Origin of the sequence: Shewanella sp. SM21 (assembly GCF_025654335.1) — a bacterium.
GTDB classification, from domain to species: domain Bacteria; phylum Pseudomonadota; class Gammaproteobacteria; order Enterobacterales; family Shewanellaceae; genus Shewanella; species Shewanella oncorhynchi.
Map to the genome: position 1 here is coordinate 115,343 of NZ_JAKKRL010000001.1, position 57,671 is coordinate 173,013.

A 57,671-nucleotide genomic window follows, 5' to 3' on the forward strand; every position below is an offset into this window, starting at 1 on the left:
TTATCCTTATCTCGATACATCCTGTTTCGAGTTCATGCTTAATCCTTAAGCGTGTCCTGTATTCTTCCTGAAATTCATCATCCTGACGATACAACTCACTGTCCCTAATCATCCTTGAAAAGCAATCCTGCTTTTCCTTAGCCTATCCGAGGCGAATGACAGTTTTCCTACCGTCAGCGATTTCAACCTTGAAATCTTAATTCGTTGCTTCTTGCGTCCCTTTGGCCTGTTTCGCTTTCCTTGCTATCCATTTGCTTTGGCCATGAGTGAATTTTACGTTAACCCTAACTTTTTTGTTCGGCTCAAAGAACGGACTACAAAATTAATTACGGACCAACCAAAGGAAAATAAATACAACCCAATGATTCTATTTAAAATTAAATACTGCAGGACAAAAAACAATCAAAAAGAAAACATTATGTCCTACAACGTTTGTAAGCGATCTCTCACACGGGCATGGGCATCTCACTCGGGCAATTTTTTTAACGTTTAAAAAAGCGGCGGATCATCTGAGCAAACATCACCCAATCTGCCATCAAACTGTAAAAGGGATACTGAAATGTCGCGGGTCGATTCTTCTCAAATACGAAGTGTCCCACCCATGCAAAACCGTAGCCAACAATAGGAATAAACCAACATAGCCACCAGGCTTGTGAAACCAAGGCAATGCCAATCAGCAGCAGAACTAAACAACTGCCAACAAAGTGTAATTGCCGACAAGTCGGGTGCTGGTGTTGGGATAAATAGAAAGGATAAAAATCGGCGAAACGTTTATAAGAGTTAGTCATCTTGTTGAACCGAATAGAATAAAAGCTGGCCATGGACACTGCCAATACTCAGCTCGCCTATGGATACAAAGTCATGCTGAGTAAACAGTTGCAAGTGGTTCTCCTGAGCGACAAACACACCAATGCCATCCAAATCAGGCTGCTCATCACACCAACTCACCACAGCTTGCACCAACTTATGTCCAAGTCCTTTGTGCTGTTCATTTGGTGCAAGAGCAATAAACTGCAAAATACCGCAGTGCTTACTGGGTAAAAGTTCAATAATACTGGACTCTTTGTTCATTAGTGCTTGAGTCGATTGCCAACCTGTACCTAACAACATCTTTAAGCGCCAATGCCAATAACGCCCTTCCCCTAAAGGCACTTCTTGAGTAACGACACAGGCTAACCCAAAGAGTCTTTCATGGTCGAATAAACCAATGAGGGCTTGTTTTTGTTGCCATAACGTATTGAGTTCTTCCCTGATTGCGGCGCGCAATTTTTGCTCATAAGCGGCTTTGTCTGAGGTAAAGAGTGAATCGACAAAAAAAGGATCATCATGGTAAGCGTTATAGAGAATAGAAGCGGCAATGCGTAAGTCTTCCGCGGTCAAATAGACTGCGCGGCAGTCCTCCAGAATTTCATTGTCCATCGTTAGCATTCCTTGACTTAGCTCACACTTTTTATGCGTAACTGTTAATCTACCAAGGAAACTAAAAAGTGCAAATTTTAATCATAGATTGCATTTTTCAATCAGGCGCTTACTCTAAACGAAGGCACTATACTGAAAAGGAAATAATGATGGATACAACTCCAGTAGACTTAAGCCACTTGTTTGAGCAACTCGGTTTAGACAGTAGCGACGAGGCCATAGCGCAGTTTATTGCAACCCATGATATCGACCATCACATCCATTTAAGCCAAGCGCCCTTTTGGACCCCAGCCCAAAAGAGCTTTATCATTGAAGGTTTAGAAGCCGATGCCCTCTGGACTGAGCCCATTGAGCAATTAGACACTCAGCTACGTAAACGATAAGACTCGTTGGTTCAGATTTTACCGTAAGCCGTTTCACCCCAACCCACTAAGGCATTGTTGCTCAGCACGATAGGCGTGCATTCATCCTTAGTGGTTTTTCCATCGCCATTATTACGCTGGGTACGATAAAACAACACTAAGACTTCTTTATTGGCTTCACCTTGTTGAGCACTTTGTTGAATATAGGCTTCACTAAAATCAGCGGTGCCCATTAAGATCATCACTTGGTCTTTAGGCATGCCTAAGCTCAGTTTGGTTAAGTTAGTGCGATTTTTATCCTGCACTTTCTCCCAAGATTCGCTGCTATCCCAGCCCGATTCACCATCACCGACATTGACCACGCAGCCGCTAAGACCTAAGCTTGCGAGCCCTAAAAAAGTGATGGCGATAAGTTTGTTATTCAATTTATGGTTCATCATGTGACATCCTGTGTAATTATTATTGAAGCTTAAAAATGGTATTTCGGCTGGACAATAAGCAAAATAAATGCCACAAGACAACATACTGTTTTTAAATGAAAAAATTAATTATTATTTTAAAATTGGTTTAAACAATTCAACAAATTAAGGAATTTTGCTAATTATGAGTCCCCTTGACCAAGTATTAGCGGCCGCACGTTCGCTCGAAGCCTGCGGTAAAGTACCGAGCCTTGCCTTAATTAAAACCCGTTTAGGTAGTAGCCTACCTTTACCTATATTGATCCAAGGCTTACAGCAATTTAAATCTATGCCTAAGGCGGATCGCGAGCGTTTAGCTGAGTTGCAAACTATCAGCCCTACAACTGACACTCCCGCAACTAACGATACCTTAACCCTTGCAGTGCTCGCCGAGCGCATGCAGATGCAACAGGCGTATTTTGAACGTCATGCTGAGCAGCAAAAAACAGAAATAATGCAATTAAAAAACGAACTGCTTGAACTTAAACAACGCATCAACTTATTAGAAATCCAAGGAAAAACAGCTTAATGTTTGTCACTGAACTGCGCTTCGAATGCTTCGCCGACACCACGATATCTGCCGCCGAGAAGGCCATTAATCAGCTCCTTGAAGCCTATCGAGCTAATGGCCAAATCTTAGGACGAGAATTTGCGGTCGCCTTTAATGACGGTGAGTTTAGAGTGCGTTTATTGATGCCAGAGAAAAGCAGTTTAGCGCACAAATATCACAGCCCTTGGGTCAAAAAAGCCTTAGTAGAATTAACCGACGCTAAACTACTCGCGCCGCGGGAAAAGTTTATTGGTCAGGATATCAATTCTGAAGTAAGTAATACCGAAACACCCAGCTGGCAACTGCTATACACCAGTTTTGTGCATATGTGCTCGCCCCTACGCAGCGGCGACAATTTATTGCCCATTCCCCTGTACCGTATACCCGCAACCTTTAATGGCGATCATAAGCGTATTATCCGTTGGCAGAGCGAATGGCAAGCCTGCGACGAGCTGCAAATGGCGGCGGCCACTAAGGCAGAATTTGCCGCGCTAGAGGAATTATCGAGTCCTGACAGTGATTTATTTCGCAGAGGTTGGGATTTGCGCGGTCGTATCGAATATCTCACTCAGATCCCGACCTATTACTACTTATATCGCGTTGGCGGCCAAGATTTGGCCTCAGAAAAAACGCGACCTTGCCCACGTTGTGGCAGTCATGATTGGAAACTCGATGAACCTTTATTAGATATGTTCCATTTTCGCTGCGAGCCTTGCCGCATAGTGTCGAATCTGTCTTGGGATCATCAATAACACCTGTTTATCCCCTTGCAGAACTCAACCTAAGATAAGCCACGCTTAGGTTGAGTTAATACTTAGGTTGATAATAAAAATTTCGCTCACAGAAGTTAACGCTTACCGAAAAGGTTTTGCCACATACGTTTAAAACTGGCGAAAATACCAGGATGTTCTAATGCGGACATAGGTAGTTCTTCATGTTTAACGGGTGGTGCTATCCGTGGCGATAATGCTTCAATAAACGCAGTCAAACTCGAGGACAATTGCTCAGATTGCACTTCACCAGGGATTTCAATCCATACGCTACCATCACTGTTATTGATGGTGAGCATTTTATCTCCCTCATCTAACAGACCGATAAACCAAGTCGGTGACTGCTTCAGTTTCTTCTTCATCATCAGATGACCAATCAGGTTTTGTTGCAGGCAGTTAAAATCGTCATCATTCCAGACTTGCAGTAACTCCCCCGTGCCCCACTTAGAGTCAAATAATACTGGTGCGGAGAAATAATGACCGTAAAAATCATTGATCTCTGGCCATAAAGTTAACTCCAGTGCATGCTCTACATTGGCGAAACTGCCTTCAACTTTGCGTTTCACTGGCTGCCAAGAAACGGCCTGTTCAAGATCCGGTTGAAATTCGCCTTGAATACACACAGAAGGCTCACCCTGTGGGTAATAACGCGGTAGTTCACCTAAACTCGTTAAGTAAGCTTGATGATAGTTTTGCAAAAATTTATCGAGTGCGGGCAGACAAGACACTTAAGCACAATCCAATTTCAGGTATAATGTGCGCCTATTTTGACATGGAAACAGTATTGATGACACAGAATCACGATCCCTATAGTGATGCGCAAGCGCTTGTTGGCCTGACTTTAGGTAAAGCCACCGACTACCAAGCCGAGTATGATGCGTCGCTGCTGCAAGGGGTTCCACGCTCACTAAACCGTAATGCTATTGCACTCACTGGGACGTTACCGTTTCATGGTGCCGATATCTGGACGGGTTATGAGCTGTCTTGGTTAAATGCCAAAGGTAAGCCTATGGTGGCCATAGCTGAATTTCATTTAAGCTATGAAAGCCTGAATCTGATTGAGTCGAAATCGTTCAAACTGTATCTCAATAGCTTTAATCAAACCAAGTTTGATAGCCTAGATTCACTGCAAAAAACCTTAGTGCAAGACTTAAGTCAGTGTGCTCAAGGTGATGTTAGCGTTAAGATTATCGAGCCAAAAAGCTTTGGTATTCAGCGTATTATTGAGTTACCAGGCACTTGTATTGACGATCTCGATATTGAAGTCAGCGATTATAGTTTTAATCCTGATTACTTAGTTAACAGTACAGACGATAAGCAAACGGTCGCGGAAACGCTTAATTCAAACCTGCTGAAATCCAACTGTTTGATCACTTCGCAACCCGATTGGGGCAGCGTGATGATCCGTTATCAAGGCCCTAAAATCGATCGCGAGAAACTGCTGCGCTATTTGATTTCTTTCCGCCAACATAACGAATTCCACGAGCAATGTGTCGAGCGAATTTTCGTCGATTTAAAACGTTTTTGCCATTGCACTAAATTGACGGTTTACGCCCGCTACACGCGTCGCGGTGGTTTAGATATCAACCCTTATCGCAGTGACTTCGAGCAACCTGGTGAAAGCCACAGACTCGCAAGACAGTAATGACCTTCTTAGGCTATTAGATTAACAATCTGAGATAGAAAATAAAATTTAAAAACTGCAACAAAGCTCTGAATCGCTAGCCCTAGCTGCTCGCTAGATTTAGAGCTTTTTTATTCACAGTGTTTGCACTCGCATTGAGCAATAAACGCCGTAACCATTGATGGCTCGGGTTTTGGGTATATTTACTGCTCCACACCATATACAAATCAATTGGCCGAGTTTTCAGGGGCATAGGTAAAATCTGTAAGCCGAACATCTCAGCGTACTGACTGGCGTACCGCAAAGGCGCTATGCCTATCGCCTCACTTTTACCTACGGTTGCAAACATACTCAATAGTGATGACTGCTCACTGTACATCTTGCGCCTTGGTAACACGCCTTCGGTAAACAAATCCCCCGCAGTCAAATTAAAACGCCTTAGATTCAAAAAGACGTGTTTCTCCTCAAAATACTGTTCATGGCTAATGACACCTTGAATACGAGGATGCTGCCGACTGACGATACAAACTAAATTTTCGGTAAAGAGCAATTTGCTCGAGAGCAAACTTTGCTGCGCGGGCTTAATGTCTATGGCAACGGCGACCCGCTCAAGCAAAATATCGCGATATAGCTCATCCTCCTGCGGCGGTGACTCGCGGAAAATGACTTCAATATCCGCATTCTGTAACAAAGCCTGCACGCCTGATTGCAGCGCTTCGATAACCGACTCATTAGCATATACATAAAAGCGCCGCTGGCTCGAGTTGGGATCAAAATGCTCAAACCCTAGTAATACGGTTTCAATATCCGCCATGGGCTGCTCAAATTTACGGTACATCTCCCGTGCAACCGATGTAGGCTCAATTCCCCGTCCAACTCGATTAAACAGCGACTCCCCGACCCAAGCCCTGAACCGGCTTATCGCATTGCTCACGGAAGACTGAGTTAAATCTAACTCCTGTGCCGCTTGAGTGAATGAACGAGTACGGTAAACCACCATAAACACGCGTAATAAATTTAAATCTAATGGCTTTCGTGTCGGCATAAAAGAGTGCACTCATTCACTATATGAATATTACAATCCAAGCTAACTCGAGTTATCTAAATACACAAGCTGGCTATACTCAAACCATCAACGACACTATCCCACTTTTCGGTAGGTAAAATAATGCAAAAATCTTTGATGACAATGAGTATTATCGCAAGCTTCTCTTTAAGCGCCGTGGCCGCTGAACATGAGCATGAACATATTAGCCTGCACTATCAGGGAAAGCCTGCCACCGAGCAAACCATTGCGGTAAACAAAGCCACGGCAGCAAGCCTTAATTTTGCCGATAAAAAAGCCTTTGAAGAGTTTTCTAAAAATCTTATTGCTGAACTAGATGAACCAACAGCAGCCATTTTACGTGCCGATTTCAGCTTTATTGGCGACAAAACCCCAGACACAGTAAACCCTTCACTTTATCGCCAAGCTCAATTGAATATGGTGTCTAACGGCTTATACAAGGTCACAGATGGCATTTATCAAGTGCGTGGCACCGACTTATCGAACTTAACCCTTATCCGCGGTAAAACGGGCTGGATCCTTTATGACGTACTGCTCACCAAAGAGTCAGCAAAGCAATCCCTTAAGTTTGCGCTTAAACACTTGCCCGAGGGCAATGACTTACCCGTAGTCGCAATGATTTATTCCCACAGTCATGGAGATCATTTTGGCGGCTCCCGCGCCATCAAAGATATGTTCCCAAACGTCAAAGTCTATGGTTCCAATAACATCACCAAAGAAATTGTCGACGAAAACGTGCTTGCCGGTAATGCCATGAGCCGCCGCGCCGCCTATCAATACGGCGCCACATTAGAGCGAAACGATCAAGGCATTGTCGATGCCGCACTTGCTAAGGGATTATCCAAAGGCGAAGTGACCTACGTTAAACCCGATGTCACCTTAAATGCCAAAGACAAGTGGGAAACACTCACTATTGATGGTATCGACATGGTGTTTATGGATGCCTCAGGCACAGAAGCCGCCTCGGAAATGGCCACCTATATTCCCTCAATGAAAGCATTGTGGACCGCAGAGCTCACCTACCACGGCATGCACAACATTTATACCTTACGCGGGGCAAAAGTCCGAGATGCGATAAAATGGTCTAAGGATATCAACGAATTACTGACTCATTTTGGTAATGATGCACAGGTTATATTCACTGCCCACTCAGCCCCCGTATTTGGCAATACTGATATAAACCAATACTTAAGAATGCAAAGGGATAACTATGGCCTAGTGCATAATCAAACCCTGCGTTTAGCCAATAATGGCGTGGGTATTCAAGATATTGGCGATGCGATTCAAACCACTATCCCTAAGGCTGTGCGCGATACTTGGTACACCAATGGTTACCATGGCACCTACAGCCATAATGCCAAAGCCGTGTACAACATGTACCTTGGCTATTTCGATATGAATCCCGCCAACTTAAACCCACTACCGACAAAAGATGAAGCGACGAAATTTGTGGAGTATATGGGCGGTGCCAAAGCCGTAGTGAAACACGCCAAAGCCGACTATGCCCAAGGCGAGTACCGTTTTGTGGCCACCGCACTCAATAAAGTCGTGATGGCAGAACCTAATAACAAAGAGGCAAGACAATTACTTGCCGATACCTATGAGCAACTGGGTTATCAAGCCGAAGGGGCTGGCTGGCGCAACATTTACCTCACTGGCGCCCAAGAGTTACGCGTAGGCATTCAACCCGGCGCGCCTAAATCGGCCTCTGCAGATATTTTAGGAGAAATGGACATATCGACCCTATTTGACTTCCTCGCCGTAAAAGTCGATAGCCTCAAAGCTGCTGAACTTGGGCTAATCAGGCTTAATGTGATTAACCCCGACACCCAAGAAACGCTCTATGTTGAACTAAGTAACGGTAATTTAAGCAATATTAAGGTTGATAAACCGATGGAGGCCGATGCCAATCTTTATATTGATAAACGCTATATTACGGGGATTTTACTCGGAAAAGTCACACTTAAAGAGTTACTGGCTAAGGGTACTGCCAAGTTAGAAGGTGATAAAGATGCCTTCGGTAAGATAGCGTCGACCTTAGTAAAGTTCGATGAAAGCTTTGAAATCGTCCCACTACCAAGCACGAAATAACCAAATCAACGCCCTGAACCTTCAGGGCGTTTTTATGGAAAAATCACACTAGCACTAACCATTCTGACACTTGGCGAGTCGTGTTCTGTAAGCAAGAGTGAAGTACGGATAGCCATTTGCACGACATGTTCTCTCGTGCAATCTTTAAAGGCCAGATTAAAGTAAGAAAATTAATTCGCAGACTCTGGCGTTGGGACTGAAGTTTTGCACTCAAGCAATAACTGCTGAAAATGCGCGCCTAAGTCTTGCTGGGCAAATTGCTCGCTCGCGGTCACCATTTGCTTAAGGCTTTGTAAGGCTTGATCTAAACCTTGTTGCTCGATAAGACTTTTAGCATAAGCCGCCGCATCGGCGCCCTTTTGTAACAAGCTCGCGACCTGATCAAAACTGATGTCTTGCTCCATTACTTTCTGTAAGTCACCCAGCAGTTCTGCCACCTTAGCAGACTCCACCAGCGAGCCTTCAACATTGACTAACTTACCCAGCGGATCTTGGCTGAGTTTTTCAGCCACACAGGCCGAAACTGTGCCTGCTGCCGCGCTTTGAGCCACAACATCTAAGCCATTGGCACGAATTTGCTCAACCACTTGCTGCAACTGTGGATCTTGGGCTAACCAAGCCTGCTCCAATTGCTGCTTTTCATCGCCACCAAAATAACCACAACCAGATAGCAACACCATCATAGTGGCAGGTATTAGGCACTTAATCCGTTTCATTGTTAAACCTCATTTATTTCATTCAAATTCAAAATATTATGGGCGTGACTATACCCAGCAATGTTTAACTGAAGATGAATAAGACAAGTTAACCATAATCGGCAAGTAAGGCTTCTATGTTGCTCAGTTGCGCCGTTAGCATTATGGAAATCTCGGTGTTACCAGCATGCCCTAAGCTCACGGCAAAACGGTATTCCTCGGTCAAACGCCCAAAATAGGTTTGCCAATACAATGAACTTGCATCAATGGTTTGCAGCGGGATATTAGGATAGACACTCAGCAAAGGCGCCACACCATAGAACGGCATCAACGCTGCATCTTGGCATCTAAGCTCAACCGATCCAGCCACCAATTGATCGAATGGCTTAAGATCAAAGCCGAAGGATTTAAGCGACTGCGCTAAACCTAGGCCAGTCGCCTTGATATAAGACTCCTTTAACGCCCATAAATCGAAAAAGCGCTGCCGCTGACTCGCTTCATCGACAAGGGTCAACAAAGCCGCAGTTTCTTGGGCGGAAAAATAATGATTTAGGATTGGATAGATATCCGTCTTCGGCCGCGATCTTTCAATATCGACCCCAAATAAACCAGACTCAACACCATGAAACTGAGTCACACCAATCAATAACCAATCGCCGCTATGGCTTAGGTTAAACTCAAGCCCCGTTTGCTGTTGCAATTTTGCCGTTAAACTCGGCTTACCCTTAGCGCCATATTCAAAACACCACTCGTGTGGCGATAAATCCGCATAGCGAGATAACACGGCCCGCAACGCTGCCCTGACCTGTAATCCCTTCATTTGCGCCTTGGGATCGCGATAACGCGCGACCTTGGCGAGTTCATCATCACTTAACCAAGACTGAGCGAGTGATGTTTGCGGCAATGAAATATCACTCAGTGGAATAAAAAATAGATCCACATTCACGCCGTTTTTGCTAGATGTTCTGGAGTCGGTCATTTGAGAGCCTTGCAGGACAAAGCCTTGCGGCTGATGGTTATCATTGTCTGGCTTTTTGGAGAGCACTTAGCAACATTCATATCTGGGTATTGTCTTGGTTCATCATTCTCTGAGTTCATTATGCATCTTAAATAGTTTCAACTAAGCCTGAGTTCAATTCTTAGCAGCACTCTAATTAGAGCAATTCTTAGAACGACCCTGAACGCCATCCTATGCGCAAATTTTTTGCTGCAATTGCGCCAAGGTTTTGCGCCCAAATTAACAGGTTTAGCCGCACAGTCTGATTCCTTGCAGAGGAGGCTTAAGCCAATATTGGGCTATTTTACCCCGCTAACTCAAAAAAGCGGTCTTTATCGCCCCTAAAAATTTAATTCTTCCACTATCAAAGTATTAAAAAGCCCAAGCGGTCAACGAAAACCCAACATAACGCACAGAAAATACCATTACTCAACGAAAGCCAATAAATTCCAGTCCCAGATGATTGTATCGACCCGAAACCTCAGGTAATCTGCATCCCCATTAAGTGACACAGATGATAAGCACAGGTTTTACGATGAGTGTCACTATGTTCTTCAAGAGTGCCACAGCTGACTCAGCCAAAATGGCTTCTCAGTCCCAATAGATTATGTCGGATGATAATTATTATTAATGGCAGCTCGCGACTCTCAATCTAAAGCGCCGTCTTACGCCCCTAAGAGCACAACTCAAGCGGCGAAAAAAGACAGCGCACCTCGGCATAGAAACGCCACCACCACGCCTGAAATGCGACTCTTTATCCAGCAATCGGATCTGAGCGTCAGCCAGCTGGCAAAAATTTTAAATATTACTGAGGCAACAGTCCGTAAATGGCGGAAGCGTGAGTCCATTAGTAACAGTTCGAACACGCCCCATCACCTCAATACCACGCTCACGCCGATGGAAGAATATGTGGTGGTGGGATTACGCTATCAACTCAAACTCACCTTAGATAGATTACTTCAGGTTACCCAAACCTTTATTAATCCCAATGTGTCGCGCTCCGGCCTTGCCCGTTGCTTAAAGCGCTACGGCATATCGCGGCTCGATGAATTTGAAGCACCGCAAGTTCCCGAACGCTATTTTAATCAATTGCCTGTGACGCAAGGCAGCGATATCCAAACCTATACGGTCAATCCAGAAACCTTAGCTAAGGCGCTCGCATTGCCGAGTACCGACGGCGATACTGTGGTGCAAGTGGTGTCACTCACCATACCGCCGCAGCTTACTGAGCAAGCCCCAAGCTCAGTACTATTAGGCATAGATACGGCAAGTGATTGGATTTACCTCGATATTTATCAAGACAGCAATACCCAAGCGACCAATAGATATATCGCCTATGTCCTCAGACATGGGCCGTTTCATTTACGAAAGTTGCTCGTTCGCAACTATCACACCTTCTTAGCCCGTTTTCCCGGTGCCCATGGCACGCCAAAGACAAACGCGGCTGGATCCCAAAACAAGGTCACCGTATCCAGGTCGACCCGTGGAGACTCTTTATGAGCCATACCCCTTCTGTACCTAATTCTGCGACTGAGTCAAAAAAAGATAAACGACTCAACAAACGTTTAAAAGATATGCCCGTTGCCATCGTCGGCATGGCCAGTATCTTCGCCAACTCGCGTTATTTAAATAAATTTTGGGATTTGATCAGCGAAAAAATCGATGCCATTACTGACATCCCAGACACCCATTGGCGCGCCGAAGATTACTACGATGCAGACAAAAGCAAAGCCGATAAAAGCTACTGTAAACGCGGTGGTTTTTTACCAGAAGTCGACTTCAATCCAATGGAATTCGGTCTGCCACCCAATATTCTTGAGTTGACAGATACCTCGCAACTGCTGTCGCTGATTGTCGCCAAAGAAGTGCTTGCCGACGCCAACCTGTCCGCCGATTACGACCGTGATCGTATCGGCATCACCCTAGGGGTTGGCGGTGGTCAAAAAATCAGTCAGAGCTTGAACTCGCGCCTGCAATATCCAGTGCTTAAAAAAGTATTCAAAAGCAGCGGCTTGAGCGATGAAGACAGCGAAATGCTGATCAAAAAGTTCCAAGACCAATATATCCACTGGGAAGAAAACTCTTTCCCAGGGTCCCTAGGCAACGTGATTGCAGGCCGTATCGCCAACCGTTTTGATTTTGGCGGCATGAACTGTGTGGTCGATGCTGCCTGTGCGGGCTCGCTGGCCGCTATGCGTATGGCGTTGACGGAACTGACCGAAGGTCGCAGCGACATGATGATCACTGGCGGTGTCTGTACCGACAACTCGCCATCCATGTACATGAGCTTCTCAAAAACGCCAGCCTTCACCACCAATGAAACCATTCAACCCTTTGATATCGATTCAAAAGGTATGATGATCGGCGAAGGTATTGGCATGGTCGCGCTTAAGCGCCTTGAAGATGCCGAGCGCGATGGCGACCGGATTTATGCCGTCATCAAAGGCGTTGGCGCCTCATCTGACGGTAAGTTTAAGAGTATTTATGCGCCGCGCCCTGAGGGCCAAGCCAAAGCTCTCGAACGCGCTTACGACGATGCAGGTTTTGCCCCGCACAGCATTGGCTTAGTTGAAGCCCATGGCACGGGTACTGCAGCGGGTGATGTGGCTGAATTCAACGGCTTAAAATCGGTATTTGCCCAAGGCAACGACACAAATCAACATATCGCGTTAGGTTCAGTGAAATCCCAAGTGGGCCACACTAAATCCACCGCTGGTACTGCCGGGGTGATCAAAGCCGCGCTAGCGCTACACCACAAGGTATTGCCTGCGACCATTAACGTCAGCCAGCCTAATCCAAAACTGAATATCGAAAGTTCGCCATTCTATTTAAATACCGAAACTCGCCCATGGTTCCAGCGCGCCGATGCAACGCCGCGCCGTGCTGGCGTAAGCTCCTTTGGTTTTGGCGGCACGAACTTCCATCTTGTATTAGAAGAATACAAACCTGAGCACAGCCGCGATGAGCAATATCGTCAGCGCAGTGTGCCGCAAACGCTATTATTTGCCGCAGCCAATAAAGCCGCGCTACTTAGCGAGTTAAAAGCTGCGCAGAGCCAAAGCGTGAACACAAGCGCAAACGCGAATAAGAGCAGCGCTGCGAGCCTGAACGCTATTGCTCAGCAATATCCGCTGCGCCCGCTGGCAAGCACAGATGCCCGTTTAGGTTTTGTGGCTAAGGATATCGCTCAGCTACAAGCCCAGTTAAATCAAGCCATCTCTCATCTAGAAAGCAGTGCGCATTTAGAAAGCGGGCACCTAGAAACCAGCGCAAGCGAGGCATGGCAATTACCGTCAGGGATCAGCTACCGCTCCCATGCCTTAGTGGCCAAGAATGAATCAAAGAAAGTAGCCGCCCTGTTTGCAGGTCAAGGTTCACAATACCTGAACATGGGCCGTGAACTCGCCTGCCATTTCCCGGAAATGCGCCAACAAATTACGGCCAGCGATAAGGTATTTGCTCACCACGGCCAAACGCCGTTATCGAACATCCTTTATCCTATTCCGGCATTCGATGCCGATGCGATTAAAGCCCAAGAAGCGGCGCTGACCAATACCATGTTCGCCCAAAGCGCCATAGGCGCGGTTTCAATGGCGCAATATTCGCTATTAACTCAGGCAGGTTTTGCCCCCGATATGGTGGCAGGTCACAGCTTTGGTGAATTGTCAGCCCTTTGCGCGGCAGGCGTGATTTCCAATGAGGATTACGTCGAACTGGCCTTCGCCCGTGGACATGCCATGGCGCAAGTGCCGAGCGATGCTGCCGCGAGTAAAGCCGCCGATACTGGGACTCAAGTTGATTTAGGAACCATGTTCGCGATTATTCTTAAGCAAAAGAATGATATCGATGCGATCAATCGCTGTTTAGCCCAGTTTGATGGCGTTAAAATTGCCAACTACAACGCGCCGACGCAATTAGTCATCGCAGGTGGCACAGAGCAAACTCAGCTGGCCGCGAAAGCCATTAGCGAACTGGGCTTTAAAGCGATTGCCCTACCCGTCTCAGGCGCGTTCCATACCCCATTGGTTGGACACGCACAAAAAACCTTTGCCAAAGCCATTGATAAAGCAAAATTTAGCGCACCTTCGATCGCGCTTTATGCCAACGGCACAGGTCAACTACACCCAAGTGATGGCAAAGCGATTAAAGCAGAATTTAAACAACACATGCTGCAATCGGTTCGCTTTAGCGAACAACTGCAGGCCATGTATGACGCTGGCGCCCGTGTGTTTGTTGAGTTTGGCCCTAAAAACATACTGCAAAAGTTAGTTGAAAATACCTTAGGTGAACACTTAAATGAGCTTTGCCTTGTCAGCATGAACCCGAATCCTAAGGGCGATAGTGACAGTCAATTACGCTTAGCTGCAGTACAACTCGCGGTAGCCGGTGTGGCGTTAACTGAGGTTGACCCCTATCAAGCCGTAACGTCACAAGAAATTGCCGAACGTGAAGCGCCATCAGCGATGAACATCAAACTCACAGCCACTAACCATATTAGTGCTGCAACCAAAGCTAAGATGGCGAAATCCCTCGCCACAGGCAGCGTGACTAGCCAAGTGCAATATGTGGATCGCATTGTTGAAACGGTTGTCGAAAGAGAAGTCGAAAAAATCGTTGAGAAAGAAGTCATCGTCGAAAAAGTGGTTGAAAAAATAATAGAAGCGGAAGCGAATCAAGTGGCAACTGTTGAAATGAAACAAAGATCCCCAAGCGTGACGCAAGGCTTAAGCAATCACCAGCAACAAGCGACGGCGCAATTGAACCCAAGCGTCAGCGGCGATGCATTAACGGCATTTTTCAGCGCACAATCTCAAGCGGCGCAGTTGCATCAACAGTTTTTAGCTATCCCGCAGCAATACGGCGATACCTTCACGACACTGATGACTGAACAAGCCAAGATGGCAAGCCTTGGCATTGCAATCCCTGAAAGCCTGCAACGCTCGATGGAAATGTTCCACCAGCATCAAGCGCAAACCCTGCAAAGCCACACCGAATTTATGCAGCTACAAAGCAGTAGCAGCCAAGCGGCCTTGGCGATGTTAAACAATGCGCCGATTAACTTTACTCCAGCAGTTGCAAGTCAGCCACGAGCAACTGCGCCGGCTCCTGTTGCTCCAGCGCCTGTGGCTGCAACTGTGCACAATGCCGCTCCTACACCAGTAGCGACTCAAGTTGTTGCGACGAGCCCCGCTGTTAGCACACCTGTTGCGACTGTTGTGCAAACGGCTCCCGTTGCTTATGCACCAGCTGTGACAGTACAAGTTGCGCCTGCCGCTCCTGCATTAGTCATGCCTGCTGTAGTGATGCCAGAAGTGACACCTGCGGCACCAGCAACGAGCGGCTTAAGTGCAACGTTAGTGCAACAAACCATGATGGCTGTGGTGGCCGATAAAACAGGCTATCCCACTGAAATGCTGGAACTTGGCATGGATATGGAAGCCGATTTAGGTATCGATTCGATTAAGCGCGTTGAAATCTTAGGCACAGTGCAAGATGAGCTACCAGGCTTACCTGAACTCAGCCCAGAAGATTTGGCCGAGTGTCGCACCTTGGGTGAAATCGTTAGCTATATGAATAGCAAATTACCTGCAGCGGGAGCTATTGCTTCGACAGCTGCGCCAGTTGCGCAAACCATTGCAGCTCCTGCATCTAACGGCTTAAGTGCTGCTCTTGTTCAACAAACCATGATGGCTGTGGTGGCCGATAAGACAGGTTACCCCACTGAAATGCTGGAACTTGGCATGGATATGGAAGCCGATTTAGGTATCGATTCTATTAAGCGCGTTGAAATCTTAGGCACAGTACAAGACGAACTGCCGGGTTTACCAGAGCTCAGCCCAGAAGATCTGGCCGAGTGTCGCACCTTAGGTGAAATCGTTGACTACATGAACAGCAAGCTGCCTGCGGCTGGCCAAGTTGTAGTTTCGACAACCGCTCCTACCGCTAATAGTTTAAGTGCTGCACTTGTTCAACAAACCATGATGGCTGTGGTGGCTGACAAAACAGGCTATCCGACTGAAATGCTGGAGCTCAGCATGGATATGGAAGCCGATCTCGGTATCGATTCAATTAAGCGCGTTGAAATCTTAGGCACAGTGCAAGACGAGCTGCCGGGTTTACCTGAGCTCAGCCCAGAAGATCTGGCCGAGTGTCGCACCTTGGGTGAAATCGTTAACTACATGCAAAGTAAGCTTACACAAAATGACAAGCTGCCTGCAGCGGGCGCAGTTATCGTAGCAACTCATGTGACAACTGCCGCACCTGCCGCCAGCGGTTTAAGCGCTGCGTTAGTGCAACAAACTATGATGGCTGTGGTCGCCGACAAGACAGGCTACCCCACTGAAATGCTGGAACTCAGCATGGACATGGAAGCCGATCTAGGTATCGACTCCATCAAGCGCGTTGAAATCTTAGGCACAGTGCAAGATGAGCTACCGGGCTTACCTGAGCTGAATCCTGAAGATCTGGCCGAGTGTCGCACCTTAGGCGAAATCGTTGACTACATGAACAGCAAATTGCCAGTAGTTAGCGCGGTAGCAGTTGCACCAGCGGCAAAAGTTGAAGCAACGCCAGCACAAGTTCCAGCGAATAACGGTTTAAGCGCTGAAAAAGTCCAACAAACCATGATGTCAGTGGTGGCCGACAAGACGGGCTACCCCACTGAAATGCTGGAACTCAGCATGGATATGGAAGCCGATTTAGGTATCGATTCCATCAAGCGCGTTGAAATCTTAGGCACAGTACAAGACGAGCTACCAGGTTTGCCTGAACTCAATCCTGAAGATCTGGCCGAGTGTCGCACCTTAGGTGAAATCGTTGCACTCTTTTCGAAAGAAATAGGGCAAAGCAAGCTAGGCCAAAACGCGGTAAGCCAGAATGCCGCGCCAGTTAGCGCTGTCGTTCAGCCTGAACCTACTATCGATTTACCCCCACATAGTGAGGTGGTGCTAAAAAAGTTGCCAGCGGCGGCTGAGCTAACGCAACTATCGCCACAGCAATCGTCAAAGCAATCAGCGCAAAAAGCTCTGCCACGCGTTTTTGCTAAAGATGCCTGCATTATCATTAGCGATGATGGTCACAATGCTGGCGTACTTGCCGAGAAATTGCATGCTCAAGGTCTAACGGTTGCGGTTGTGCGCTCGCCAGAAAGCCTTGTAGCCAGTGCATCACCGCTCAATAGCCACATTGCCAGCTTCACATTGGCGGCGATTGACGATGCCAGCATCAGCGCAGTGATTAATGAGATCAAAAGCTTAGGTACAGTTGCAGGCTTTATTCATCTGCAACCACAACATAAAACCTCAGCAGATACTAAAGGTTTAGTGTTGTCCAGTGCCGCCAAAGCGTCGGTCGAGCAAGCATTCTTGTTCGCCAAGCACTTACAACCCCTGCTAACAACAGCAGCAACCGCCAATACTGGTAGTAGTTTTATCAGCGTCAGTCGTATCGACGGTGGCTTTGGTTATCTTAACCACAGCCAAATTGCCCGCAGCGAGTTAAACCAAGCGGCATTGGCAGGTCTGACTAAAACCTTGAGTCACGAGTGGCCAAGCGTGCATTGCCGCGCCTTAGATATCGCGCCAGCACTTGATGCCAAGCAACTGGCCAATGCAGTGATCGCTGAGCTCTTTGCAACCGATAACGTATTGGAAGTCGGTGTTAGCCAAGGCGCAGCCCAAGCACTTGAGCGCGTAACCTTAGTTGCTGGCAAGGCTGATACCCGCCACAGCGCGGCAAACTTGACGAGTGCAGATAAAATACTGGTGACCGGTGGCGCAAAAGGCGTGACCTTTGAATGTGCCTTGAGTCTGGCAAAACGCAGCAAGGCGCACTTTATCCTTGCTGGCAGAAGCAGCCAACAAACCATTCCCGCTTGGGCACAGGGTAAAAATAACAGCGAACTTAAAGCCGCAGCTATTGCCCACATTCAAAGCTTGGGCGAGAAACCCACGCCAAAACAAGTGGATGCCTTAGTATGGCCAGTTCAAAGCAGCCTAGAAATTGCAGCCGCACTAGAAGCCTTTACCGCCGTGGGCGCGAGCGCCGAGTACTTAAGCCTCGATGTTAACAATCCAGACGCAATCGCCAGCACGATAGTGCCGATTACCGAGTTATCACCTATTACCGGCATCATCCATGGTGCGGGCGTACTCGCCGATAAACACATCCAAGACAAGACCTTAGATGAGTTAGCACGGGTGTACGGCACTAAGGTCACAGGCATTAGCAATCTGCTTGCCGCACTGGATTTAGATAAAGTAAAACTGATCGCCCTGTTCTCTTCGGCGGCGGGTTTTTACGGTAATACCGGCCAAAGCGATTACGCCATGTCCAACGACATACTCAACAAAGCCGCACTGCAACTGGCGCAGCAACTGCCAAATGCCAAAGTGATGAGCTTCGATTGGGGTCCGTGGGACGGCGGCATGGTGAATCCTGCGCTGAAAAAGATGTTTATGGATCGCGGTGTTTATGTGATCCCGTTAAAGGCGGGTGCTGAGTTATTTGCGAGCCAATTACTGAGCAACACAGGCGCACAATTGCTGGTCGGTACTGATATGCAAGGCACAGTTCCAAGTGACGAGCAAGCAACTCAAGGTAGCAATCTAAAAAAGCCTGAAGCGGATCTGACCACTGACTCGTCGGGTCCGCATGCTTTGCTTAACGCTTTAAATCCAAGCGCAGTAAATATAAGCGCTGTAAAACTGCAGCGTACACTGGACCCTAAGGCAATGATCTTTATTGAAGATCACTGCATTAACGGTAATCCCGTATTACCGACTGTGTGCGCGATTCAGTGGATGCGTGAAGCCGCCTTTGATGTGCTTAAGCAACCAGTCAAAGTGCAAAGCTACAAGCTATTGAAGGGCATTATTTTCGACACTGCCGTGTTACAAAATGGAGTGTTAGAAAGTGCAACCCCCATCACGCTGGAACTTGAACTTGCACCGATTGCGTTAACGGATAAAGCCACGAAAGATTCTGACGAGTACTTGAGTGGACAATTCAGTGCCTTAATCAGCTTTGAAGGTCGTCCGCAATATCAAGCTATCCTAGTCGTTGATGATGCCGTTGATGACGCGGCTAGCGATTACTTAGCCACTAACAGCAAAGCAACCGCCTTTGACGCGCAAAGTTTGGCAGGACTTTCTGCCATCACAACCGCGAGCAACCTTTACAGCGACGGCACGCTTTTCCACGGCCCGAGACTGCAAGGTATTGAGTCTGTGGTGAAGTTTGACGATGCGAGCTTAATCGCCAAGGTGAGCCTACCCCATGTTGCGTTAGCAGACTGCGGGGATTTTGTGCCTAATCTCACGCCTAAAGGCTCACAAGCTTTTGCGGAAGATTTGTTGCTACAGGCGATGCTGGTGTGGGCGAGACTCAAATATGGCGCGGCGAGTTTGCCATCAAGCATTGGGGAGTTTATCTCCCATGCGCCGTTTGCCTTTGGTGATAAAGGGTATTTAGTGCTCGAGGTGGTGAAACACTCTGGCCGTGCCCTTGAAGCCAATATCACGCTGTATCATCAAGATGGCCGCTTAAGCTGCGAGATGAACAACGCCAAAGTCACCATCAGCAAAAACCTTAACGGTGCATTCTTAGCCAACAAAGTTGTTGCTAATCAAACCGCTGCGAATAAAGCCATTGAAAGCGTGGAGGCAAAAGTCGAGTGAACTTAGCCCACCCTTTAGCAACGACCCATAGCGGCCAAACTGAAACGTCGATAGCTGACACGGCTATGACTGAAAAGCTTGCCAAGCCACTGCGTATTGCAGTGTTGCTTGGCGATGCCGTCAACCTTGACTCTCACTCAGCCCAAGTATTAGAAACGTTTGCGGAACGTGAAAGAGTTCAGATTTGCGCTGCCGATGCCAACCAATCAACAGTACATGTGCCGACAGCTCATGAACCAAGAGGGCATAAACCGTCAGTGCATGAGCAAAGGTCGCTCACTGCCTTGTTAGGCCAAGCAACAACAGCCATTGAGCAAGGCAAGCTCGTTGAACTTAAATTCAATGATGGCAATCTGCCCCAGCCTTTGACTCAGTCCCTGTATTTGCTTGATGGTTTACGCGCCGCCAAACTGCGTCTTCACGCCCACGCGTTTATTGCTGGCTTTGCCGCTGGTAATGAGGCAATAGGTGTTGCTAATGCAGCGGCGGTTGCTAATGCTGCATTAGCGGCGGCAAAGCGTAATCCAGCACAAACCGTTCAGCATCAGCTTATCGCCAACACGCTCAACGAAGCATTTGTTGCGCTGCGCCAAGGTGTAACCGCCCTCGCCGCACGAACACAAGCGCCGCTTAAAGGCACTACTGATATAAAACAGACAAACGACACCAATCATCAAACTGGCTATTGGTTTAGCGACCAACATCAAGCGCGGGTTTTATGTCTAAATCTTGTAGCAAAGAATCTAGCGGCAACAAGATCAAACCCAGCAGATACCTTGCTGGATTCAGGCCAAGATATTTGCCAAAGCCTAGTACTGACCCAAGGCACACAAGTTATCGCGCCCAAAGCTCTTGTTGATGAAAACCGGCTGTTTGTGCCGATAAGTGGTGACAATATTGATTCACTCATCGCGCAAGTATTGCAACTAGTTAACACACTGGAAAATAGCGTAGGCTTTCACGCTGACTTTCGCGCTGAGCAACTCAAAGCTTGGTTTGAACGCTATGATGCCAACGCACCACTGGCATTAGTCTTGATGGCAGCATCGATTGATGACCTCAAACTTGAAGCTAAGGCCATGCTTACGGCGCTTGAAAATGATGCAGTACGTCATCATGGTCAACACTTTAAGACGCCAGCGGGTAGCTGTTTCACCGCTAAGCCGCTAGGGGATGCGGGGCTGACCTTTGTATATCCCGGCGTTGGCACTGTTTACGCCAATATGTTCAATAACTTGCATGAGTATTTCCCCGCGCTGTATCACCAACTGGAGCGTGAAGGCGATTTAAGCGCCATGCTGCAATCACCGCAGATTTATGCAGCAGATGTAAAAACCGCAGCAAGCATGAGCTTAAGCCAACAAGCGATTAGTGGCGTGGGTGCCAGTTACCTATTCACTAAACTGTTAACCCAAGTCTTTAATATTAAGCCAAAAATGGCGCTCGGTTACTCAATGGGCGAAGCAGCCATGTGGGCCAGCCTAGATGTGTGGCAAACACCCCATGCTATGATCAACACCACCGAAAATAGCGATATTTTCAACCATGCCATTTCTGGCGAGCTAACCGCAGTGCGCCGAGCATGGCAGCTTAAGGATAATGAATCCATAGTGTGGAACAGCTTTGTGGTGCGCACCGACAGCAATGAAATCAAGGCTTTATTGCCAGAGTTCCCTCGCGCTTACTTAGCCATCATTCAAGGTGATACCTGCGTCATTGCAGGTTGCGAAACAAGCTGCAAAGCCCTGCTTGCAAAGTTAGGTAAGCGTGGGATTGCCGCCAATCGCGTCACGGCAATGCATACCGCACCTGCCATGTTAGTCCATGGGCAAGTACAAGATTTCTATACTCAAGCAGTGAAACCTGAGGCACTGAAACCTAAGGCGCTGGAAGCGGCAGCACATGGCTCGCCTATTCGCTTTATCAGCGCAGCGCAAACTGCGCCAGTCACCGTGGATAGTCACAGCATTGGCCGCGCGATTGCCGATACCTTTTGTTCGCCACTCGACTTTAGTGCGCTCATTCAAAATGCCACTGAGCAAGGCGCAAGGCTATTTGTCGAAGTGGGCGCCGATAGGCAAACCAGCACACTCATAGATAAAATCAGCCATGCCCATGCAAGCCAAAGCACCGAGAACGCAACTACAGTCGCCATAGCCTGCAATGCCAAGGGTGCCGACGCGATTACCAGCTTACTCAAGTGTTTAGCTCAGCTGATAAGCCACAGAGTGCCGCTGTCGCTCATGCAGCCATTAAGTGCTAACGCAGCCCCTTTATCATCAGCAGTATCACCAAAAGGAGAACCCCTGTGAGTTCTCAGCATTCCCCTACTATTGATAAAACTACCGTGCCTACCATTGCGTCAAACCGCGCATCAAAAAGCGCATCAAAAATTGCGATTGTCGGTCTCGCGACTCAGTATCCTGACGCCGATAATCCACAAACCTTCTGGCAAAATCTGTTGGATAAAAAAGACTCTCGCACCCAAATCAGTCGCGAAAAGCTCAATGCCAATCCCGCCGATTACCAAGGTGTTCAGGGGCAATCTGACCGTTTTTACTGTGATAAAGGCGGCTATATCCAACACTTTGAGTTTGATGCCAAGGGTTATCAACTGCCTGAGTCCGCCTTTGACGGATTAGATGAAAGCTTTTTATGGGCACTCGATTGCAGTCGCAAAGCCCTTCAAGACGCAGGGATTGCACCAAGCGATGCCGTACTGGCGCGCACAGGTATTGTAATGGGAACCTTGTCGTTCCCCACCGCCCGCTCCAACGAACTGTTTTTGCCTCTGTATCATCAAACTGTTGAAAAGGCGCTGCAAAACAAACTTAACCAAAGCGCATTTCAGCTGGCTGACTTTGGCAACTCAGTTAACGATCTCAATGCCAATAGCCAAGCCTTAAACGTCGCCAATGGCGCCGTTGCTCACACAGCCTCAAAGCTAGTCAGCGATGCACTCGGTTTGGGTGGCACCCAGTTGAGTCTGGACGCCGCCTGCGCCAGCTCGGTTTATGCACTCAAACTCGCCTGCGATTACCTAACAACTGGCAAGGCCGATATGATGCTTGCGGGCGCAGTATCGGGCGCCGATCCCTTTTTTATCAACATGGGATTCTCAATTTTCCACGCCTACCCAGATCACGGTATTTCAGCGCCCTTTGATAGCAATAGCAAGGGCTTATTCGCTGGAGAAGGCGCTGGGGTGTTAGTCTTAAAACGCTTAGAAGATGCCGAGCGCGATGGCGACAACATCTATGCCGTCGTCAGCGGCATTGGTTTGTCGAACGACGGTAAAGGCCAGTTTGTATTAAGCCCCAACAGCAAGGGCCAAGTGCAAGCCTTCGAGCGCGCCTATAGTGCGGCAAACACACTGCCCGCCAATATCGAAGTGATTGAATGCCATGCCACAGGCACGCCGCTTGGGGATAAGGTCGAACTCGCTTCGATGGAACGCTTTTTTGAGGACAAACTCGCGGGCTCTGCGGTGCCGCTGATCGGTTCGGCAAAATCCAACTTAGGCCATTTACTCACAGCCGCGGGCATGCCGGGGATCATGAAGATGATTTTTGCCATGCGCTCGGGTCGACTGCCGCCAAGTATTAACTTATCAGCGCCGATATCTTCGCCTAAGGGCTTGTTTAGCGCTAAAAATCTGCCAACAGAGTTGCATGCTTGGCCAGATAAAGCCGGCAATGACCGCCGCCACGCGGGTGTTTCTGTGTTTGGTTTTGGCGGCTGTAACGCGCATTTATTGCTGGAATCCTATGCTGCCAATACAAACAAAAAGAGTGAACAACCGGCTGCTACTGTAAGTTATCAGCACACACCATTAAATATCATTGGCTTAGCATCACACTTCGGGCCTTTATCCTCCATAAATGCACTGGATAAAACGATAAGCGCGAAGCAAGATACTTTTATCCCGCTACCCGCTAAACGTTGGAAAGGCTTAGATAAACATCCTGAGATTTTAGCTAACTTTGGCTTGTCTTCTGTCCCGCAAGGCGCATATATCGACCAGTTCGATTTTGACTTCCTGCGCTTTAAAGTGCCGCCCAATGAGGATGACCGCCTGATCTCCCAGCAACTGCTGCTGATCAAAGTGGCCGATGAAGCGATTCGTGATGCGAACTTAAAGCCCGGTGGCAAGGTTGCTGTATTAGTGGCGATGGAAACTGAACTGGAATTACACCAGTTCCGTGGCCGCGTAAATCTACACACCCAACTGGCAGACAGCCTTAAAAAACAAGGAATAACACTCACGCAAGCCGAGTATCTCGCCCTTGAAAAGATCGCCATGGACAGTGTGCTCGATGCCGCCAAACTGAACCAATACACCAGTTTTATTGGCAACATCATGGCGTCACGTATCGCATCCCTTTGGGACTTTAACGGCCCTGCCTTTACCATTTCGGCGGCGGAGCAATCGGTCGCCCGCTGTATCGATGTGGCCGAAAATCTGTTGTCCCAAGAATCCTTAGATGCCGTAGTGATCGCCGCCGTCGATTTAAGTGGCAGTTTAGAGCAAGTGATCCTTAAAAACGCCGTATCGCCAGTGGCATTTACTGCCACTGACACAGGCTGGAAAGTCGGTGAAGGTGCTGGCGCGTTAGTGCTCACCACAGCGCAATCAAGTGCAGCCCAGCCAAGTAATGCCGCTGACAATGCTAATGCCAATAGCAGCTATGGCGACAGTTATGGTCACATCAGCGGCCAAGTATTTGGCGCGATTTGTGACATACAAGGTAATAGCAACACTGCGCGTATTTGCGATGACTTGCTAACCCAAGCCAAGGTGAATAGCAGCCAGATTAACTTGATTGAAACCAGTATTGCGGTTGAGCAACTTGCCGATTCAGAGCAGGTACTCAATACCCTGCTGCCGAGTGTGAGTGAGCGCAGCCAAGCCGCTGATACCCTTGGCCACAACTTTGCCGCTGCGGGTATGGCGAGTATTTTGAGCGCCCTGTTGCAGCTTAAAAATCACGGACGACTTAAAAACCAAGCACAGCAAAAAGCTAATCAAGTGCAGCACGCGCTCGTAGCGACGTTTAGCCAAGGTAAATGCTCGCAGTTACTGCTCAGCCAAAGTGCCACGCAAGCATACAGTTTGCAGCAAAGGCTAGAACAAGACTTAACGCTTTCAGAGCAAAAACACTTAATAAAACAAGTAACGCTCGGTGGCCGCGATATCTATCAGCATATCCTAGATACTCCGATCGCAGTCCTTGATGCTATACAACAAAAAGCCCAAGCCATGACAGCATTGCCAGCGCGCAGCCAGCGCAAACATTTGGCCCAAATAGCGAGCAAAGACACGAGTCGCTTTGCAACAAGCAGCCCAACCACGGCTCAACAAAAAGAGACATTAAGCAGCATGCCAATTAATGCCCTAAGCACCAATAAAAACGCCACTCAAGCAGAGCTAAAAGACGCGGCATTTTTAAGCAATCAGCAACTCGCCCGTGAAGCCCATTTAGCCTTTTTACAAAGCCGTGCTGAAGGCTTGAAACTGGCCGATGCCTTGATGAAAGCCCAGCTTGCCAGCGAGTTAGCCGTCAATGGCCGAGCTGCGCCAGTACAACAGCAAGCCATTGTTCAGGCATCTGCGACAGCGGTTCTTCCACATCCTGCGCTTTATCCCAATCATGCAAAAGTGCCTGAGTACACGCCGCCAACACCGATAAGCAAGCCTTGCATTTGGGATTATGCGGATTTAGTCGAGTACGCCGAAGGTGATATTGCTAAAGTATTTGGCCCAGATTACGCCATTATCGACAGCTATTCGCGTCGTGTACGCCTGCCAACGACTGACTATTTGCTGGTATCTCGGGTAACGAAATTAAACGCCCAGATGAACCAATATCAGCCTTGCACTATGACCACGGAATACGATATTCCTGTGGACGCGCCGTATTTGGTCGATGGCCAAATCCCTTGGGCCGTGGCGGTCGAATCGGGTCAATGCGACTTGATGCTGATCAGCTACTTAGGTATCGATTTTGAAAACAAGGGCGAGCGCGTTTATCGCCTGCTCGATTGCACCCTGACCTTCCTTGGCGACTTACCGCGCGGTGGCGACACCCTGCGCTACGATATTTCCATCAATCACTTTGCCCGCAATGGCGATACCCTGTTGTTCTTCTTCTCCTACGAATGTTTCGTGGGCGACAAGCTGATCCTGAAAATGGATGGCGGCTGTGCCGGCTTCTTCACCGATAAAGAGCTGGCCGACGGCAAAGGTGTTATTCACACCGAAGCTGAAATCAAAGCGCGCAACCTCGCCTTGAATAATCCGAATAAACAGCGCTTTAATCCGCTGCTTGATTGCGCGCAAAACCAATTTGATTACAGCCAAATCCATAAACTGCTCGGCGCCGATATCGGTGGCTGTTTTGGCGGCGCCCATGCGACGCATCAAGCCCAATATGGATTGCAGCCCTCACTATGTTTTGCATCCGAAAAATTCCTGATGATTGAACAGGTCAGCAATCTTGAGGTGCATGGCGGCGCGTGGGGCTTAGGCTCAGTTCAAGGCCATAAGCAGCTCGAAGCTGATCATTGGTATTTCCCGTGTCATTTCAAGGGCGACCAAGTGATGGCGGGGTCATTAATGGCCGAAGGTTGTGGTCAATTACTGCAATTCTTTATGCTGCATATTGGTATGCACCTCGGAGTTAAAGATGGTCGTTTTCAACCGCTCGAAAATGCGTCACAAAAAGTGCGCTGTCGCGGTCAAGTTTTGCCGCAATCTGGCCTGCTCACCTATCGCATGGAAATCACCGAAATCGGTATGAGCCCGCGCCCGTATGCTAAGGCGAATATCGATATTTTGCTCAATGGCAAAGTGGTAGTGGATTTCCAAAACCTTGGGGTGATGATCAAAGAAGAAGCCGAATGCACCCGCTACCTCGCGGATAATGCCAACAGCACAGCTAACAATACGACTAGAAATGTAGCTAAAAATGCTGTTTCGGCTGCGCCGTTGGTTTCAACAACATCAGTATCGTTAGCGGCGCCACTGATGGCACAGTTGCCTGATTTAACTGCGCCAACCAATAAAGGCGTAGTGCCGCTTAAGCATGTGCCTGCGCCGATTGCGCCAGCGGATTCAAAGTACGCCAACCGCGTGCCCGATACCCTGCCGTTCACGCCGTATCACATGTTCGAATTTGCCACGGGTGATATCGAAAACTGCTTCGGCCCTGATTTCAGCATCTATCGCGGCCTTATTCCACCGCGCACGCCTTGCGGTGATTTACAGCTCACCACCCGCGTCATTGCGATTGACGGCAAACGCGGCGAGCTGAAAAAGCCTTCTTCGTGTATCGCCGAATACGAAGTGCCTGCAAATGCTTGGTATTACAATAAAAACAGTCATCACGCCGTGATGCCCTATTCAGTGCTAATGGAAATATCACTGCAGCCAAACGGCTTTATCTCGGGCTATATGGGCACAACCTTGGGCTTCCCCGGCCAAGAGCTGTTCTTCCGTAACTTAGACGGTAGCGGTAAGTTGCTGCGCCACGTGGATTTACGCGGCAAAACCATAGTGAACGACTCACGTCTGTTATCGACTGTGATTGCTGGCAGCAACATTATTCAGAATTTCAGCTTCGAGTTAAGCTGCGATGGCGAGCCTTTCTACCAAGGTAAAGCGGTATTTGGTTACTTCAAGGGCGATGCGCTGAAAAACCAACTTGGCATAGACAACGGCAAGACAACTCAACCTTGGCATGTGCAAAATGGCATAGTCGCCGATAGCCAAATCAATCTGTTAGATAAACAGCATCGCAGCTTTAACGCGCCAGAAGGTCAGCCGCATTACCGTTTAGCGGGCGGTCAACTTAACTTTATCGACAAGGCTGAAATCGTAACAGCCGGCGGTAAAGCGGGCCTTGGCTATTTATACGCCGAGCGCACCATTGACCCGAGTGATTGGTTCTTCCAATTCCACTTCCATCAAGATCCGGTAATGCCAGGCTCATTAGGGGTTGAAGCCATTATCGAGCTGATGCAAACCTATGCGATTGACCAAGACCTTGGCGCGGGCTTTAACAATCCTAAATTTGGGCAGATTTTATCGGATATCAAATGGAAATATCGCGGCCAAATTAACCCATTAAACAAGCAGATGTCGCTGGATGTGCACATTACCAGCGTGACAGACGACAATGGCAAACGCATCATTATGGGCGATGCCAACTTGAGTAAAGATGGCCTGCGGATTTATGAAGTTAAAGATATCGCCATCTGTATTGAAGAAGCCTAGCGAGTTTACGCTGTTAGAAAGACGCTAATCTCGAATAACAAATAACGAATAACAAATAGTTGCGCCGCCTTGGCTATCCACATCGCACAGGGCGGCACTGATAACATGAGAACACCTATGACTAGCCATACTCTCGATCAATACAATAGCAATAACGAAAAACTCAGCCCTTGGCCGTGGCAAGTCAACGATGCAGAGCTGAGCTTTGATATCGACTCATTAGGCAAAAAACTCAAAGATTTAAGTCAAGCCTGCTACTTAGTCAATCACAGTGAAAAAGGCTTAGGCATAGCGCAAACGGCTGAAGTGACCACAAGTGACAGCCAAGCGCCATTGGGCTCGCACCCTGTCAGCGCCTTTGCCCCTGCCCTTGGCACCCAAAGTTTAGGCGATAGTAATTTTCGCCGCGTACACGGGGTTAAATACGCTTACTACGCTGGCGCTATGGCCAACGGTATTGCCTCGGAAGAACTGGTTATCGCGCTGGGCCAAGCGGGCATTTTGTGTTCGTTTGGCGCGGCGGGGTTAATTCCATCCCGCGTTGAAGCGGCCATTACCCGCATTCAAGCGGCGCTGCCTAATGGTCCTTATGCCTTTAACTTAATTCACAGCCCAAGCGAGCCCGCATTAGAGCGCGGCAGTGTTGAGTTATTCTTAAAACATAAAGTGCGCACGGTCGAAGCCTCGGCATTTTTAGGCTTAACGCCGCAAATCGTCTATTACCGCACAGCAGGTTTGAGCCGCGACGAACATGGCGAGATAGTCATTGGCAACAAAGTCATCGCTAAAATCAGCCGCACCGAAGTCGCGACTAAGTTTATGGAGCCGGCGCCGGCCAAAATCCTCCAGCAATTAGTGAGTGACGGCCTTATCAGCCAAGACCAAATGGCGATGGCATTACTGGTGCCCATGGCAGACGACATCACAGCCGAAGCCGACTCCGGCGGCCATACCGACAATCGTCCATTAGTCACGCTATTACCGACGATTTTGGCGCTTAAAGATGAAATCCAAGCTAAGTATCAATACAAAACGCCTATCCGCGTAGGTGCTGGCGGCGGCGTCGGCACACCCGATGCAGCATTAGCCACCTTCAACATGGGCGCGGCCTTTATCGTCACAGGTTCAATCAACCAAGCCTGCGTCGAAGCGGGCGCGAGTGAACACACTCGTAAGTTACTCGCCACCACAGAAATGGCCGATGTAACTATGGCGCCTGCCGCCGATATGTTCGAAATGGGCGTGAAATTACAAGTGGTTAAGCGCGGCACTCTGTTCCCGATGCGCGCCAATAAGCTGTATGAGATCTACACCCGTTACGATTCGATTGATGCCATCCCTGCGGACGAGCGTAAAAAGCTCGAAGAGCAAGTGTTCCGTTCATCACTCGATGATATTTGGGCGGGCACTGTCGCCCACTTTAACGAGCGCGATCCTAAGCAAATCGAGCGTGCACTAGATAACCCAAAACGTAAGATGGCGCTGATTTTCCGCTGGTATTTGGGTCTGTCTAGCCGCTGGTCAAACACAGGCGAAATCGGCCGCGAAATGGATTACCAAATTTGGGCAGGCCCAGCGCTCGGCGCATTTAATGCTTGGGCGAAAGGCAGTTATTTAGATGACTATAAGGCCCGTAATGCGGTGGATTTAGCCAAACATTTAATGGTGGGCGCAGCATATCAATCCCGCATTAACTTGCTGTTATCCCAAGGCGCGAGCATTCCAGTTAGCCTGCAGCGCTGGAAACCGCTAAATCGTTTTTAAACGTATTTAGCTCCTATCATCTTGTATTATAAGATCATAATATCTTCAAGCCGACACAAACTCACAGTGTCGGCTTTTATTTGTCTTTACTTATGAACGACATCAGCTCACAGTCTTTGATTCAACGTATTAGGCTGAAACTCTTACCGAAGCTTAGGTAAAAATTGCCTACCCCTCTTTTAATTCACTCACACCATTTTAAATAAAATGATTTAAATTATATTTAAAATCAATTAACTACTTAAAATTTTTAAAGTTGGCATTAAGATCGCAATCAAGTAAGAGCCATTAGCCGTTACCTTACAAGTGACACAAACGGTCATGAGAAGGATTAATACAAGGGCAGGAGGTTATTATGCTAGGTTGGACATTAGTATTTCTAGTTGTTGCCGTGATTGCCGGGTTGTTAGGATTTGCTGGGATTGCTGGCGCAGCGGCGGGAATAGCGAAAATCATTTTCTTCATATTTATTGTGTTATTAGTGATTTCTCTGCTGATCAATGCCCTTAAGGGTAAATCACCGCGACTATAATTTTTTTAGAAAAGGAGATAGATATGAAACCATTTACCCTGATGACAAGTGCAGCATTCGCATTATTACTCGCCCTAGGTTTAACGGCCTGTAGTGATAACAAAGCCGAAGACGCGGGCGAAAAAATCGATGAAGTAATGACTGATACAGGTAACGCCATCGAAGATGCCTGTGAAGAAGTCAAAGAAGGTGTTAAAGCTAAAGATACTAAGTGCTAAACAAACCTGACTTTAGGATGGCAATAGACTCGTCTACTGCCACCCTTTTAGTTTAGACTCGCTCATTTCTGCATCTCTCATCTCGACATCTATCCATTCAAGTGCAACGATTTTAACCAAGAACAATGGCATTGGAGGGCTTGCATGCTAACGAAGATCCACATCAAATATTTGTACACTGCAGGTGCAGTATTGTTAGCCTATTTTGCAGTAACAGACACTTCTCCCCTGCTCACTTTCATTTGTGCATGGACAAGTCTGTCACTGTTTTTAGTCGGTTCAGCCTATTGGTTTAATCTCGCCAGTATTTTTAGAAAACGCCAAGATGGCACTATCCCTTGGTATATTCGTTGGGGTTTTATTCCCTTTTTATTAGGCAGTCGACTCTATAACCACTGGGCCAGAAAATACGATTCAGTACCCCCCATGCAGAGGATTGATGAACATCTGTATCTCGGCTGTAGACTCTTTTCCGCAGATCTGGAAACGATTAAAGCCAATAAGATCACTGCCATTCTGGATGTCACCGCTGAATTTGATGGCTTAGATTGGTCGCAATTTGAAGATCATATCGAGTATTTAAATATTCCCATCCTCGACCATAGCGTACCGACCAGCGCCCAACTCAATCAAGCCGTTAACTGGCTGCACCGCCAAGTGCGCGCCAATAAACAGGTACTCATCCACTGTGCTATGGGTCGTGGCCGCTCAGTGCTGGTACTCGCCGCTTATTTGGTTTGTAAAGATAAACAACAGCACTTCGCCGAAGTACTGCAGCAGATAAAGCAAATTCGCAAAACCGCTGGCTTAAACAAATGGCAATTACGCGCGCTCGATCGCATGCTCAGTCAAGGGAAAATTAACATCCACAAAGTGGCGTGGATTATCGCCAACCCAGTCTCTGGTGGCGGGAAATGGCAAGAATACAGCGAGCAAATCAAAGATGAACTCAAAGCCTATTTTGACCTGACTTTAAAACTCACAACAGCAGACGAAACTGCAAATATCTTCGCCGAGCAAGCCCGTAATGCAGGCGCTGATATCATTATCGCCTGTGGTGGCGATGGTACTGTGACTGAAGTGGCCTCTCAAATCGTTGATACGGATATCGTCTTAGGCATCATTCCTCTTGGCACAACTAATGCCCTCAGCCATGCCCTCTTTGGTTTAGGCAGTAAGCTTATTCCTATCTCTCAGGCGCTGGATAATATTATTCAAGGGCATTGCCAAGCCATTGATACCGCGCGTTGTAATGAGGCGTTAGTGTTGTTGCTTGTGGGCATAGGGTTTGAGCAACAAATGATTGAATCCGCAAACCGTGAGCGTAAAAATGCCCTCGGCCAGTTTGCCTACCTCGATGGCTTATGGCGCGCAGTGAATGCCGATATCACTTTAACCATCCAGCTCAGCTTAGATGATGCAAAACCCACAACATTGACGACCCATAGCCTAATCGTTGCCAATGCCGCACCGTTTACCAGCGTGTTGGCGCAGGGCGATGGCGAACCAAACATGACCGACGGTTTGCTCGACATTACTTTGTTGGATGCTGGCGATGAACCCAAAGAGCAGTTGCTTAGCCTCGCTGAATTAGCGATTGCAGGATGGGTAAAAGAAGGCAATAAAAATGTGCGAGATCAACAAGCGAGTGCAAGTAAAGTCCATCATGCACATGCTAAAAAGGTCACCATCAGCAGCCAGCCTAAGTGTAAATATGTGATTGATGGTGAAGTATTTGAGCCAGCGGATCTCACTATTGAAGTCCAGCCAGCATCTCTAAAAGTGTTTGTTCCTTATCAGGAAACCACAGAGCAAGATGAGTGATCGTTGTGGAGGACATCCAGCCTAACTTTTTAGGCTGGATGACTGGGCATTTATAGAACGAACAAAAAATATAAAATATTCAACAAAATAAATATAACCAGCAGAACCAGTACCCGCATGAAATTAAATTCACTACCTTTGGGAAGTGATTTTTGAGTGGTGTTACTAAAATCCTGAAATTTACAGTCTATTGCCTGCGCACATTGCTGTAGAACTTGTTGTAATTCCTTTCTATCAGTACTGTCACCCAATATCAATTGAGCACCGTTGGGCTGGTGCAATTCTAAATAAGCCAGATAATGTTGGACAGTATCTTCCGCTTGGCGATTGCGGCTGATCTGATGCCAGCGGGTGATTTGCAGCTGATAAAGTTGCACTGCTTTGATGTCCGAAAAGGCATAGGAACGCCACCGCCACAATCCCATATACCTCCCATTGAATAAACCTTTACCGAGCCACAATTGCTGTTGCTCAGCATCTAACCAACACTGTTGCTGAACAAACGCAGTCGGTAACACGGGTAACAATAGAAACAGTGTTACCCAGCCGAGAACGAGCTGTAGTATCGGATCGGGTTGTAAATAGGTTGCTCTGGCGCAGAGTAAACCAAGCAGTAATAACCCAGCAGCAAACAGCCATAATAGAGGTCGGTACTGAGTACTCAGAGTTTGAATATAAAATGCATTTTTAGAAGGTTGATTGAGTTTCACTGAACTTGTTCCTTGTTCCTTGTTCCTTGTTCCAAAAATTATCTCACCATTCAATATTGACCTGTGCCAGTAACAATAAGAGGCATTGATAGTTTGCACAATCAACACCTAACTCATTTCTAGACGCTTTCGAGTTAAACCAAAGACTCACATCAACGTAAATACCAGTTGCGATATAACTCATACTGCAAATATAAGCTGCAACTTTGCAGTTGCAGCTAAGGTGTTATTGACCCGCAGCAGTATCCTCACCGGTCCAGAGTCGCATGATGCGATAAGGCGGTTTGGCTGTTTCGGCTTTTCCATTAAAGGCTTTTGCTTTATGCAATTGATTCACTGAAATATATAACCAGCCTGTTTCACCAAATTGCACACTATCTGGAAAATCCAGTAGTGGAGAACTGACCGCTGTTGTTAGTGTGCCTTTGTTATCTAGCATGGAAATGGCATTGTGGTTCAAATTGGTAAAGTAATGATTACCTTGTTTGGACGTTGCTGCGCCATCTGATACAGGCTTGGCTCCGACTAATTTTACCGTGGCGATAATTTTATCATTATTGCCTGTTTGTAAAGCTGCAGTCGATAACTGATACCAGTGAGTGCCATTCATTGCACCATAATAGAGTGTACTTCCGTCGGCAGATAAACTGATTGGATTGACCGCTACACTGGCGACTTTGCCATTAAACAATGTTGTTTTGTTATCTATGTTCATTACTGCATCCGTTTCGGCCTGCAGCGAGCTATGACCTGAAAAACGTATTGTATGACCATCGTCGATACGCACCGCTAAGAGGCCAGGGTTGGCGATATCAGCTAAATAAATCCAGCCTTTTTGAGAGTCGACAACCAAATCCTGCATAAAGCTGCCTTTAGGCGCGAGAGCTTGTGGTAGGACGATTTGTTTATATAGACTGCCGTCCTTAATGTTGAATCCCCAAATCCTTGTTTGGCCTAATTCTAACCCCATATCTGCGGTCCAGAGGTGTCCAGCCTTGTCCTGAGCAATACCTAATAAGGTATCAAATTGAGCAGTATTGGCTGTCGATGTTTTTTGCAAATCCATTGAAGGCCAAGCTTTATAAGCGTTGGTCTCACGATTAACTTCAATCAATTGCAAACCTGATGGTGTATCAAATGGATGTACTGTGGCAAAAATCCGACCTTGTGCAGTGACGCTGACATTGCCAGGTCGTATTGGCAATTCAGCGACTGTTTCAAGACTTCCTACTGCTGGGGTGGCGTTTACAAAACTACTGGCTGTCAAAGAAAGCCATAATGCTGTTGTTAATAAGTGTTTCATATTCTATCTCCGCTTTTTCTGTTTAAGGGCTGTAGAATAGGAGTTATTATTTACAAAAAAAAGAGTATAAAACTTAGCTCTGTTTCAATATTAATTTGATAATTAATGTTTATTCAGCAGTCGTTTCACCGGTCTCGACTTGCTGCTCGTACTTGCTGAGCTTGTTGTAGAGGGTTTTAACGCTGATCCCCAGTTGTTCGGCGGTATCCGTTTTATTACCTTGAGTGGTTTCTAGTGCTTGATAAATAGCGATTCTCTCTAAATCATCTAAGCGCATGCCTTGGGGGATAACAACTTGTTCACCACCACATAAACCCACTTCATTCGTCTGAGGTAGCTGTAAATGGCTGGGTAAAATATCCTGATCGGCCAGAATATAGGCTCGCTCAATTGCATGTTTTAATTCGCGCACATTACCAGACCAAGGGTACTTAGCAATCATCTGAATACAGTCTTCAGCTAAGCTCTTATTCTGCTTTTCGGCCACGTTACGATAGGCAAGAAAATGCTGCGCAAGCCCAATAATATCCTCGCCACGTTCCCGTAAGGGCGGAACGCGAATGGGAAACTGAGCCAAACGAAAGTACAAATCTTCTCGAAATAACCCAGCCTCTATCGCCACTATGGGATCACGGTTAGTCGCTGCCACAATACGTACGTTTGCACGTTGCACTTTGTCGCCACCCACAGGACGATACTCGCTATTTTCCAACACTCTGAGTAACTTCACTTGATGATCAATCGGCATTTCGGTGACTTCATCGAGAAACAAGGTCCCGCCTTCAGCCTGTTCAAATACGCCTTTGTGATCCCGATTCGCCCCCGTAAATGCGCCTTTGACATGACCAAACAGCTCACTGTCGACCAATTCTGGGCTTAATGCACCACAGTTAATCGCAATAAAAGGCTCGTTCACCCTAGGGCTGGCAAGATGTATGGTATTAGCAACCAGTTCTTTCCCGACCCCACTTTCCCCAATAATCAGCACATTACTGCCTGTCGCAGAAACGCGACGAATTGTGCGATATAGCTTGTGCATAGGAGCTGATGAACCAACAAGCAAACCGTATTGGTCTAGCTCGCTAGCAAAAGGATGCAGTCGATTAGGCGATGATGCTAAATACTGTGCAAAATCAGCAAAAATTTCGCTGATTAGCGGCATATCGTAAGGTTTGCGAAAGTGGTAACCAGCAAAATGAGACATTAACTGATCAAGATTGGGGTTTGGCTGACCGTCGGAGAGAAAAATAAACTCAATATTTGACATGGCCGCATTATCCAGCAGCACAAGGTAATCTTCACGACTAAGACTGGATAACTCAATAATGGCAACATCGACGTGATTTGCCCCTAGCTGCTCTATCCAAGGTAAGTCATCGACACTGCGTAGCTTATTAAAGTCAGCAGCGCCAGCAAGTTCGATGATTGCTTGCTCGGCGCTAACATCCTGCAAGTGATAAAAAAGTGTCAGTCGAGCCATGCGTATCTACTCCCTGTATGAAAAACTACTGTATGTCAGCCATGAAATTTTAACAACAGCAACGGTAATAGTTGCCGATGTTCTAAGATGATATCTCGATGAACGGAGAATATCAGTCTAAAAATCAGCCTGTTAAAATATCATTAAAAACGAGAACAGAATATGCATGGTAGCTGAACGAAACAAAATCAGTTTACCCAAGCAGTTAAACAATCTATGTCGAACACTGGCATTAGGAGGCCCATAATGAAGTCTAATGTTGTGCAACATCAGACTGATATCCGCGCCGATATCATGTTGATCGATGAAATCATCAAGCTGAATCAAGAAGGACTCACATTTTACAACCAAGCGAGGAGGTATGTCGAAGACTATAATCTTAAGCGTGTTTTTTCCGCCAAAGCTAACATCCACCAACGAATGTTAACTCGGTTTGAACAGCTGAGACGTTTGGCTGACGAGCCAATTAATGGCCTAAGTCACACCGTGCCCGTCACTTATACTCAAGCAACAGAATTGCTGCAACAGTGCCAAATTTCGCAGGCTATGACCGCCCTTGTCGATATAGAGCAGCAAGTGCTAATCCAAATAAAACAAGCAGTAAGGCAAGCGCATCAGCCACAACTTGCAAACCAACTTGCAGAGGGTGCCGCTTGGCTGCAAATGAGTTACGACGGTACAGGATCGCTCAATCACCATTAATTCCCTGTCGCTAAGTGAGCCATATTTAACCGACTCCCCTCCACTTTTACTACAGACATAATACCGCACTGATGAGTGCGGTTTTTTATGCTCGAATGATGGCTCAGCATGCCAGAAAAAATTACATTTTGTCGGTAAAAAAGACCGACCAAAAGGAAAACGCCAAGGTATAAAAACGCCAAATAAAACAATTAAAACATTAAAAATCATTACCTTAAAAACATTGGCACGATTAGCGCATTATCTAGCTTCGAGAAAACAACGGAGGATATGATTATGAAAACTACAACAGCATCAGTACTAGTGGCTTTACTTGTCGGTTCAATCAGTTTAAATGTGGCCGCCGCCCAAGATTGGAAAGGCGGAACCAAGGATGCGTGGATCGATGGTAAAGCAGAAACCACTTTACTGCTCAACACGAATCTCAATTCCTTCGACATCATTACAGATGTCAAAGATGGTAAAGTGACGTTAACAGGTAAAGTGGAAAGCAGTGTGGATAAAGCCCTCGCCACAGAGCTCATCAAGAGCTTAGATGGGGTGAAAGATGTCGATAACCAACTCACTGTGATGAATGAAAAAGAAGGCACCAGTGAAGTTGTTGCCACCTTAACTGACTCTAAAGTTGCCACAGTCATCAAAACGCGTTTACTGTTTTCAACTGACGTATCCGGCACCCAAATTAATGTGGATGTTGCCAATGGCATAGTCACATTGAAAGGTGAAGTTGCCAGCGATGCCGAACGTCAACTAGCACTGAAAATTGCCGAAAATACCGACGATGTGAAAAAGGTCGTTGATAAAATTAAAGTTGTTAAAAAAGTGTCTTAACTCTCGCGACAACGGCATTTTTTAAATTAAACGTATTTTAAGTAACAGCACACCGATCTAGACTCAAGGTTCGATAGTGCTTTATGAAAAAAGAATCAAAAAAACCAGCCTCAGCTGGTTTTTTTATGCCCATTTTCAGACTCAATCGAAAAGACTTACTCGCTTAAATTAAGAAGGGTGAATTCAGATGACTCGAATGATCATAAAGGAGAAGAGTTACAGAAAACTGAGCTAAAACACAGGCGTTACTCAAGCTTCAAAGCCAAACTAAGCTTCAAAGCCAAACTGGAATGCATAAAAATGTTGGCCATTCTCAATATTGATGGTCATAGTGCCAGTTAACCCCTGCAACTCCCCCGCCCCAGAATGGGGTATCACTTCTAAGATCAGACGATTTTGTCCATCGGTCATAATGCCAAAATGTTGTAATACAAAACTGCCCTGCTTACCGCACAAATTACCAACCACTTGTTCAATGGCCACATAGCCAGCTGAGCCCTTGACTGACGTCATAGCACTGAGCATTTCCCCCTTGCTGCGCCCCTCAAGCTCACCATAAAAGGTTTTATCTAAGCCCATACGTCCTAACGTCACACCACCAATACCAGTAGCATAGGGGCTATCAGGAGTGAGCTTAACATCAAATTTCCCAGTGATTTTGCTAACTTGCATGACACTCTCCTTGTCGAAATCTTATGCTGACCTATTACCTGCTAACGCTTGCTACTGAAGCAAACATCACCCACAGACCGAAAAACAACTTAGCATAAGCCTACGTAGATCCATAATGGCATTTACACGTTACTTATGTATGCTGGTCTCACTCACTATCATCTCTATGGTTTTGACTATTTCAGGGGTTTCAGACATGGGTTGGTCAGACGCTCTATCACGATAAGTCACAGCAATTTTAAATGGGGCTTCAAAAGGATAAACAGGTTCAATACTATCCACCTCGATTCGATCGCCAAGCATGACACTGCCTAAGTGTTTCAAGCTATTGTGTTTAAAATCCAGATTAAACAATCCAAGATACCAAAATACGCCCGAACCTTGAGTCGTCACAATAAAGGGCGCCACAAAGGGCATAGTTTGCATTTTAGGATCATCTTGAATCGGTGCGTCACTTTGGGTGTCCGGCTCTAGAGCGGGATCGAAATTTAACGGTGTAATGCGCAAGTAATCGAGTAATGCTCGACCTTTTACCTCACCATCTTGGTAATCGCCCATAGCAAACTCTGTTTGCTTGATCTTAATAAAATGTGTCAGTGCAACGGACTTGCCGCCCTCAGGCAGCGTTATTTCAACAGGATTGGCGGTATTTAAGCTAAAGAGTTTAAGCATCACTTCCGATGCATTCGCCACAGGCTTTACCTCAAAAGGTGTAACAGTTTCGATCTCATTCGCCTGAGCCTGAGTTTTTTCATGCGCCATGGCCTCATCGTATTGCATCACCTGTCCATCTTCCATCACCATATAAATATCATCATTGGTCATGTTGAAACGGTAAATACCCGCAGCAAGTAAGGCTAATACCACTAAGGTTGCCGCTATGGTTAATTTTACAAACGTACTCATCTTCTCTCCCCAATCGCGCTCGTTATGCGCTACTTTTCTAACACCGATAAACTTCAAATCAATGTCGGAGCAGTATTACAGATACTGAGTTAAAGCGAAGTGGGTAAAGTGTAAAAAATGCCGCTATTTTGAATTTTGTCAGGCTAAGTTCAGCAACATGCCTTTTACTCGACAAATATGATGGGCCGAGTAAATACTCAGCCCAATACATCACTACTTTTCGTTTTTCCACAAGGCTGGGGTTTGGCTTGGTTGCCAATTGCTTTGGGAGAAATGTGCTTGCACTAGGGAATAGATTTTATCTTGATAGGACACAAACTCAGGTAGTTGATAATTATGCTGTTCCTGCCAAGCAGGGGCATAGTTATCTAGCGTATCAAAACGATACCCTTGACGTTGAGCTTCTTCAACAAAACGCTTAATTTTAGGCAAGTTGATGGTTGCACCTTGTCCGCGGTGAGCATTCTCAAACAGGAAGTCGTGGGTCAAGATAACCACTTTCCCGTTATGTAAACCATCACTACAATCTAAGTTCTGCGTACGACTGTTAAGCGGATTCATCGTCGTTCCTGCGTAGGTGTTAATCACTTGATTGACTTTTGCCACCAGCTCAACCCCATCGGCCATGGATTCAGCAGGAAAAGCAACCCCCCAATCCTCTGGTCCCCAGTCTAGATCCCAGCCAAATATTTTATAGTCACTCTCGGCGAGCATGTTTTGAATTTGCACCGCAACTTGCGAACTGTTGGTCGAGGTTTCTGCGGTACAAGCAAAAGCAGGATCCCAAGGCGGCACAGTATCGGATGTCGCACACAAGCCGTCTCCTTTGAGTTTACTGGTCACTCGCCAACCATTGGTGTAAGGCAAACGTGCCAACTTAGTCATCTTGTTATTGGGATAACTGGCGGCATTAGGAATAAGTTCAACCACTTTGGCCGTGTTCGTCACAAAATAGGTGAAATCGGTGGCCGCATCTTGATAGGATTTTACAGGCCAGAGTCCAACTTGATTACAATATGCCGCCCCAGATTGCACGCCATCAGTGCAGTTATGCAGCATATGATCGTAACTGTGGTTTGCCAGAATATGACCATCGTCTAGCAAACGTTGTAGGGCGACAGCCGCTAATGCCTCGTTTTCATCCCCTTCGCCATACATATGAAACGCATTAATAAAGAACGTCGCCTTAATATTGGCATCCTTTAACGCATCTAACAGCCCTAAGGTCGCGTCAATTGGACCATCATCAAAGGTAAAGGTAAATGGTTTTATCGCTGGCGTAGGCCGCACTTAAGCCAGTACTCAAGCTCGCAACACAAAGCCCAACTGCAACGGCTATCGATTTCAGTTTCATGATTTCATCCTATAAATAATGTTTAAAGATGAATAAGTTAGTTCTCTTTACGCACTGGTTAATTCATAACCTGTAGACAGCGAGTTCACTCATCCGTTTAGCTTATCTATAGTGAGTAATCCCGCCGGCATTAGTTATACCATCCTAGCAACAAGCCATACTTTTCTACGCTAAGTCGATAAATCCTGCCTTTGCGCCCAGTTAACCATCCCCTTCAAAGACAATAGAAAAATACCAATCCTAGTGTGAAAAGTACCGCATCAACAATTCGATAACAGGTAAGTTAACTGGAGAAAAAAACAACATAAAAGCACTACAGGGATGCAATAACATGTCAGAAGGTCAACTATTTAAGAGCTCTTTGCTCGCATTATGTATCGCTAACGCCTTGTTCGGGATGAGCTCAACCGCAGTCGCGGCGGAGCAACAAGAGGCAACTGCAGAAAATATTGAGGTAATCCAAGTACGCGGCATACGTCGCTCGATTGAAGCCTCAATGAATACCAAACGCTTCGCCGACTCCACGGTCGATGCCATCACCTCGGAAGATATCGGTAAGTTTCCCGATAAAAACATTGGTGATGCGCTGCAGCGCATTTCTGGGGTAACGGTCGATAGGCAATACGGTGAAGTGAGTGGGGTCACCATTCGCGGTACAGCGCCAGAACAGAGTCGTATTTTGCTGAACGGTCAAACCGTTGCCAGCACCTCTTGGTATGATCTTGGTCCTGCCACTCGTACCTTCAACATGGAATTATTGTCAGCCGAGCAAGTCAGTGCGGTTGAAGTCCACAAAACGCCAACCGCTAGCCTTGAAGAAGGTGCGCTGGGCGGCACTGTCGATCTCAAAACCCGTAAGCCCTTAGATCTCGATGCTCACACTTATCAAGTGGCGGGTGAGTTGAGCCAAAGCAGCCTGTACGATGAAACAGATCCGAGTGGATCTTTCGTCGGAAGCTGGAAAAATGACGATGAAAAGTTCGGCATTTTAGGCGCCTATTCAGTAGAGAAAATTACCAGCGGCCGCCAAGTACTGGAATCGCTCAGCGGTTATTATGAATACTTCGCTGCCGATCCTGCACAAGACCAAGAATCAACTGTCGGGGCGTGGGGGATTGGCTCACAGGCATTTAGGGCCGAACGCGAACGGACCAGTGCCCAAGTCACACTGCAATTTGCACCGACTGAAAAAACAGAGTTCACCTTAGATTACTTTAATTTTGAACTCGATATCCCCCACGTAAACCATAACTTCTTAACCGTTGGCGCCCGCGGTTCGGGCTCCACCAACGTAGTAAATAACGCCCAAGGCGGCACAGCATCGGCAACGATTCTGCCAGCGTATGCGTCGATTATTTATAACCCTGTGGTACGCCACGCGGTCAATATGAAGTCTGACGTACTCAACTTAACCGGAAAATACGTCGGGGACAGTTTCACCCTTAGCGGCGTCATTGGCCAATCGACCTCAGATGGCGGCACCCAAGGCGGCTCATCTTCTTGGTGGATCCCTGCGACGGACCAAGGCGGCAAAATTGGCGATCCCGCCTTCCCTAATGGTCAAGGCAGTGTCGATGGTGGCTTTAGTTACGATGCCACCGGTCCCTATCAAGTGGTGCTCACGAGCCTAGATGCCAACGATGCTAGCCAGTTCAAGCATGCGCAGGAAGCCAACTACGAAACCACAGTGCAAGATCATAAAGTCACCTACGCACAGTCTGACTTCGAATATCAACTCGATCATGATTTTATTAATAAAATTGCGGTCGGGATTAAGTACAACACCAGTGATTTCGAGCGTAATGCCTTCAATCGTAACCCCGCAGAAATCCTAGGTTTCGTGCCTAATGGCAACCTAGCCAACTGGAGCGATGGCGTACTGTCTGGCCTGCATTCCCAGAGCGGTGGCAATGTGCTCGACTCCTATGCCAAGTTAGATGAAGACAAATGGTGGGCGTTTATCAGCGAGAAATACGCCAATGGCGAGTTAGTGGAAGTCGCCGATCTCGGTAACACCTTCACTGTCGAAGAGGATATGTTGGCCCTGTACGCCCAAGCGGATTTCAGCGGCGAATTCTACCGTGGTAACTTTGGCGTGCGCTACATTAACACTGACCAAACTTCAACCGGTTTTGCCGATGGCAAACCCTACAATGAATCCGTTAATTACGATAATTGGTTACCGAGTATCAACGTCGCCTTCGATCTGCAAGAAGATTTAATCCTACGCGCCTCGGCCTCTTCCGTGATGGCACGTAACAACTACAGCGATCTTAAACCTGGGTTAGCGATAGCGAAAAACTTTGGTACTGCGACCGGCGGTAATCCAAATTTAAAACCCTATAAGGCGAATCAAGCCGACCTTGGCATCGAATGGTACTTCACTGAATCTTCTATGCTGTCGGCGGCCTTGTTCTACAAAGATATTGATAACGTAGTGTTTGTCACTGAGTCGACTCAGTACATTGAAGGTTGCGGCGCGTCAGAATCCGAGTGGGATAAATGCCGTGTCACAGCCCCAGCCAACGGCGGTAGCGGCTCTGTTACTGGGCTTGAAATCCAGCTACAACATAACTTTGAAAGCGGTTTTGGCTTCTTAACCAACTACACCTATGTTGACAGTAAGAGCACTCGCCCAGATGGCACCGAGCAGATGATTGAAGGCGTATCAGAAAACTCCTTCAACGGTTCACTCTTCTACGAAGATGATCTGTTCAGCGCCCGTATCGCCTATAACTGGCGTTCAGAATACTTAGGCGTAGGTAATATTCAAAACGTGTTAAACGACAGCTATCAACAAGTGGATGCCTCGATTATTTGGCATGCAATGGAGAACTTAGATATCTCACTCGAAGGGGTTAACTTAACCAATGAAGTGGTACAATCCTATGATGTTAAATATGGATTGACGCAAAATACCATCGAATTTGGTTCACGCTATTTCGTCGGTGCCAGTTATAAATTTTAATCTTGAATCACACCATAGCCGACCTTAGGGTCGGCTTTTTGCGTTGATAATACAGCGGGGATAAACCATGAAAGTGAAGCAAGCAATCAGAAAAATCATTATCTTAGGGGGTGGAACCGCAGGTTGGATGGCAGCGGCAGCCCTCGCGAATAACCCCGTATTTGCCGCCATTGAACTCTGTTTAGTGGAATCGGACAACATAGGCACCATAGGCGTTGGTGAAGGTTCAACGCCACACTTGAAACGCTTTATGGACAACTTAGGCATTAGCGAAAAAGATTGGATGGAACAATGCCACGCCAGCTATAAAACTGGCATCGATTTCATCAACTGGAATGGGGACGGACAGCAATACTTTCACCCCTTCTATTGTCAAATGGATGTGAAACCCGCTGAAGTTTTCTTTATCAACGCCAATGCAAGACGCCGCGGTCATGGCAGTGCCGTTAAACCCGATGCGTTTTTCTCCAGCGGTGTACTGGCCAAACATAATCTCAGCCCTAGGCCGAATAAAGCGTTGCCCAGCACCAACGAATACGGCTATCACTTCGATGCCACTGAACTGGCCAACTACTTGAAAGAATACGCTTGCCAACGCGGCGTAAAACACCTCATCGGCGATGTCATTGAAGTTTCAACAACCCAAAACCAACATATAGACGCCTTAATGCTGGCGAATGGCGAACGACTTAACGCCGACTTTTTTATCGATGCCAGCGGCTTTAGCGCTAAGTTAATTCATAAAACCCTAGGCGTACCCTTTCAATCCTTCGCCAATGAACTGCTCAACGACAGCGCCGTCACTGTTCCTGTTCCAGCATTAATGGACACCACTCAAACACAGCAAACCCAAATGCTGCAAGCCCAAGCATTGCAAACCCAAGCACAGCAAGCCAAGTACCATACCCGCGCAACGGCGCTCAGTGCGGGCTGGCTATGGCAAATTCCCCTCACCCACAGGCTTGGTAATGGCTATGTTTATAGCAGTCGCCACCTCAGTGCCAATGCCGCGGCTAAGGAATTATTGCACAGTGTAAATTTACCCGAGTCGACCCAAGTGCGGTTTCTCAAGCTGCGGGTCGGCGTCAGTGACAAGGCTTGGCACAACAATGTGCTGGCGATAGGACTTGCGCAAAGTTTTATCGAACCGCTCGAAGCCACGTCGATCATGATGACCCAATTCACCCTTGAAAGATTTATGTCATTATTCGAGCGTTATCAATTAAATAAGCAGGCAGAAACCTTAAGTCGACAAACATTAAATCAAGCAGTAATGCAGTTAGTGCTCGGCATAAAGGATTACATTCAGGCCCATTATGTCACCAGTCAGCGCAGCGAACCTTATTGGGTGGCAGCGAGAAAAGTCGCCATTTCCCAAAGGCTGACGCAACTATTGCAAGCTTGGTATCAAGGGGAAGACTTTGATTTACTGCTTTACCAATACGATCAGCAACTCGCCTACTTTCGCCCCTCTTGGTATGCGCTGTTAGCTGGAATGGATTACCACGACCCCGAACTGAAGCGCCCATTTGAGCCGATTTCAGCGGACATCACCGCCCAGGCAATAAGATACTGCCAAACCTTAGTGGAGCAGTATTTTCAGCCTAAGCATTCGTGATAGTAAGGGTTAAATCGCCCTTTGTTTACTGCTAAAGCGCTGACGAAAGCGACTCGGCGTAACGCCTTTAAATTGAATAAAGCGTCGATTGAAATTAGATAAATTATTGAAACCACACTGATCGCTGATGGTTGAAATCGGGCTCTGGTTCGAGAGTAATAACTTGCACGCCTTAGCGATCCTGAGTTGATTGATAAACTCAGTTAAGGTTTTCTCGGTGCGTTTTTTAAAGAAGCGATGGAAGTGATTGGTGCTCATGTGCGCTAACTTTGCCAAATCCTGTGCCGACAAGGCCTGAGTGTAATTGTCATAAATATGCTCAATCACTTTATCGAGCTTTTTCACAGTAAAGTCGAGCTTACTGCCGTGAGTGAACAAGGTACTAGACAAGAGTTCTTGCTGACTATCCTGTTGTAATAATGCTAATAATTCCAATAACAATATATAGCGTTTAAAGGGATTAGCCGTCTCCATCGCGATAAACACGCTATGGGCCTTGCGCGCCGTTTCCTCACTAAACAACACGCCCCGTTTGGCATGGGTCAACAGCGAATGCAAGGATGCTAACTCGCGCTGCTCATTCACAATTTGGTGTAGCCAGGCTGCGGGAATTTGCGCCACATACACAACTTCCTTCACTCGACTTTTCGAAGCGGAGCCCATCAAAACGGGCTCTTTCAAACCGACCGCAGTTGAAGCGCCGCCTTTCAAACAATCGTTCTTTGAAACCTCGTTAGTTAAAACACTAAGGTTAACCTCGGATTGCCAGCCGTGGGGCATATCTGGGCCTATGATCACTAAATCATAATCGCCATAACGGGCAATATGGTCGCCCACATAACGCATACCATAACTGTTGAGGGTTAAGCAGATTTCGTACTCGGGGTGATAATGCCAATTGAGATCCATGTGGTCCCATTCATAACGAAAGTAACGCCAAGAGCTATTTTCATCGGGGATCACTTTTTCACACAGAGGTTTCATCCATTAAACTCCAGTTGCTCATTCCTTTTCCTTAGCTTCAATCAGCCCTTACAGATCAACGCCATTCACTCAAGCTAGCCGTTATTGCATCCTGTTAAATTATTCAATTACTTAGACCTTATTTTTAATGCCAGCCTTGACCTATCAGCGCGGCGAAATAGCTGTGCCTTCGCGCACTATTGTCTATAGCAAGTCAGCCTTGCAGTGATACTAAAATCCGCCACTCCAATACTATTCTATCCAATGTTAATTAAAGGTAACTATTTTACAAGTAAACAGGTTATCAGCAGAGGCTAAAACATGGTTTTCTCTATGCTCATCCGCAGCAGCTATCTGCTGCCCACTATCTACAGCAAGTATTTACAGCACCTGATGTAAATCAGCCCAATCAGCGCAAACACGATTTGACTATGTGAGAAAAGTATCGACAGAGGCACCATTCGTATCACCACCAAGGCGAGCGTCAAGCCACAATGAATTTCACTTAATTCAATTGGCTAAGCACATGAAACACAAACTCATCATTCTGTTTGTTCTCTGCACTTTCTTTGTGATTTCTTTGATGACCAACAGTATGGGGCCGATTTTCCCTGCGTTAATTGACAGTTATGCTATCGGCCTGACGTTGGCGGGGTTATTTCCCTTTGCGTTTTTTATCGCCTACGGCGTGACATCGATTCCTGCGGGGATTTTGGTGGACAAGTACGGTGAAAAGCGGGTGATCATCTTAGCCTTTAGCCTCGCGTTTATCGGCGCCGTGACTTTTGTGTGTCTGCCCACCTTTAGCATCGCCATGTTTAGCCTGTTTTGTATTGGCACTGGCATGAGTTTATTGCAGGTAGCAGTGAATCCCTTATTGCGCCAAGCTGCGGGGCCAGAGCATTTTGCCTTTTTCTCCGTACTGGCCCAACTTGCCTTTGGCGGCGCCGCGACCTTAGCGCCGCTGGTGTATCAGCATTTTGTCGCCTTAGATCAAGCCAGTGTTGCATCAGCCAACTATGTGCAACAGCTATTGCCCGAGAACATGAGTTGGCTCGCCATGTATTGGTTATTCGCCGTGGTCGCGCTCGCCATGGTGCTCTTTGCCAGCCTAGTGAAGATGCCCAAAGTGAATAAACTGGCAGATGAGTCGGCAGGTGCCCTCGAGACCCATTTACGCCTTTTCAAAGATAAAACCGTTTTGAAATTCTTCTTCGCTATCGCCGCCTACGTTGCGCTTGAGCAAGGGCTTGCTAACAGTATCTCAGTCTTTTTGCTGCAATATCATGGTTTTGACACCTTAAGTGTCGGCGCCAATGTGGTTAGCGATTTTTGGTTTTACATGACGCTCGGCTGCCTACTCGGTTTGCTGCTACTTAAACTTATCGACAGTCAGATCTTGCTGCTCAGTTTTTCCCTTAGTTCACTGGTTTGTTTTCTGGTGGCGATTTGGGGACCGAGCCAACTAACATTAATTTGTTTCCCATTGGTTGGCTTTTTCATTTCTATCATGTGGTCGGTGATCTTCTCGTTGGCGCTCAATTCGCGCACTCAAGATCATGGATCATTCGCCGGCATTCTCTGTACTGGCATTATCGGCGGCGCGTTTATCTCGCCGATCATTGGTGTTATCAGCGAGCTATCCGGCGAGTTACGGCTCGGGATGCTAGTGCTGTTAATTCCTATGGCATACATAGGCTATGTCGCCCTAACGGCTCGTCCCTTAATTAAAAACACCACATTATTTTCAACAAAAGCGGCCTCAAAGAATGACGAGCCGATGGCAACAAGCAACACGAGAGGCAACAAGCTATTATGAGCGTCCTATGTTTAGATCTTGGGGGAACTAAACTGATGTTGGCACAGGTGGAAGGTAAAACCTTACTCGACACTTGGCGGTATCCTGTTCCCGCCGATGGCAATTTTGAACAATTATTAGATTTCCTCGTGACCTGTATCCACAGCCACCTCACATCTGAAACCTGTGGTATTTCCATCGGGATACCCGGCATGGTGGATATGCAGAGCGGCACTTTACTCGAAGTGCTCAACATCCCTGCGCTGACAGCAACGCAGTTAGCCCAGCAACTGCAAAATACCTTTGAAATGGATGTTGTTGTGAATAACGACGCTAACCTCTTTGCCCTCGGCGAAGCTGTGCTCAATCACAATCAAGACATGCTCGGGATTACCTTAGGCACTGGCGTAGGCGCAGGGGTGATTTTTAATGGTCAGCTGTATTCGGGTAAACATTGCGCCGCAGGTGAAATCGGCAGCTTGAGTTATCGTGATGGCATTATTGAGCACTACTGCTCGGGGCAATACTTCACCACTCATCATCACATGAGTGGTGAGCATTTGTACCAAAAAGCCTGTGAAGGTGACAGCCAAGCGCTACAAGCCTTCGCCCATTTTGGCGAACACTTGGCGCACATGATCGCCCAAACCTTACTGGTATACGATCCCAAAGATATCATCCTTGGCGGCTCAGTCAGCCAAAGCTTTCCCTTTTTTATTGAAGCGCTTAAACAGAAATTGCAAAGCTTAGTCTATGGCCCGCAACTGACAGACTTGACGATTTCAGCCAGCCAACATCACAATGCAGCCCTCATAGGTGCCGCGCAGTGGTTTTTACAACAAAAGGACTCAGCTAAGTGAAAGGACAAATAACACAGAAAGGGATGATAAAGTGGCAGAGGATTAAGACGGCCTTAGTCAGCGGGGTCATGGCAGTGCTTCCCGTGGCGTCGGTGCTTTCAATACTTGTTATGCCATCAGTACAGGCCGCCAATGCTGTGCAGGAGGCAAATCATGTCGCGCTGAATCAATTGGCCGATAAGCTCCAATTAAATTATCAGCTAACCGCTAGTTATCTTGAAACCTGTCCCGCTAAAGAAGCCCAATGCTATCGCTCCGCCATTGAGCTAACCCTGCCCACTCAGTTATCCAACGACAAGTTATCCAGCGAAGAGCTAAATCATGGCGACTGGCAAATTTATTTCAGCCAATTATCGCCCGTTTATTTCGTCGATGCGGGTGACTTTAGCATTGAGCATATCAATGGCGATTTACATAAAATCACTCCTAAAGCCAGCTTTAAGGGCTTCGTCGCCAATCAAGTTTATCATATTGAGTTTTATAGCAAAGGTAGCCAAATCACCCGTTCCGAGTTTATGCCAAACTTCTTTGTCGCTATGGGCGATAAGGCGCAGATCATAAAGAGCACTCAAACAAGGCGCGATAAAGAAACAGGTTTAGCCGAGCAAGACTACCTGGCGCCCTTTAATGCCGAGAAACAATTCTTACTGGCAAAAAACGATGCAACCCCCTTTGCCGATGGCAAGTATTTAGCAGAGCAATATCAAGCCTTAGCCGCAGACAAAGCACCTGACATTAGCGGCAAACTCATCCCCACGCCACTTCATAGCCAAAGCCTAAACTCGGCGCCTTTATCCCTTGCTAAAGGTTATCGACTCGCGGCTGCAACTGTCGATTTTAAGGGACGGCAGGCGGCATTTGATTACCTCGATTCTTTAGGCTTTTCGGCCAAGGACAAAGGCACGCCTCTATTATTGCAACTCGATACTCAAGCACCTAAAGTCGCAAGCACTGAAGCCCATGATAGTGAAATTAAAAGTAGCGAAGCCTATCGGTTAACCATAACGACTGAGCAAATCAGTATTCGAGCGAGCAGTGAAGCGGGACTCTTTTATGGCCTACAGAGCCTAGCTGGGTTGATCAGTTTAAGTGACGATCAACTGGTCGCCATCGATATTCAAGACCAGCCTCGCTACGCCTTTCGCGGCCTACATATCGATTTAGCTCGTAACTTTCACTCGCTCGATTTTATTAAACGCATTATCCCACAGCTCGCCGCCTATAAAATCAATAAGCTGCACTTGCACTTAGCCGACGATGAAGGTTGGCGTTTAGCCATCCCCGACTTACCTGAACTGACCGATGTGGGCGCAAAACGCTGTTTCGATTTAACCGAGCAAACCTGTTTATTGCCACAACTGGGCAGCGGCATAGCGGACGTTAACTCCGTCGATGGCTACTTAACCGTGGTGCAATACCAAGAAATATTACAACTGGCTGATGCTCACCATATCGAAGTGATCCCTTCACTGGACATGCCGGGGCATTCACGCGCCGCAATAAAATCCATGGAGGCGCGTTATCACCATTACCTCACCAAGGGAGACAAAGCTAAAGCGGAGGAGTTTTTACTGACTGAATTTACAGATAAAACCCAATATTCGTCGATTCAGTATTACCACGACAACACACTCAATGTGTGTCTGCCGAGCACCTATCACTTTATTGATACTGTGATTGATGAAGTTAAAAAGATGCACCAAGCCGTAGGCATTCCTTTAGTGCATTACCACATAGGCGCCGATGAAACCGCAGGCGCTTGGGTAGAATCCCCTGCGTGTATCGCAATGAAAAAACAAAAAGCCGATGAGTTAACCGGACTGCATTCGCTCAATGGTTACTTTATCGAACGCGTTGCTAATATGCTGGCGGAGAAAGGGATTATTGCCGCTGGTTGGAATGATGGTATGGGTGAAGTGCGTCCCGAAAACATGCCCGCCCAAGTGCAATCTAACGCTTGGTCGCAGATTTCAGACAACGGCCATCAAATCGCCCATAAGCAAGCAAATTTGGGCTGGAAGGTCGTTATCTCAACGCCAGAAGTCACCTATTTTGATTTCCCCTATGCTAGCCATCCAGATGAGCGCGGCAATCATTGGGCCTCGAGGGCAATAGACAGTTTTAAGGTGTTTAGCTTTATGCCCGATAATCTACCAGCACATGCCGAGCGCTGGCACAATAGCTTAAATCAGCCATTTGTGTCGGACGATAGCCACAGCCAGCTCAAACCGGGACACAGTTTTTACGGCTTGCAGGGGCATCTTTGGAGCGAAATGGTGCAATCGGATGAGCAAGCAGAATACATGTTATTCCCGCGCATGGTCGCCCTCGCCGAACGGGCATGGCATAAGGCGCCATGGGAATTAGCCTATGATTATCAAGGTAAAATCTATAGTCAGCAAACTCAACATTTCGCCCGCCAACTCAAGGGCCAAGCCGAGCAAGTCCTCAAACAGGATTGGCAAATTTTCACCGCGGTTTATGCCAATAAGGTACAACCTAAGTTAGCTAAAGCGGGAATTTTCTATCGCATATCACCGCCTGGGATACGTGTTGAACATCAGCAGTTAGTGGTCAATAGCTTATATCCCAATGCCGAGTTGGAATACCAACTCGACTCAGGACCTTGGCTAAGCTACCGCCAAGCTTTCAAGCTTAATGATGTCAAACACATCCGCGCCAGAGTCAAAGATGGCGCACGTTACTCTCGCCCATCGACTTGGCAAAGCTCCCTCTAATCGTTCATCGCACAATGTCGGCCATCACATGTGATGGCCGATACGTTAATTGACTATTAATACCACTGGTCGATGGGTTAAGCATGAGCTTACATTGAAGCTTTTCAATAACAGCGCAACTCAGGCTATAATCTCGCTATTCGCGATAACACTCTCGTGATAACACTTTATCAAGCCTAAGGATCTGCCAACCGATGACAACTGCTTCTACTAGCCCCTTTGCCGTGTTAAACCAAACCACAGCAACCTCGTTTAATGAACAGAAAAATCTGATTAAACGGGTATTTAAAGGTAAGCCAGTGCAATGTCCTAGCTGTAAACAGACACTTAAAGTGATATTGCCAGAGCAGGCAAAAGCAGAACAAGCGGCAGGGATCTACTGTGCTAAAGGCTGCACAGATATCGAACTGGATATGGAAGCCGTCGCGGGACTCTAATCATTCCAGAGCCAACCCACACTGGCATTAGCTTCACATCGGCGGCCAAGCGACGATTACAACAGTCCCCAGTGATTAGCCGTTATAAAATATAATATCTCTAATTATCAATGAGATTATTTAAACTGATCACGGCAGTTGCTTAAGCTGCCCACGAAAATAGTGTCGATAATAGCCCACCAAATTACTGCCAATAAAGAGTACCTCCATTAACACTGCCACAGGCGATCCCACTAAGGCATTGTGAACGAGCCAAAAACTGGTTCCGACTATCATAAGCAGTCTGAGATTTTTATCCCTTTGACAGAATGCGGCGCGGGTTTGAAACAAGGTGCCTATACAACTGATCACAGTCGTTACCCCATTAAAGGTCACAATGCTCATCACAAGTGCAGCAATAGAGAAACACCATAGGGCTACTTTTGAGGTGGTAAAAATACTGGTCAGATAACGCACTGTGGCTATGCCCATTAAGCCTGCGGCAGTCCATTGCTCCAACAAACAAAAATGAATTGAAATCAAGATGCCAGACACAAAAAGGCAAGCGACTATCCGCTCCCGCGCCTTAAATTGAAACGAAATCAGATCGAAGATAATTGCTATCGCCACCAAAATTTGAGACAAAGTAAACGCAGTCAACTTATTAAGCTCCTTCGCTTTAAGTAATAATGCGCACTCAGATTGAAAGCTTACAGACTTGAGAGCGCAACTTAAAGCGCAGCATCATGGGAATCGCGCTTTAGCGCATTAACTTAAGTTAACTGGGAGCAAAAACCGTTAAAGAGAGTCTTGAAGTCGTCTACGCATACGCGACAAACTGATTGCCGTAATGCCAATATAATTAGCTAGCTGACCTTGGCTTAACCGCTCAAGCCAAAGTGGTGAATGTTCGCGTAAATACAGATAACGTTGCTCAGGTGTGTGCAGCAGTAAAAAGGCTTCCTTTTGTTCTTTATACAATAATTGCTGTTTAAGTAACCCAAGTTGCACTGACTGCAGCGAAGTATCATCCAACACAGATAACGGCATTTGGATAAGTTTACAGGTGCTTAAGGCCTCTAATTGGTAACGAGCGGGAATTTGCTTAAGCCAACTGACATACAAAAAACACAGTTCACCCTCGAAATAAAACTCCTTACAGCGCTCTGTGCCCTCCTGTGTATAATGGCAAGCGCGCACGATACCATCCACCACAAAATATGCCTGTGACTGCTCATTTCCTTGGCCAAGAAGCACCTCTCCCGCCGGCACGTTTAACGCTTTAAACTGTGGTAAGTAACGTTCAACAGCAGCTTGACTCGCCCCTAACGCAATCAAATATTGTTGCAGTGGCTGGCAAGTTGGCACCTGCAATACAGCAGTCTTTTTTACGTCATCAGGTTCAATCATGCGAGCAACTCAGCGATTTATCACTAAACACTTAACCACTGCCATTCGAGTAAGGGTTCAGCACTCGCTTGCAGGCCACGGCTCAGCGTGACGTTAAATACACTTTTAGCGGGAATGCTTCCCACGCCCTTGGGCGTGCCTGTCATTACGATATCGCCCTCATCGAGACTGATAAATGCCTGTAGCTCGGACAATATGGTCTGAGGTTTGTAAATCATTAAATCGATATGCCCCTCTTGGACCAAGTTATCGTTGATACTCAATGTGAAATGCAGCTGTGCCTCTGCATCATCAATCGCCACAAAGGGACTGAATAACGCAGCACCATCGAAGGCTTTTGCTCGCTCCCAAGGTAATCCCTTAGCTTTTAACTTAGTTTGCAAATCACGTTTTGTGAGATCTAAACCGACGGCGACGCTACTGAAACGGCCATTTTGAAACATAAAACACAGCTCGGTTTCATAATGCAAGGTTTCCCCTTGATGCTCAGAATGAAGCACAGTCGAAATAGCCGAATTGGGCTTTAAAAATACCACCATATCCTCGGGGATTTCGTTACCTAATTCATGGATATGCTCAACATAGTTACGCCCAATGCAGAGAATTTTTGTCGGTACGATAAGGTTTTCACCTAACACGACTGATTTCATCTTTAATCCTTTTCAAGATAGGGTTGAGATTATTTTAAATAATAAAACCAATTAGTTAACCTAAATTAAATCTAAACGTTCAATTGAACTAATCACTGTACTTATGACGAACTCTGCTACACTTAAATCAATATTTCAACGAAAACAGCGATCTAACCATTAATAAACCCATTTTACAGGGACAGTCATAGAAGAGGTTTTCGCACTATGTTAACGCTTACCATAAAACAAAAAATCATCTTTAGTTTTAGTGCAATTGGCGCGCTGCTCATCGCTGGTAGTAGCTTTTTCTACTATTCACTCTCCCAAGTGCAAACCGCCTATCAAAATATTGAAACCTTAGCCGTACCCGTGCAAAAGCAGAGTAATAGCTTGCAACTAGTGCTATTAAAAATGTCACGCCTTGCCACCCTAGCCCATAGTCAGCAAGACACTGCCGCCTTAACCAAAAGTCAGCAAGCATTTACCGCGCTGCAGAAGAAATATCAAAGTATCGAAAATGAGTTAATTGAGCGAGTTGCAGATCAACCTAAGATGCAAACATCCCTAAACGAAGCGCAGGCAAGATACCAAGCCTATTTGCAGCAAAGCCAAGCCATGTTTAGCGCTAAACTCGCCAATGAACAAGCAAAACGGCAGTACCTGCAACTCTTTGAGCGCTTTAACCATGCCAAGACCAACGCCAGTAATGCGATGATTGATCTCGAAACTCTTTCCATCCCCGATAATCCGACTTTACGCGAAGAAATTGTCGGCACAGGTACTCGCATTGACGACATGCTCTATACGCTAGCCAACACTATGGGGGAACTGATCCACACTCAAAGTTTGGATGTTATTCAATCGCACCAACAGGATGTCGGTATTTTACTGGGAAATCTCACCACTAACTTTACCTTTTTAAAACAACAAACTGATGGGCTTGATACCTTAGGCCTACTGCAAACATTCGAGCAAGAATATGCGATTATCAATACCTTACTCGCAGCGCCTGCTGAACTTTATAAAGTGCAGGAAGCCGTAGTTGAGGCACAACAACAAGCAGAGCAACATTACCTCGATGCCGATAAAGAGTTTAATGCGAATAATCTCGCCTTAGATAAGTTAATCAACTTAGCCGACCGCCGATTTACCAGCCTGCAAACCATCGCCAGTAATGATATTCAACAGGGTCAAACCCTAGCGATTGTACTCGCACTGGTATTTATCATCATGGTGAGCTTTATCTCTTTCTTCACCTCCAAGGCTATGCTCAATCCCTTAGCCTTAGTGAACGGCGCACTCGCCAGTATCGCCCAAGGGGATTTATCTAAACGCATTCATAAACGCCATAACGATGAATTTGGTGCCCTAATCGATAACATGAATACCTTGAGTGACGATCTTGCCAAGCTGTTAACCAATATCAGCCAAAATGCCCATTCATTGGACAGCTCTGCCACCCAAACCAATGAGCAAGGCCAGCGCATCGCCAATGCCGCAACGGCGCAAATTAGCCGCGTCGATGAAACGAAAGCCTTGGCAGAACAGATGTTTACTAGCTCAAATCTAGTGACAGAACAGGCCAGTGAGTCGGCGAGACAAATCAGTCAAGCCTCGAAATACGGTAATCAAGTGAAGCAAATTGCCGATGATAATCGCAATAAAATTGCCGAACTGAGCGCCCGTTTAAGTAGCTCAGTTGAAGTCATGTCTCGCTTGAGCATTCAAAGCGATAATATTGGCAGCATTTTAACCACCATTAGCAGCATTGCCGAACAAACCAATTTGCTGGCACTGAACGCCGCCATTGAAGCCGCCAGAGCGGGGGAACATGGTCGTGGTTTTGCCGTCGTGGCCGATGAAGTGCGATCACTTGCCTCACGCACCCAAGCCGCCACCGCCGAAATTCAAACCATGATCACGGCCCTGCAAAAAGAAACGTCCACGGCAGCCGATGCAATTACTACGGGGCAAAATCAAGCAAATGAGTGTGTCGGACAAAGCCAAACCCTGCAGGATGCTATCGCTCACATAGAAAGCACCTTACATACCCTCAATAAAATGAGTCTAGAGATCACCCAAGCCGCCCACGAGCAGTTAGATTACAGCCAACGGATTGAGTCGAGCATGAGTGAGGCGGCACAATCTGCAGACCAAAATGCCAATGAAGCCATGGACATGGCTAAACGCAGCAACGAAGTCACTCTGCTTGCCCATTCACTCACCAGCTCAGTGGAGCGGTTTAAACTGTAGAGGTGATGGGACCTAGAATCTAGGCATATTCCATCAGGAATTCATCGAGCTGTTCGTTGGCAATTTCAATCTCGTCACCTTCGAACTGGGCGATATGAAACATGCCCTCACCTTCGTTAGTCACAGGGATATTACTTATTCCTATGATAATACCGTCGGTTGGCGCGCGAATGGCCACACTGTCACCGCCGTGGGGACTAACGATATGGGCAATGATATAACCCTTAGTCACCCGCTGGCCGAGTTTAAGCTTCATATTCACTAAACCATCGGATTCACTGCGCACCCAATAACTGCGAATAGCACTGACACTCGCGCCTTTGTTACTCACTCGCCCTTTAAGCATATCTAAACTGCGCATCACATTGAGCACACCTTTGAGGCCAGATTTTATCGACAACTCGCTAAAACGTAACGCCTCTCCAGCCTCATATAAAATACAAGGAATGCCCTGTTGATTAGCATAACCTCGCATAGAAACACTGCGCGCTTTAGAATGCATGATCAGCGGTGCACCAAAGGCATTAGCCATGGCCAGCATAGTCTCATCATTAGTATCACAGCGAATTTGCGGCAAATTATCCCTATGGACGGCCCCAGTATGCAAATCAATCACATGGGTTGCATGAACTAATAACTGAGTGGCAAACAGATTAGCTAAACGGCTTGCGAGCGCCCCTTTGCTAGAACCAGGAAAGCAACGATTTAAATCGCGCCGATCGGGTAAATAACGGGATTGCTGAATAAAACCAAACACATTCACTATTGGCACCACAATTAATGTGCCCGTCAGATTCTTTGGATTCACTCTGGCTAATAAACGCCGACAAATTTCGATACCATTGAGTTCATCCCCATGAATAGCGGCACAAACCAGTAAAGTCGGGCCAGGTTTGGCTCCGTGAAACACTTCCACATGAATATCGAGTTGCGTATCGGTATACAACTTAGCGGCTGGCAGCTTGATCCCTAATTGCGTTCCGGCTGTGACTCGTTTTCCCGCTAATTCAAATGCTTCACGTCTTTTTACCATGGCAACTCCCTTGTTCTATCAAATGTTATCCCGCGCGGTTGGCTCATGTTTACCGCATTTTTGCCAAAATGATCCGCTATTACATATCAGCCTACTTTAAAGACTAAAGTGGGATTTTAAACGAATTATTGCGGCTCAAATTGGTTCAGCCAAGATTTTAAAATCTGCAGTAACACAGGCCTATCTTCAGCACTCACGCCCGCGAACAACGCACTTTGACATTGAATATGCTGAGGTAATGCCTTATCAATGAGCGACTTACCCTCAGCAGTTAACGAGACATGGACGGCGCGGCGATCTTCCTTACTGTGCTCCCGCTCAATCAGCCCCTTATTTTCGAGTCTGTCTAAACGACTGGTCATAGCGCCAGAACTTAGCATCATGCTCTGATAAAGTTGCGAAGGCGAGAGTGTGAACGGCTCTCCCGAGCGCCTTAACGTCGCGAGCACATCGAACTCCCCCTGACCTAAGCCAAATTCGGCGTGGCATTGCAGCAGTACCACTTCGATATATTTCGTTAAACGAGCGATTCGCCCGAGCACAGCCATAGGGATCAAATCCTCAGTAACCCCTTGCTGTTGCCACTGTTCAACAATTCTATCGAGGCCATCTTCTTTAGTATTCGAATCCGCTTTCTTTTTATCCGTAGAACTCGCGTTAGTATCCGCAGGACTGGCATTAGTTAGCGTCATTTTAGCTGTC

At 46.9% G+C, this 57,671-nt stretch carries 41 protein-coding genes (1 of these 41 cut by a window edge); 22 read left to right on the plus strand and 19 right to left on the minus strand.

Annotated features, from left to right (window positions below):
- Nucleotides 1-482 precede the first annotated feature (482 nt).
- Nucleotides 483-788, minus strand: coding sequence for a DUF962 domain-containing protein (locus tag L5L94_RS00495; RefSeq protein ID WP_105249730.1), 306 nt, complete (start codon nucleotides 786-788; stop codon nucleotides 483-485).
- Complete coding sequence (locus tag L5L94_RS00500) at nucleotides 781-1,419, minus strand: GNAT family N-acetyltransferase (RefSeq protein ID WP_263160672.1); 639 nt, start codon at nucleotides 1,417-1,419, stop codon at nucleotides 781-783. The genes L5L94_RS00495 and L5L94_RS00500 overlap by 8 nt, the downstream gene beginning before the upstream one ends.
- 149 nt (nucleotides 1,420-1,568) lie before the next feature.
- On the opposite strand from L5L94_RS00500, the gene L5L94_RS00505 reads away from it, so the two are divergent.
- Nucleotides 1,569-1,802 carry a DUF2789 domain-containing protein gene (locus L5L94_RS00505; protein WP_028760620.1) on the plus strand — a complete coding sequence of 78 codons (234 nt, stop codon included), beginning with the start codon at nucleotides 1,569-1,571 and terminating at the stop codon, nucleotides 1,800-1,802.
- Nucleotides 1,803-1,813: 11 nt separating this feature from the next.
- Here L5L94_RS00505 and L5L94_RS00510 read toward each other — a convergent pair whose 3' ends face one another.
- Nucleotides 1,814-2,221 (minus strand): DUF3192 domain-containing protein, encoded by a 408-nt coding sequence (locus L5L94_RS00510; protein WP_028760621.1) that lies wholly within the window; start codon nucleotides 2,219-2,221, stop codon nucleotides 1,814-1,816.
- Between the two features lie 163 nt (nucleotides 2,222-2,384).
- On the opposite strand from L5L94_RS00510, the gene L5L94_RS00515 reads away from it, so the two are divergent.
- Together L5L94_RS00515 and L5L94_RS00520 are read left to right on the plus strand one after the other, a co-directional pair.
- Nucleotides 2,385-2,768 carry an ELKS/Rab6-interacting/CAST family protein gene (locus L5L94_RS00515; RefSeq protein ID WP_263160673.1) on the plus strand — a complete coding sequence of 128 codons (384 nt, stop codon included), beginning with the start codon at nucleotides 2,385-2,387 and terminating at the stop codon, nucleotides 2,766-2,768.
- The gene (locus tag L5L94_RS00520) at nucleotides 2,768-3,541 is read left to right on the plus strand and encodes a Zn-ribbon-containing protein (RefSeq protein WP_263160674.1); all 774 of its coding nucleotides are present in this window, start codon (nucleotides 2,768-2,770) and stop codon (nucleotides 3,539-3,541) included. The genes L5L94_RS00515 and L5L94_RS00520 overlap by 1 nt, the downstream gene beginning before the upstream one ends.
- 95 nt (nucleotides 3,542-3,636) lie before the next feature.
- Here L5L94_RS00520 and syd read toward each other — a convergent pair whose 3' ends face one another.
- Complete coding sequence (gene syd / locus L5L94_RS00525) at nucleotides 3,637-4,287, minus strand: SecY-interacting protein (protein WP_263160676.1); 651 nt, start codon at nucleotides 4,285-4,287, stop codon at nucleotides 3,637-3,639.
- A gap of 59 nt (nucleotides 4,288-4,346) precedes the next feature.
- On the opposite strand from syd, the gene queF reads away from it, so the two are divergent.
- A complete protein-coding gene (gene queF, locus L5L94_RS00530; RefSeq protein ID WP_105249734.1) occupies nucleotides 4,347-5,204 on the plus strand; it encodes an NADPH-dependent 7-cyano-7-deazaguanine reductase QueF in 858 nt (285 codons plus the stop codon).
- Between the two features lie 82 nt (nucleotides 5,205-5,286).
- Here queF and L5L94_RS00535 read toward each other — a convergent pair whose 3' ends face one another.
- Nucleotides 5,287-6,228 carry a LysR family transcriptional regulator gene (locus tag L5L94_RS00535; RefSeq protein ID WP_263160677.1) on the minus strand — a complete coding sequence of 314 codons (942 nt, stop codon included), beginning with the start codon at nucleotides 6,226-6,228 and terminating at the stop codon, nucleotides 5,287-5,289.
- Between the two features lie 123 nt (nucleotides 6,229-6,351).
- Here L5L94_RS00535 and L5L94_RS00540 point away from each other — a divergent pair, with 123 nt between their 5' ends.
- Nucleotides 6,352-8,340, plus strand: a complete 1,989-nt coding sequence (locus tag L5L94_RS00540) for an alkyl/aryl-sulfatase (protein WP_263160679.1) — start codon at nucleotides 6,352-6,354, stop codon at nucleotides 8,338-8,340.
- Nucleotides 8,341-8,510: 170 nt separating this feature from the next.
- Here the strand turns inward: L5L94_RS00540 and L5L94_RS00545 are convergent, their stop codons facing one another.
- Nucleotides 8,511-9,056 carry a hypothetical protein gene (locus tag L5L94_RS00545; RefSeq protein WP_105249737.1) on the minus strand — a complete coding sequence of 182 codons (546 nt, stop codon included), beginning with the start codon at nucleotides 9,054-9,056 and terminating at the stop codon, nucleotides 8,511-8,513.
- Nucleotides 9,057-9,144: 88 nt separating this feature from the next.
- On the minus strand, nucleotides 9,145-10,014 hold the full coding sequence (locus L5L94_RS00550; RefSeq protein WP_317629615.1) for a 4'-phosphopantetheinyl transferase family protein: 870 nt from the start codon (nucleotides 10,012-10,014) through the stop codon (nucleotides 9,145-9,147).
- A 648-nt stretch (nucleotides 10,015-10,662) separates the two neighbouring features.
- On the opposite strand from L5L94_RS00550, the gene L5L94_RS00555 reads away from it, so the two are divergent.
- From L5L94_RS00555 to L5L94_RS00590, 8 genes are all read left to right on the plus strand, one after another.
- The gene (locus L5L94_RS00555; RefSeq protein WP_263160681.1) at nucleotides 10,663-11,532 is read left to right on the plus strand and encodes a transcriptional regulator; all 870 of its coding nucleotides are present in this window, start codon (nucleotides 10,663-10,665) and stop codon (nucleotides 11,530-11,532) included.
- Nucleotides 11,529-19,709, plus strand: coding sequence for a type I polyketide synthase (locus L5L94_RS00560; RefSeq protein ID WP_263160683.1), 8,181 nt, complete (start codon nucleotides 11,529-11,531; stop codon nucleotides 19,707-19,709). Before L5L94_RS00555 ends, L5L94_RS00560 begins: the two co-directional genes overlap by 4 nt.
- Nucleotides 19,706-22,021 (plus strand): PfaB family protein, encoded by a 2,316-nt coding sequence (locus tag L5L94_RS00565; RefSeq protein WP_263160684.1) that lies wholly within the window; start codon nucleotides 19,706-19,708, stop codon nucleotides 22,019-22,021. Before L5L94_RS00560 ends, L5L94_RS00565 begins: the two co-directional genes overlap by 4 nt.
- On the plus strand, nucleotides 22,018-27,984 hold the full coding sequence (locus tag L5L94_RS00570) for a beta-ketoacyl synthase N-terminal-like domain-containing protein (RefSeq protein WP_263160686.1): 5,967 nt from the start codon (nucleotides 22,018-22,020) through the stop codon (nucleotides 27,982-27,984). Before L5L94_RS00565 ends, L5L94_RS00570 begins: the two co-directional genes overlap by 4 nt.
- A gap of 117 nt (nucleotides 27,985-28,101) precedes the next feature.
- Nucleotides 28,102-29,748 carry an eicosapentaenoate synthase subunit PfaD gene (pfaD, locus tag L5L94_RS00575; RefSeq protein ID WP_263160688.1) on the plus strand — a complete coding sequence of 549 codons (1,647 nt, stop codon included), beginning with the start codon at nucleotides 28,102-28,104 and terminating at the stop codon, nucleotides 29,746-29,748.
- Nucleotides 29,749-30,103: 355 nt separating this feature from the next.
- Nucleotides 30,104-30,280 (plus strand): DUF1328 family protein, encoded by a 177-nt coding sequence (locus L5L94_RS00580; RefSeq protein ID WP_028760636.1) that lies wholly within the window; start codon nucleotides 30,104-30,106, stop codon nucleotides 30,278-30,280.
- A 23-nt stretch (nucleotides 30,281-30,303) separates the two neighbouring features.
- A complete protein-coding gene (locus tag L5L94_RS00585) occupies nucleotides 30,304-30,498 on the plus strand; it encodes a hypothetical protein (RefSeq protein ID WP_028760637.1) in 195 nt (64 codons plus the stop codon).
- A gap of 144 nt (nucleotides 30,499-30,642) precedes the next feature.
- Nucleotides 30,643-32,322, plus strand: a complete 1,680-nt coding sequence (locus L5L94_RS00590) for a diacylglycerol kinase family protein (protein ID WP_263160690.1) — start codon at nucleotides 30,643-30,645, stop codon at nucleotides 32,320-32,322.
- A gap of 50 nt (nucleotides 32,323-32,372) precedes the next feature.
- On the opposite strand, the gene L5L94_RS00595 is transcribed toward L5L94_RS00590, so the two are convergent.
- From L5L94_RS00595 to L5L94_RS00605, 3 genes are all read right to left on the minus strand, one after another.
- Complete coding sequence (locus tag L5L94_RS00595; RefSeq protein WP_173245898.1) at nucleotides 32,373-33,032, minus strand: hypothetical protein; 660 nt, start codon at nucleotides 33,030-33,032, stop codon at nucleotides 32,373-32,375.
- A 226-nt stretch (nucleotides 33,033-33,258) separates the two neighbouring features.
- On the minus strand, nucleotides 33,259-34,335 hold the full coding sequence (locus L5L94_RS00600; protein ID WP_263160693.1) for a major royal jelly family protein: 1,077 nt from the start codon (nucleotides 34,333-34,335) through the stop codon (nucleotides 33,259-33,261).
- A 109-nt stretch (nucleotides 34,336-34,444) separates the two neighbouring features.
- Nucleotides 34,445-35,815, minus strand: a complete 1,371-nt coding sequence (locus tag L5L94_RS00605) for a sigma-54 interaction domain-containing protein (RefSeq protein WP_219250162.1) — start codon at nucleotides 35,813-35,815, stop codon at nucleotides 34,445-34,447.
- Between the two features lie 246 nt (nucleotides 35,816-36,061).
- Between L5L94_RS00605 and L5L94_RS00610 the strand changes: the two genes are divergently transcribed.
- On the plus strand, nucleotides 36,062-36,517 hold the full coding sequence (locus L5L94_RS00610) for a hypothetical protein (RefSeq protein ID WP_028760642.1): 456 nt from the start codon (nucleotides 36,062-36,064) through the stop codon (nucleotides 36,515-36,517).
- Between the two features lie 276 nt (nucleotides 36,518-36,793).
- The gene (locus tag L5L94_RS00615) at nucleotides 36,794-37,348 is read left to right on the plus strand and encodes a BON domain-containing protein (RefSeq protein WP_105249747.1); all 555 of its coding nucleotides are present in this window, start codon (nucleotides 36,794-36,796) and stop codon (nucleotides 37,346-37,348) included.
- Nucleotides 37,349-37,615: 267 nt separating this feature from the next.
- Here L5L94_RS00615 and L5L94_RS00620 read toward each other — a convergent pair whose 3' ends face one another.
- The 3 genes from L5L94_RS00620 to L5L94_RS00630 form a co-directional block, all read right to left on the minus strand.
- A complete protein-coding gene (locus tag L5L94_RS00620) occupies nucleotides 37,616-38,020 on the minus strand; it encodes a DUF3224 domain-containing protein (protein ID WP_113941065.1) in 405 nt (134 codons plus the stop codon).
- 129 nt (nucleotides 38,021-38,149) lie between these two features.
- Nucleotides 38,150-38,926: a hypothetical protein gene (locus L5L94_RS00625; RefSeq protein WP_263160695.1), complete on the minus strand. Its 777-nt coding sequence runs from the start codon at nucleotides 38,924-38,926 to the stop codon at nucleotides 38,150-38,152.
- 213 nt (nucleotides 38,927-39,139) lie between these two features.
- On the minus strand, nucleotides 39,140-40,216 hold the full coding sequence (locus tag L5L94_RS00630) for a polysaccharide deacetylase family protein (protein WP_263160696.1): 1,077 nt from the start codon (nucleotides 40,214-40,216) through the stop codon (nucleotides 39,140-39,142).
- Nucleotides 40,217-40,611: 395 nt separating this feature from the next.
- On the opposite strand from L5L94_RS00630, the gene L5L94_RS00635 reads away from it, so the two are divergent.
- Entirely contained in the window at nucleotides 40,612-43,248 is a 2,637-nt protein-coding gene (locus tag L5L94_RS00635; protein WP_263160698.1) for a TonB-dependent receptor, read from the plus strand.
- 67 nt (nucleotides 43,249-43,315) lie between these two features.
- Nucleotides 43,316-44,866 (plus strand): tryptophan halogenase family protein, encoded by a 1,551-nt coding sequence (locus L5L94_RS00640; RefSeq protein ID WP_263160699.1) that lies wholly within the window; start codon nucleotides 43,316-43,318, stop codon nucleotides 44,864-44,866.
- Nucleotides 44,867-44,875: 9 nt separating this feature from the next.
- On the opposite strand, the gene L5L94_RS00645 is transcribed toward L5L94_RS00640, so the two are convergent.
- Nucleotides 44,876-45,850: an AraC family transcriptional regulator gene (locus L5L94_RS00645; RefSeq protein WP_263160700.1), complete on the minus strand. Its 975-nt coding sequence runs from the start codon at nucleotides 45,848-45,850 to the stop codon at nucleotides 44,876-44,878.
- A gap of 505 nt (nucleotides 45,851-46,355) precedes the next feature.
- Between L5L94_RS00645 and L5L94_RS00650 the strand changes: the two genes are divergently transcribed.
- The 4 genes from L5L94_RS00650 to L5L94_RS00665 all read left to right on the plus strand — a co-directional run bounded on the left by L5L94_RS00650 (nucleotide 46,356) and on the right by L5L94_RS00665 (nucleotide 51,662).
- A complete protein-coding gene (locus tag L5L94_RS00650) occupies nucleotides 46,356-47,648 on the plus strand; it encodes an MFS transporter (protein WP_263160702.1) in 1,293 nt (430 codons plus the stop codon).
- A complete protein-coding gene (locus L5L94_RS00655; protein ID WP_263160704.1) occupies nucleotides 47,645-48,487 on the plus strand; it encodes an ROK family protein in 843 nt (280 codons plus the stop codon). Before L5L94_RS00650 ends, L5L94_RS00655 begins: the two co-directional genes overlap by 4 nt.
- A complete protein-coding gene (locus tag L5L94_RS00660) occupies nucleotides 48,484-51,225 on the plus strand; it encodes a family 20 glycosylhydrolase (protein ID WP_263160706.1) in 2,742 nt (913 codons plus the stop codon). Before L5L94_RS00655 ends, L5L94_RS00660 begins: the two co-directional genes overlap by 4 nt.
- A 194-nt stretch (nucleotides 51,226-51,419) precedes the next feature.
- Entirely contained in the window at nucleotides 51,420-51,662 is a 243-nt protein-coding gene (locus L5L94_RS00665; RefSeq protein ID WP_006080930.1) for a hypothetical protein, read from the plus strand.
- 129 nt (nucleotides 51,663-51,791) lie between these two features.
- Here the strand turns inward: L5L94_RS00665 and L5L94_RS00670 are convergent, their stop codons facing one another.
- The 3 genes from L5L94_RS00670 to L5L94_RS00680 all read right to left on the minus strand — a co-directional run bounded on the left by L5L94_RS00670 (nucleotide 51,792) and on the right by L5L94_RS00680 (nucleotide 53,701).
- Nucleotides 51,792-52,301: a YgjV family protein gene (locus L5L94_RS00670; protein ID WP_263160708.1), complete on the minus strand. Its 510-nt coding sequence runs from the start codon at nucleotides 52,299-52,301 to the stop codon at nucleotides 51,792-51,794.
- 138 nt (nucleotides 52,302-52,439) lie between these two features.
- On the minus strand, nucleotides 52,440-53,051 hold the full coding sequence (locus L5L94_RS00675; RefSeq protein ID WP_219253582.1) for a Crp/Fnr family transcriptional regulator: 612 nt from the start codon (nucleotides 53,049-53,051) through the stop codon (nucleotides 52,440-52,442).
- Nucleotides 53,052-53,074: 23 nt separating this feature from the next.
- On the minus strand, nucleotides 53,075-53,701 hold the full coding sequence (locus tag L5L94_RS00680; protein ID WP_131525338.1) for a fumarylacetoacetate hydrolase family protein: 627 nt from the start codon (nucleotides 53,699-53,701) through the stop codon (nucleotides 53,075-53,077).
- A gap of 207 nt (nucleotides 53,702-53,908) precedes the next feature.
- Between L5L94_RS00680 and L5L94_RS00685 the strand changes: the two genes are divergently transcribed.
- Entirely contained in the window at nucleotides 53,909-55,936 is a 2,028-nt protein-coding gene (locus tag L5L94_RS00685) for a methyl-accepting chemotaxis protein (protein WP_263160710.1), read from the plus strand.
- 19 nt (nucleotides 55,937-55,955) lie between these two features.
- On the opposite strand, the gene L5L94_RS00690 is transcribed toward L5L94_RS00685, so the two are convergent.
- A complete protein-coding gene (locus tag L5L94_RS00690) occupies nucleotides 55,956-56,969 on the minus strand; it encodes a succinylglutamate desuccinylase/aspartoacylase family protein (RefSeq protein ID WP_028760658.1) in 1,014 nt (337 codons plus the stop codon).
- 125 nt (nucleotides 56,970-57,094) lie between these two features.
- Nucleotides 57,095-57,671, minus strand: the 3' portion of a protein-coding gene (locus L5L94_RS00695) for a MarR family winged helix-turn-helix transcriptional regulator (protein ID WP_198572063.1). Its footprint extends 2 nt past the window's final position; only the last 577 of its 579 coding nucleotides appear in the window; only part of the start codon is in view: it crosses the right edge, with 1 base visible at nucleotide 57,671; it ends in the stop codon at nucleotides 57,095-57,097.

Coding starts and splice junctions, on each gene's coding strand:
- L5L94_RS00535 (WP_263160677.1), bottom strand. CDS start 6,228: ATGCCGACACGAAAGCCATTAGATTTAAATTTATTACGCGTGTTTATG.
- L5L94_RS00675 (WP_219253582.1), bottom strand. CDS start 53,051: ATGATTGAACCTGATGACGTAAAAAAGACTGCTGTATTGCAGGTGCCA.
- L5L94_RS00615 (WP_105249747.1), top strand. CDS start 36,794: ATGAAAACTACAACAGCATCAGTACTAGTGGCTTTACTTGTCGGTTCA.
- L5L94_RS00520 (WP_263160674.1), top strand. CDS start 2,768: ATGTTTGTCACTGAACTGCGCTTCGAATGCTTCGCCGACACCACGATA.
- queF (WP_105249734.1), top strand. CDS start 4,347: ATGACACAGAATCACGATCCCTATAGTGATGCGCAAGCGCTTGTTGGC.
- L5L94_RS00635 (WP_263160698.1), top strand. CDS start 40,612: ATGTCAGAAGGTCAACTATTTAAGAGCTCTTTGCTCGCATTATGTATC.
- L5L94_RS00560 (WP_263160683.1), top strand. CDS start 11,529: ATGAGCCATACCCCTTCTGTACCTAATTCTGCGACTGAGTCAAAAAAA.
- L5L94_RS00515 (WP_263160673.1), top strand. CDS start 2,385: ATGAGTCCCCTTGACCAAGTATTAGCGGCCGCACGTTCGCTCGAAGCC.
- L5L94_RS00555 (WP_263160681.1), top strand. CDS start 10,663: ATGGCAGCTCGCGACTCTCAATCTAAAGCGCCGTCTTACGCCCCTAAG.
- L5L94_RS00690 (WP_028760658.1), bottom strand. CDS start 56,969: ATGGTAAAAAGACGTGAAGCATTTGAATTAGCGGGAAAACGAGTCACA.
- L5L94_RS00580 (WP_028760636.1), top strand. CDS start 30,104: ATGCTAGGTTGGACATTAGTATTTCTAGTTGTTGCCGTGATTGCCGGG.
- L5L94_RS00650 (WP_263160702.1), top strand. CDS start 46,356: ATGAAACACAAACTCATCATTCTGTTTGTTCTCTGCACTTTCTTTGTG.
- L5L94_RS00540 (WP_263160679.1), top strand. CDS start 6,352: ATGCAAAAATCTTTGATGACAATGAGTATTATCGCAAGCTTCTCTTTA.
- L5L94_RS00665 (WP_006080930.1), top strand. CDS start 51,420: ATGACAACTGCTTCTACTAGCCCCTTTGCCGTGTTAAACCAAACCACA.
- L5L94_RS00620 (WP_113941065.1), bottom strand. CDS start 38,020: ATGCAAGTTAGCAAAATCACTGGGAAATTTGATGTTAAGCTCACTCCT.
- L5L94_RS00550 (WP_317629615.1), bottom strand. CDS start 10,014: ATGACCGACTCCAGAACATCTAGCAAAAACGGCGTGAATGTGGATCTA.
- L5L94_RS00640 (WP_263160699.1), top strand. CDS start 43,316: ATGAAAGTGAAGCAAGCAATCAGAAAAATCATTATCTTAGGGGGTGGA.
- L5L94_RS00585 (WP_028760637.1), top strand. CDS start 30,304: ATGAAACCATTTACCCTGATGACAAGTGCAGCATTCGCATTATTACTC.
- L5L94_RS00655 (WP_263160704.1), top strand. CDS start 47,645: ATGAGCGTCCTATGTTTAGATCTTGGGGGAACTAAACTGATGTTGGCA.
- L5L94_RS00645 (WP_263160700.1), bottom strand. CDS start 45,850: ATGAAACCTCTGTGTGAAAAAGTGATCCCCGATGAAAATAGCTCTTGG.
- L5L94_RS00590 (WP_263160690.1), top strand. CDS start 30,643: ATGCTAACGAAGATCCACATCAAATATTTGTACACTGCAGGTGCAGTA.
- L5L94_RS00500 (WP_263160672.1), bottom strand. CDS start 1,419: ATGGACAATGAAATTCTGGAGGACTGCCGCGCAGTCTATTTGACCGCG.
- pfaD (WP_263160688.1), top strand. CDS start 28,102: ATGACTAGCCATACTCTCGATCAATACAATAGCAATAACGAAAAACTC.
- L5L94_RS00505 (WP_028760620.1), top strand. CDS start 1,569: ATGGATACAACTCCAGTAGACTTAAGCCACTTGTTTGAGCAACTCGGT.
- L5L94_RS00510 (WP_028760621.1), bottom strand. CDS start 2,221: ATGATGAACCATAAATTGAATAACAAACTTATCGCCATCACTTTTTTA.
- L5L94_RS00605 (WP_219250162.1), bottom strand. CDS start 35,815: ATGGCTCGACTGACACTTTTTTATCACTTGCAGGATGTTAGCGCCGAG.
- L5L94_RS00495 (WP_105249730.1), bottom strand. CDS start 788: ATGACTAACTCTTATAAACGTTTCGCCGATTTTTATCCTTTCTATTTA.
- L5L94_RS00680 (WP_131525338.1), bottom strand. CDS start 53,701: ATGAAATCAGTCGTGTTAGGTGAAAACCTTATCGTACCGACAAAAATT.
- L5L94_RS00610 (WP_028760642.1), top strand. CDS start 36,062: ATGAAGTCTAATGTTGTGCAACATCAGACTGATATCCGCGCCGATATC.
- L5L94_RS00685 (WP_263160710.1), top strand. CDS start 53,909: ATGTTAACGCTTACCATAAAACAAAAAATCATCTTTAGTTTTAGTGCA.
- L5L94_RS00545 (WP_105249737.1), bottom strand. CDS start 9,056: ATGAAACGGATTAAGTGCCTAATACCTGCCACTATGATGGTGTTGCTA.
- L5L94_RS00600 (WP_263160693.1), bottom strand. CDS start 34,335: ATGAAACACTTATTAACAACAGCATTATGGCTTTCTTTGACAGCCAGT.
- L5L94_RS00625 (WP_263160695.1), bottom strand. CDS start 38,926: ATGAGTACGTTTGTAAAATTAACCATAGCGGCAACCTTAGTGGTATTA.